This is a genomic window from Nonomuraea thailandensis, assembly GCF_024172165.1.
GTDB lineage: Bacteria > Actinomycetota > Actinomycetes > Streptosporangiales > Streptosporangiaceae > Nonomuraea > Nonomuraea thailandensis.
Genome location: NZ_JAMZEB010000002.1, coordinates 3,962,900 through 4,020,570, shown reverse-complemented (window position 1 = coordinate 4,020,570; position 57,671 = coordinate 3,962,900). Strand labels below are relative to the sequence as shown.

Genomic DNA, 57,671 nt, shown 5'->3' with positions numbered 1-57,671 from the left:
CGCGAACCAGTCACCGAGGGGAGCGGGCACTGGTCACGTCCCTCAGTAGAGCTGCCCGTACCAGTCGTCGCCCCACCAGTCCTTGCCGAGGGTCACCTCGGTGAAGAGACCGGCCTCTTCCAGCGCGGGGGGCTCGTACGGAGCCTGCATGTCCTTGGCCTGATCCATGGCTTTCTCCTGTTCTTGATCTGATGCGCCCCTTTTGGCGTTTCGTTTCCTCTTCTCTAACCCACTGAACTGCATAAATAACAGAAAGTAATAGTAAAGTAACTTAGAGTAACGCTGCTTGCTGGACAGGACCATCGGCGGGGAGCTCCCGGCACCGCCGGACGGAGTCGGCACGTTCGTACAAGTCCCGCCGGGATCCGCCGGAGCATCCTGGGGACGGACGACGCGTTCCGACGAGAGGGTCACGATGCTCAACCTGTCGATCATTCTGGAAGACAGCGCCCGCAACGCTCCGGACCGCACCGCCCTGGTCTTCGGGGACCTGCGCCTGCCGTACTCCATGGTGGACTCCGTCGCCAACCAGGTGGCCGGCCTGCTGGTGGCGCGGGGGATCGGCAAGGGCGACAAGGTGGCGCTGCTCTGCCCGAACCTGCCGTACTTCCCGTTCGTCTACTTCGGGGTGCTCAAGGCCGGGGCGACCGTGGTCCCGCTCAACGTGCTGCTGCGTCCACGCGAGATCACCTACCACCTCGACGACAGCGACGCCAAGGCGTTCTTCTGTTTTGAGGGCGCCCCCGAGCTGCCGATGGGGGCGAACGGGCGGGAGGGGTTCGACGCCGCCGAGGGGTGCGAGCACTTCTTCGTGCTGCCGGCCACGCCGCTGGCCACCGAGTCGGAACACGGCGAGTCGTTCTGGGCGGCGCTGGACGGGATGCCCGGCCGGTTCGAGACGGTGCGGACCGGGCCCGAGGACGTCGCGGCCATCCTCTACACCTCCGGCACCACCGGTCAGCCCAAGGGCGCCGAGCTCACCCACGCCAACCTGCTGATCAACGCCATGGTCAGCGACGGGATGTTCCCCACCGACCCCGAGGGCGACGTCTCGCTCGCCGTGCTGCCGCTCTTCCACTCCTTCGGCCAGACCTCGGTCATGAACGTGAGCCTGCGCCGCCGCGCCACCCTCGTGCTCATGCCGCGCTTCGAGCCCGGCCAGGCGCTGGAGCTCATGCGCAGCGAGAAGGTGACCATGTTCGCCGGGGTGCCCACCATGTACTGGGCGATGCTGTCGAAGATCCACACGGACGGGGCCGAGGTGCCTGAGACGTTGCGGGTCGCGGTGTCGGGGGCGGCCGCCTGCCCGGTCGAGGTGCTCAAGGACTTCGAGGCCACGTTCGGCATCCCCATCCTGGAGGGCTACGGCCTGTCGGAGACGTCCCCCGCGGCCTGCTTCAACCAGCTCAGCCGGCCCACCAGGCCCGGCACCATCGGCTTCCCCATCTGGGGAGTGGAGATGCGGCTGGTGGACGGCGACGGGAACACCATCGAGGGGGAGGGGCCGGGCGAGATCGCCGTCCGCGGGCACAACGTCATGAAGGGGTACTACGGGCGGCCCGAGGCCACGCTGGAGGTGCTGCGGGACGGCTGGTTCCGTACCGGGGACATCGCCACCCGTGACGAGGACGGCTACTACGCCATCGTCGACCGCACCAAGGACATGATCATCCGGGGCGGCTTCAACGTCTACCCGCGCGAGGTGGAGGAGGTGCTGATGACGCACCCCGCGGTCTCCCTGGTGGCGGTGGTCGGCGTGCCCCACGCCTCGCACGGCGAGGAGGTCAAGGCGTACGTCATCCCCGCGCCCGGCGCGAACGTCGGCGAGGCCGAGCTCGTCTCCTGGTCCAGGGAGAACATGGCGGCCTACAAGTACCCGCGGATCATCGAGTTCCGCGAGAGCCTGCCGATGACCGCGACCGGCAAGATCCTCAAGCGCGAGCTGCGCTAGTCCGGGCGGCGGGTCAGGGCAGCCAGTCGATCGCGGCGGCGAGCTCGGAGGGCGCGTTGCCGAAGGTGCGCCGGAAGGCCCGGGTGAAGTGCGGGCCGTCGGTGAACCCGGCGGTGTTCGCGGCCGCCGTCAGCGTCTCCCCGGCGGCCACCCGGTCGATGGCGCTGCGCAGGCGCAGCCACCGCACGTACGGCCGCAGCGGGATCCCCACGTGCGCGCTGAACAGGTGCGCCAGCCGGCTCGGCGACAGGTGGACCGCCTCCGCCACCGCCGCCAGCCGCACCGGCCCGCCCGGCAGGAGCGCGGGGATCACGCCGATCGCCGCCTCCACCGCCGGGTGGAGCGGGACGCCCCCGGCGCCGCCGTGGCCGCTCCACGCCTCGACGGCCCGCAGCGCGCTCGCCGCCTCGGCCGAGCGCGCGTGACCGGCCGGCGGCTCGGTGAACATGAGCGGCCGCACTGCCCCGCGGCCCTCCGGCAGGAGGCTCGCGGGGCCGCGGCCGACCGGCTCGCCGCTCCGTGCGGCGGGTGGCTCGCCGGCTCGTAGGGCGGGCGGCGCCCAGGCTGAGGCTCTCGGGCCGGTGCCGGAGCGGGCGAGCAGGGACCGGCCCGGCGAGCTGCGCGGATCCAGGTGGACGAGCAGGGCTTCGCCGGCCCCGTCCAGCACCGTGTGGGCGGTGTCGGGCGGGATGACGGCGATCCGCGTGGTCAGCCGTTCGCCATGGGCGTCGGCCATGGTGAACGGCTCGGTGGCGACGATGAGCTGGACCGCGTGGTGCGCGTGCAGCTCGTTACCGCCGACCGCGCCGCCGTACAGCAGCAGGCCGGGACGCAGGAGGCACCAGCCGCGCCAGGGAGGCGACATCACACCGCCTTCCGGCCCGCGTGGTGAAGCACCGCTCGTCTGCCGAGCAGCGTATCCGGTCACAGGCGGCCGCGGTCAGCCCGCCCGGCCGCCGAAGCCGGCCAGCACCCGTTCGCCCTGCCTCATCAGCCACGGCATCTCCTCCCAGCCGGCCTCCGTCCCCGGAACCGCCGGCAGCAGGCCGAACTTGCGCACCGCCGTCCCCCTGGGCGACCGTGGTGCCGACCTGCTCCAGCGAGCCGACGTCGGCCGGGATCTCGGCCTGCCGGCCGTCGGTGATGCCACCCGCGGCCAGGACCATCGCCCGCCCGCCCACGGCGTCCACGACGGCGGGCACGTGCACCATGGTCGGGCAGCCCGCCGTAGTCGTGCCCGCCGGCGGATGGCCCCAGTGGAACGAGACGATCGGCACGCGCTCCTCTCCTGGCCTCGCGGATGGTCTCCCGACAACCGGGCGGGCGGCATGAGCCCGGCTCCGATCGCGCCGACGCCGCCCGCGTTGGTGACCGCCGCGGCCCCTGACCCGCACGTGGGCCCGGCCTTTATTGGCTGGAGCGGCCCGTCGCGCCGCTTGTACAGTGATCTGCGGCCGACCGGGGGAGTGATCATGCGCGTGCACTATCCGCGGACCTCTCACCTGCCCTGGTCGCCCGGAGCCACCCCCGACGACGTCCGCGCGGGCGACCTGTCCGGGCTGCGCGGGCGCGAGGTCGTGGTCACGGAGAAGCTCGACGGGGAGAACACCACGCTGTACGCGGACGGGCTGCACGCCCGGTCGCCGGACTCGGGTCACCATCCGTCCCGGGCGTGGGTGAAGGGCCTGCAGGGGCGGATCGGCGGGCGGATCCCGGCGGGGTGGCGGGTGTGCGGGGAGAACCTGTACGCCCGGCACTCGATCGCGTACCAGGGGCTGGACAGCTGGTTCTACGGGTTCTCGGTGTGGGACGGCGACCGCTGCCTCGGCTGGGACCGGACCGTCGCCTTCCTGCGGGGGCTGGGGATTCCGGCGCCGCCGGTGTTGTGGCGCGGGGTCTTCGACGAGCGGGCGCTGCGGGGGCTGCGGCTGGACCTTGAGCGGCAGGAAGGGTACGTGGTGCGGGCCGCCGAGGGGTTCGCGCGGGAGGAGTTCGCGGGCCGGGTGGCCAAGTGGGTGCGGCGGGAGCACGTGCGGACGGACACGCACTGGATGCACGCCGCGGTGGTGCCGAACGGGCTGGGGGCGGGGGCGGCGCTGTGGTCGGTGCGGTCCGGAGCGGCCCCGGACGCCGGCGCCCTGCTGACCGCACTCGGCCTCACCCCGGCGGAGGCGGCGAATGAGACGGTGGCCGAGACCATGGCTGCCGGGGCGGCGCCTGAGACGGCGGCCCTGGCAGGTGCTGGGGCGGCCGAGATGACGGCCGAGATGGCGGCTGGGATGGCGGCTGAGGTGGCGGCTGAGGTGGCGGCTCGGCTGGACACGATCGGGCGGTGGGGCGACGCGCGGCTGGCAGGGGTGCTGGCGGCCGTGCTGCGCGCCCGGCCACGGCCCTGGGTGGCGGCGCGGCTGGCCGGGCCGCTGGGCATGGCGTCGGCGCGGCGGGTGGCGGACCTCGTGGGGCTGCACGGCGGGCTGCGGCGGCCGTACCCGGATGAGGAGCGGCGGACGGGGTTACGGCGGCTGGCGCAGGCCGCCGACCTGGGCGTGCTGCACGCCGTCGCCGCGGCCGGGGCCGCCGGCGAGGCACGGGAGCAGGTCGAATGGTCGGCGCTGCACGCCGAGGAGGCCGGGCTGCTCGGGCCGGACCCGCTGAAGCCGTTGCGGGCCGGGCTGCGCGAGGCGCTGGCCGGGCTCGGCGCGGAGGCGGCCGACCGGTGCTGGGCGGAGGCACGCGACGCCTGGGCGCGGGGCAGGCTCACCACGGCCGAGGAGGCCGTGGCGGCGACGTGGCGGTGGCGGCCCGGGAACTTCCCCCGGCTGGTGCACCTGACCGGGCCGTCGGGGAGCGGGAAGAGCACGTTTGCGGCCGGGCTGACGGGGATCGACGCGTACGTGTCGCTGGACGACCTGCGCGCCGCCCGCGGCTCGCGAGCGGACCAGCGGGCGAACCAGGAGATGCTCGGCGAGGCGCTGGACCGGCTCGACGCCGCCCTGGCCTCCGGCGGCACCGTCGTGTGGGACGCCACCTCGCTCAACCAGCACCAGCGCGGCCTCGTCCACACCGTGGCGCGCCGCCGCGACGCGCTGACGACGCACGCGGTCGTGCTGGTGGAGGAGGACGAGCTGCACCGGCGCAACGCCCGCCGCGCCCATCCGGTGCCCGCGCACGTGCTGGCCGCGCAGTCGCGCCGGTTCGTCCCGCCGTATCCCGGCCAGGCCCACCGCACGTGGTACGTCGGGGCGCACGCGACCGTCGACGACGTGGACGGCGCCCTGTACGAGCAGGAGGCGTGATGCGTACCAGCGAGGAGATCTACCACCGGATCCGCTGGGACCCGAGGTTCGACCCGTCCCGGTTCGTCATGGGGGTCGGCCAGCGCGAGGCCGCCCCCAAGCGCGTCGCGCTGCCCGCGTTCACCCCGGGAGGGGACATCCCCTGGCACCGGGTGCTGTTCGTCGAGGCGGACGGCGAGCTGGTGTGGGACCGTGCCACCGGGCTCGACCGGCTCGACACCTGCGAGGCCGGCCGGGCACGGGAGGCCCGCCTGCTGCGCCCGCCGTTCTTCACCGCCTCCACCCCGCACGCCTGGGACCCGGCCGGCGGCTGGCGTCCCGCCGCCGGGCACGCGCCCGCCACGCACACGTCCGTGCGCGTCCTGACGTGGAACACGCTGTGGGACCGCTACGACAGCGACCTCATCGACACCGCCCGCCGCCGCCCCCTGCTGCTCGCCGCCCTGGAGGAGGCCGATGCGGACTTGATCGCGCTGCAGGAGGTCGAGCCCGCGCTGCTGTCGATGCTGCTGGCCGCCCCCTGGGTACGCGAGGGCTACACGCTGGGCACCGACCCGTACGGCACGGACGTGGACGACGGCGGCCTGCTGCTGCTCAGCCGGCTGCCCGTGCGGGAGGCGGCGCGGCACGAGCTGAGCCCGCACAAGGCGGTGGCCGCCGTCGTGGTGGACACCGCCACCGGGCCTCTCGTCGTCGCCGTCACCCATCTGACCAGCGATCATTCCACCGACGGCGCGGCCAGGCGGCGGGCCGAGCTGGCCGCGATCGCCGAGGGGCTGGCCGGCGTGGACGGCGACGTGGTGCTGGCGGGCGACTTCAACGACGGCACGGACACCCCCGCGGCGGCACTCGGCCTCCGGGACGCGTGGGCGCAGGCGCACGGGGCCGATCAGACGCCCACGTTCGACCCGGCCGTCAACCCGCTCGCGGCGCTGTCCTCCCGGTCCGGGCGGGCCGCGCGGCTGGACCGGATCCTGCTGCGGGGCCGGCCCCAGGTGGTCTCGGCGGCGCTGCGTGGCGACACGCCGTACCCCGCGGGGCTGTACGTCTCCGACCACTACGCGGTGGAGGCCGTCCTCGACCTCACCGGTGACGTCCGCGACCGCGGGGTGCTCGACGTGCCGCCGACGGCGCGGACGGCGGTGGCGTGGCTGCCTCCGGCCGAGCTGTGGCCGGCGATCCAGGAGGTGCGCCGGGCGCACGATCCGCAGCTCCGCCGGTGGCCGCCGCACGTCAATCTGCTCTTCGGGTTCGTGCCGGAGTCGGAGTTCGAGGCGGCCGCGCCGTTGCTGGCCGCCGCGGCGGCCGAGGTGGAGCCGTTCACGGCCAGGCTGGAGGGGGTGCGCACATTCCGCCATCGCGATCACGTGACTGCCTGGCTCGACCCGGCCGCCGATGACCCGGCCCCCTGGGGGCGCCTGCACGAGGCGCTGCGGCGGCGCTTCCCCCGGTGCGAGGGACGTCCAGAGGGCTACACCCCGCACCTGACCCTCGGACGCACCGAGGACCCCGTCCGCCTGGCCGCGATGACGGCGCAGGTGGGGGAGCTGGTCCTGCTGTCGCGCCGCGCGGACGAGCCCATGCGTCCCCGGGCGCGGATCACGCTGGGCACGGGCGAGCTCCACTGGCTCCCCGACCCGGCGGCCGGGGCGAAAGCGCCGCCGGAGCCCGCGGACATGACGCGGCGGCTGGAGGAGGCGCTGGAGCCCGCGGAGGTGACGCGGCGGCTGGAGGAAGCGCTGGAGCCCGGGGTGGTGCACGTCGCCGGGTCCCGGCACATGGGGTGCGCGCTGCCGGGCGCGGACCTGGACCTGGTGGCGGTACTGCCCGGCGAGCCGGACCCGGCCGAGGCCGAGGCGCGGGTCCGCGCGGCGCTGCCCGGGATCTCCGGGCTGCGGCGCGTGGTGGGCGCGCGGGTGCCGGGCCTGCGCCTGCGTACGGACGGGCTGGACGTGGACCTGACCGTCGTGCCGTCCGGCTCCCTGCCGCCCGGGCAGGCCGTGGACCGCCGCGCCGAGCTGGGCGAGGCGGCGGCGATCGCCCTGAGCGCGGTCAGCGACGCGGACGCCGTGCGAGCCGCGACCGGCCAGGACCACACCGCCTTCGCCCGCCTGGCCAGGCAGGTGAAGGCGTGGGCGCGGGCCCGCGGGCTCGACTCCGCCCCGTTCGGCGGGCTTCCCGGCCTGGCCTGGACGATCATGGCCGCGCGGACCCCGCACGGCGACGGCGACCCCTTGAGCCGCTTCTTCGGCACGTGGGCCGCGTGGAACTGGCGGGACCCGGTCGGCCTCGCTCCCGGCGCCGCCCCCGGCCTCGCCTCCGGTACCGCCACCGGTGCCGCTACTGGTGCCGCCACTGGTGCCGCCACTGGGGAGCCCGCCCCCGTCGTGGTGCTGACGCCCAGCGCTCCCGTGCGCAACTGCGCCCGCCAGGTCACCCCCGGCGGCCTGGAGCTGCTCACCCAGGAGCTGTACCGGGCCTGGGAGCTCGCCGAGAACGGCCGCTCCGCCGAGCTGGCGGCCCCGCCGCCCCTGCACCGCCGGCACGCGGCCTGGGCCGTGGTCACCGTGCGCTCCGGGGAGCTCGACGCGCTGCTCGGCCGCGTCCGAGGGCGGATGCTGGAGCTGATCGGCGCCCTCGAAGAGGCCGGGGCGCCGGACGCGCACGCCTGGCCGCGCCCGTTCGACAGCGGCCCCCGGCAGGCCCGGTACGCGATCGGCCTGGGCCGTACCCCGCCGGCGGCCGCCACGCTCGGCGAGATCGCCCGCCACTGGGCCAGGGACCTGCCCGGCGTCACGGTCGAACGCGCCGACGGCGGAGCCGTGCCCACGCTGCGCTGAGCCCGGCCGAAAACGCGTTGAAGCCCCTCTGACCGGTGCCTACACTTCCCCCCGTGCTCAAGCCCCACTACCCGATCATCACCGAACGCCTGCTCCTGCGCCCCTTCACGCCCGACGACCTCGACGCCGTCAACGCCTACGAATCGCGCCCCGACGTCGCCCGCTACCTCTACTGGGAGCCCCGCGACCGCGACACCAGCGCCACCTTCCTCGACAAGAAGACCACCCGCACCGCACTCCACGACGAAGGCGACGCCCTCGACCTGGCCGTCACCCTGCGTGACACCGGCCAGGTCATCGGCAGTTGCCTGCTCATCTGGTCCAGCAGGCAGCACCGCCAGGGCGAGATCGGCTACATCCTGCACCCCGGCCACCACGGCCTCGGCTACGCCACCGAAGCCTCCCGCGCCATGCTCCGCCTCGGCTTCGCCGACCTCGGCCTGCACCGCATCGTCGGCCGCCTCGACGCGCTCAACACCGCCTCCGCCCGCGTCCTGGAGAAGCTCGGCATGCGCCGCGAGGCGACCCTCGTCGACAACGAGCTCGTCAAGGGCGTCTGGGCCAGCGAAGCCGTCTACGCCATGCTCGAATCCGAATGGACCCCGTGACCGGTCCGGCCGCCGCGCTGAGGTGCGCTTGGAGAAGGATCCAAGTGACCTCCAAGGCGTGATCGCTAAACACGTCCCCGGTGTGTCGTGTCTTCACTGGGGGGTCCGGTGGCAGGTCAGCGATGGTCGCGCGTCGTCTGCGCAGGGGTGTTACTCGTCGGGCTGGTGGCGGCCGCGCCGCCGCCGGCCGCCGCGTCCGCGCAACGCGACGCCGAGACCACGGCGCTGCTGTCGGCGGTGGAGCGGTTCACGACCGCGAGCGGCGGCCTGGCCGCGTCCGGCCCGATGGGCGAGCAACTGCCGCTCGTCGGGCTGGTGCCCGGCGGAGAGGACGCCCTGGGCCTGGGCGACCTGTTCCAGGTGGCGGTCCACGACCAGTTGAAGGACCTCACGAGCCTGGACGACCTCCAGGACGAGTACGACCTGCCCGGCCCCCGCGCCGGCAGGCTGCTGGCCAGGGCGAGCACGCAGGGCGAGACCAGGCGGCTCGACCTGACCCTGGAGGTCACCAGGACGGTGGCCGGCCGGCCGATCTCCATCAGCAGCGCCCAGCCCAAGGTCTCGCTGACCACCTCGGGCGGCGTGGACGTCACGCTGAAGCTCACCGCGAAGCTGCCCTTCGCCTACGACCCCGCCACCAAGTCCGCCTGGCTGGGCAAGGACGCCACGGTGACGGTGCGGGCCGACGGGAAGCTGGCCGCCGGAGCCAGGCCCACCGCCGCGTTCGGCATCCTCGGCGTCGACCTGTCGGCCGCCTCGGCGCTCTCCTTCGGCGCCGAGTTCGCCGCCACCGCCGCCGACCCGGACGGCAACGGCAGGCTGGACCCGAGCGAGCTGGGCTCGCAGAGCCTGTTCACGTTCACCCGCAAGGGCTCGGCGACCGCCAAGCTGCAGGTCACCGCGCAGCCGTTCGCCGGCGCCCAGGTCGAGGGGGCCGGCGCGGCCATCGACGTGAGCTGGCCCGACCTCGCGACCGGCGGGCCGGCCGTGAGCGTGACCCAGGCCGACCTCGACCGGCTCAACCGTTTCCAGACGCTCACGCCCAAGGACCTGCTCGACGGCCTGACCCACCTGGCCAACGCCATCACCGCCGCCCAGCGCGCCCGCTGGGACGGTCAGGGTGACCTGGACCTGCCGTTCATGCGCGGCTCCCTGGCCGACGCCGTGCAGGTGTCGGAGGCGATCCACGCCTTCGCCGCCGCCAGCGTGGACAGGAACACCGGGCAGCCCACCTTCACCTCGATCCAGGACCTGTTCGCCGCGCTGGGCAAGGCACGCGGCCTGCCCGGCGGCGCGATCATCAAGGTCGCCGACGCGGGTTACGACGACACCGCCAGGAAGATCGCCTTCACGCTCGTGGTGGACCGGACCGTCAACCCGGCGCCCGAGCCGCTCAACCCCGCCGGGCAGAGCGTCAGCGGGACGGGCGCGGGCGTCACGTACACGGCCAGGACGCTCAAGCACACCGGTCAGAAGTGGACACCGGGGCAGTTCGCCGGGCGCACGGTCACCGCGGGCGCCTCCAGCGGCATCGTGGCCGGCAACACGGCCGACACCGTCACCCTCGCCGACGACGGATGGCGCGGGGGCGTGCCCGCGGCGGGCGCGCCGTACCGGATCTCCGTGAGCGACCCCATGATCGGGCAGATCTCCTTCGGCGACACCTTCAAGGCCACCGCGGGGCTCGACCGGGCCAACGCGACCGCCGCGGTGGCGGGCGTCATGCGCGGCTACCACGCCTCGGCCACGGTCGTGCTCGACCTGAGCGACCCGGTGACGGGGCAGGGCTGCGCGCAGCGGCCGGACGGGCAGCAGAAGGCGTGCCCGTACCAGCACGTCAACGCCGACGGCAGTGCCACCGTGGTGAACGAGCTGCCCAGGGCCGCTGACCGGATCATGCTGCGGACCGGCCGCGACCTGTTCGGCGCCCGCGTGTCGGTGCTCTCCGCGGTCAACGTCAACGCCGTCGCCGGCTACCTGGGCGTCCAGCTCACCGGCGACCTCACCATGGGCAGCAGGAGCGGCGGCGACGTGGTCAGGGTCGGGCTCAAGGAGCTCGGCGACGTGCCGCTGACCCGGCTGTTCGAGCGGCTGGCGAGCAGGCCGGGCGACGTCCTGACCTCCCAGGTCGACGCCCACGCCCGCGCCCGGCTCACCGTGGGCGTGCCCGGCCTGGCCGACTTCTTCGGCGGCAAGGTCTCCGGCGAGGTGGAGCTGCCCGACATCAGGGAGCCCGGCACCGTGACGTTCCGCGGCTTCGACCAGATCGGCAAGGTCAAGGACTTCGCCTTCGACCCGGACAACCCGCAGGCGCTGTTCGGCGCACTGATCAAGTCGCTGGGCGCGATGGCCACCTACCTCGACCGGGTCGAGGGCGGCGGCGAGGTGATGCAGGCCAAGCTGCCGCTGCTCGGCCGCTCGCTGTCCGACCTGGTGGCCGCCGAGGAGATGGGCTCGGGGCCCGGCGTCGTGTACGGCGACGGCGCCTGCGGCAACGACAACGCCTACGTCACCGACCCCTCGCGGACGTTCACGCAGGCGCACATCGGCCGCCGCGTGGCCGTCGGCACCCGCGTGCTGACCGTCGCGACCGCGTGCGGCGAGCACACCCTGTCCTTCACCGAGAAGTTCGGCCAGGCCGTCCCCGAGGCGGGCGCCGCCTACGCGCTGCGCTCGCCGCTGAGGGACGCGATCGACCGGCTGACCGCCGCCCCGCCGGACACCGTGCAGGCGCTGGTCGCCGAGCTGAACAAGGCGCTGGGCGGCCAGGTGCACATCGGCTACGAGGACGGCGCGCTGCGCCTGTCGCTGGCCTACGACAAGAAGGCGGCCGTCAAGGAGCCGCTGCGCTTCTCCTTCGGAGAGAACAGCCTGGTCGCCGCCGAGGGCTCCGCCACGCTGGACGCCGCCGTCGAGGGCGAGATCCGGCTGGGCCTGCGCGTGGCGCTCAAGCGCGACTTCGACCTGGCCCGCGACCTGCTCATCGAGACGGACTCCGGCCTCGACCTGCAGGCCAGGGCGCAGCTCGACGGCTCGGTCCAGGCCGACGTCGGGCCGCTGCCGCTGGCCATCGGCAAGGCGGGCGACGACCCGCTGCAGGCCAGGCTCGGGTACGGCGTGAGCCTGCGCTACGGCGGCCAGGCACAGGAGGCGGTCACCCCCGCCGCGTTCTTCTCCGGGCTCGACCTGGCGCTGAACGAGACCAGCGAGCCGGTCGCCTGCGACAGGGACCCGCACCGCGACGACACCGATCTGGCGCTGTGCGCCGTGCTGCCCGCCTACCTCAACGGCGCCCCGCTCACCGCCGACGGCAGGCACGCGCTCGTCCTGCGCCTGCCCAGGTCCGCCCCGCTCGCCGAGATGTTCGACCTGACCAAGAAGCTGCCCGGCGAGGTCAACCGGCTGGAGCTGCCCTCCTTCGACTTCTCCACCCTGCCGCCGGGCCTGGAGCTCGACTGGACCAACCTGGGCGACGGCATCGACCGCTATCTCACCACCCTGGAGACCGGCATGCGCATGGCCTCCGGCCAGGGCAGGCTCCCCATGGTCGGCGCCGACCTCCAGCAGGGAGCCGACTTCGTCGGCGCCAAGCGCCAGGAGATCAAGGCCGCCGTCGCCAAGCTGCCGAACGGCGGCAAGGTGCCCACCGGCGGCGACCTGCGCACCTGGTACAACGACGAGCTCGCGCCCAAGGCCGGGCCCGGCGTGCAACCCGTGATCACGTGCGCGCAGGCGCCCGTCCCCGACCCCGCCAAGCCCGAAGCCTGCGACGCGGCCAAGGGCACCGAGCTGACCGGCATCGCGTTCAAGGTCAGCATCGGCAAGGGCGACGTCGACCCCGAGCAGGGCTGCGTCAAGGACTGCCTGGGCGTGGAGCGGCCGCTCGACATCGGCGTCCCCGGCCTCGCGCTGCGGCAGGGCCCAGGCAAGGGCGTGCGCGCCGAGCTCGGCTGGCACGCCGAGGTCATGGTCGGCCTGGACCGGGCCAGCGGCTTCTACCTCGACGCCGGCGAGGCGAACCGCCCGCGGGCCACCGTCGGCGTGAACGTCTCGCTGCCCGAGGAGATCAACGCCAAGCTGGCGATCCTCGATGTCAGGCTCAAGAACCGCGAGCAGAGCTCTCCCGACCTGTTCGCGGGCGCCTTCACCATCGGGCTCAAGCCCGTCGGCCGGATCGGCCTGCACCAGCTCGCCGACGCCGCCGACCTGGTGGAGACCTCCCTGCACGCCAAGGTGGCGGTGGACTGGCGCTTCGAGGTGACGGCCGGCTCGGCGATGTTCCCCGGCCTGTTCGGCGACTTCGACCTGGACTGGGACCTCACCAAGGGCGGCTCACCCGACCCGGCGAACCTGAACATCGCCTTCAACAACGTGAACCTGGAGGCCGGCGACTTCTTCCGCAGCGTCCTCGGCCCGGTGGTGACCCAGGTCAAGAAGATCACAGACCCGGTCAAACCGGTGATCGACCAGCTCTACGCGCCCATTCCCGTGCTGTCGGACCTCAGCAAGGCCGCGGGCGGCGGCGAGGTGAACCTGATGACGATCGCCAAGAAGTACAACACCGTCGCGGGCGGCGGCACGACCACGTTCATCGAGCGGATGATCGAGGTCGGCAGGCTGGTCACGGCGCTGCCCGACTGCCAGGGCGAGCTGCACATCCCCATCGGCAGCTTCACCGTGGCCGGCGACCGCGCGCTGAACACCGAGAACTCGCCCGACGTCGCCGACTCGCTGATCAAGGACGTGGCGCCCGCCACGAACGACCTGTTCGCGGCGCTCGACCAGGGCGCGAGGTCGTGCGGGAAGAGCAGGACCGCCGGCGCGCAGGGGCCCATGGAGCACTCCTCGAAGGCGGGCTTCAGCTTCCCCGTGCTGCAGAACGCCGGACGGTCGATCTTCAGCCTGCTGATGGGCAAGGACGTGGAACTGGTCGCGTTCGACTCCGGGCCGCTGCGCCTCGGCTTCTCCTACAGCCAGTCCTTCGGACCGGTCTGGTCGCCGCCGCCCATCATGGTCGTCATCTCCGGCACCGCCGGGATCGAGGCCCACATCAGGGCGGGCTTCGACACGTACGGCATCCGCAAGGCGATCGAGCAGCGCAGGCTCGACCTGCAGGTCCTCGACAGCCTGTACCTGAAGACCACCGACGACCAGGGCAGACCCCTGCCGGCGATCACCCTGACCGGGCGGCTGGAAGCAGGCGCGGCGGTCGACGTGGTGCTGGTCAAGGCGGGCGTGAGCGGAGGCGTCTTCCTCACCGTCGCCATGAACTGGCTCGACCCCACCAACGACGGCAAGTTCAGGTTCTTCGAGTTCGCGGGCGTCCTGCTGCGCAACCCGCTGTGCCTGTTCTCCGTGGACGGCGAGCTGAAGGTCTACCTGAAGGCGTGGGTCGAGGTGGGCATCTCGATCTTCAAGAAGCGCTTCGACTGGACGATCGTCGAGGCCAGGCTCCTCGACTTCTCGGCCAAGCCCAAGTGTGACGAGGATCCGCCGAAACTCGCGACCGTCGACGGCGACGCCCTGGTGCTGCACGTCGGCGCGATGCGCAAGGCGAGGGGCGGCAGCACCGCCGAGCCGGGCGACGACGCCGAGCAGTGGACCGTCAGCCAGCTCCCCGGCGACGAGGGCTTCGTGGTCAGCGCGCTGGGCGTGCGCGAGGAGCACCGTGCCACGGGCCTGAACCGGGTGCTGGCCGACGGGCGGGGCGCGAAGGGCGCGCTGCGGCTGCTCTTCCAGGGGTACGGCGACGACACCGCCGGCCCGCACCCGTTCACCCGCACGGTCGTGGCGTTCGGCGGCGACGGCGACGACATGATCATGGCCGGCGCCGGTCGCAACGTGATCGACGGCGGCAAGGGCAACGACCAGGTCACCAGCGGCGACCGGTACGACGGGCCCGCCGCGATCGTGGCGGGCGGCCCCGGCGACGACTACCTCACCCTGGGCGGCGCCGGTGGCTGGGCGGCCGGTGACGGCCGGCTGACCCCCGCCACCCGCAGGGTCGGCGACGTCGACGTCGCCGACTGGGCCACCGACGACCCGCCCGGCGCGCCCGCGGACGGCCCGGACGAGGGCGATGATCTGCCCGGCGCGCCCGCCGACGGCTCGAAGGACGGCGACAACTTGCCCGGCGCGCCCGCCGACGGCCCGGACGACGGCGACGACCGCATCGCGGCCGGGCTCGGCCAGAGCCGGCTGTGGGGCAACGGCGGCGACGACACCATCGCCGTCGCCTCCGACAGCCCGCTCGCGGCCACCGACCCCTCGCCGCGCCTGCGCGCGCAGCCGAGCCTGTTGGTGGGCGGCCCCGGCGCCGACACCCTGACCGGCGGGTCGGCGGCCGACGAGATCTACACCGGGCCGCGCGAGGAGATCGGCCGCGACGAGGCGGGCCCCGCCGACTCCGGGCCGAACCACGTCGACACCGGCGCGGGCGACGACAAGGTGTACGGCGGCCAGGCCGTCGACCTGGTCGCCGGCCACTCCGCTCCCGGCGAGACCGTGAGGATCATCGGCGGCGGCGGGGACGACGTGCTCGTGGGCGGCCACGGCGAGGACGACATCTCCGGCGGCCCCGGCGACGACTACGTCATCGCCGAGCCGTCCGACGTCGGCGAGGCCCAGGGCCGCGACGACTTCGGCCCCGCCAGACGGGTGCGCCACCTGCCGCTGCCCGCGGGCGTGCAGCCCTCGGCCAAGCAGTTGTCCGGCGGCGACGGCCACGACCACATCGTCGGCGGCGACGGCGGCGCGACCGTCTTCGGCGACCGCCGGCGGGACGAGCCGTGCCAGGAGCACGACGGCGACGCCGACGGCCGGGACCTCGTCATCGGCGGCGCGGGCAAGGAGACCGTGTCGGCGGGCGGCGGCGCGGACCGGGTCGAGGCCGGCGGCGGCCAGGACCGGGTCTGCGGCGAACGAGGCGACGACCGGCTCGCCGGCGGCTCCGGCGACGACCGGGTCGCGGGCGGCCCCGGCGCCGACACGGCACTCGGCGACGACGGCGCCGACGAGGTGACCGGCGGCTCCGGCGACGACACCCTCTACGGCGGCGCCCACGGCGACACGGTCGCGGGCGAGGCCGGGCAGGACACCGCGTTCGGCGGCGACGGCGACGACCTGCTCGTCGGCGGCACCCGTACGGCGGGCAAGGACGACCAGGGCGACACCCTGTACGGCGGCACCGGAGCGGACAAGCTCATCGGCGACAACGGCGACGCAGGCGGCCCCTTCGACCTCGACGGCACCCCGGAGGAGGCCGGCGGCGCCGACACCTTGCGCGGCGGCGACGGCGCCGACACCGCCTTCGGCGGGCTCGGGGCCGACGAGGTGCACGGCGACGCGGGCGACGACCACCTGGAAGGCGGCGTCGGCGGCGACAGGGTGTACGGCGAGGCCGGCGAGGACCAGCTCGTGGGCGGCGCCGCCGGCCCGCACCCGGACGGCGGCGACACGCTGGTGGGCGGCGAGGGACCGGACGTGATCGCCGGCGACAACGCGATCCTCACCACCTCCGCCCAGGCCCCACCATCCCCGACCCCGTCCGCCACCCCGACCCCGTCCGCCACCCCGACCCCGTCGGCGTCCGCATCCACCACCCCCTCGGTCACGGCCACGGAAACCCCGCCCGCCACGCCATCTGCCACGGCCACCCCTGGAAAGGCCGCGGCCGACGCGGACGACGTGGCGACGCGGGTCGCCGCGCGGCCGGGCCAGCAGGCCACCCACCAGGTGAAGCTGCTCGCGGGCGGCTCCGGCCCCGACGTTGCCGACGGTGGCGCGGGCAACGACGCGATCTTCGGTCAGGACGGCCACGACCGGTTGCGCGGCCAGGACGGCCACGACTACGCCGAGGGCGGCGCGGGCGTGGACTGGGCCGAGGGCGACCAAGGCGACGACGACCTGGTGGGTGGTACGCACACCGCCGCCGCCGATGCCGCGGACGCCCTGCACGGCGGCCCGGGGGACGACGTCGTGGCGGGCGACAACGCCGTGGTGACGCAGGCGGGCACCCCCGCCAGGCCCACCGTCCGCATCGGCTCGGCGGGCACGCCGATGACCCCGCGCGCCGTCACCCTCCTGGGCGCAGACGCAGACGCGAGCTCCGGCGAGAGCGAGAGCGAGGGCGAGGGCGAGGGCGAGGGCGAGAGCGAGGGCGAGAGCGAGAGCGAGAGCGAGGGCGAGGGCGAGGGCGAGGACCGGATGTCGGGCGGGTCCGGCGTGGACGTCCTGTGGGGACAGGGCGGCGACGACCAGATCTCCGGCGGCGGCCACGGCGACTACGCCGAGGGCGGCGACGGCGCGGACCAGATCCGCGGCGACCTCCCCCTGGCGGCCGAGTCCACCAGAACCACCACGCACCCCATCGCCGACCCCGGCTGGAAGGGCGACGCCAGCGGCCCCGCCGACCTGGAAGGCGACGACACCCCCGGCCAGGACGACCTGATCGGCGGCTCCTCGAAGCAGGCCGCCGCCGACGGGGCCGACGCGATCGAGGGCGGCGGCGCGGCCGACGTGCTGCTCGGCGACAACGGCTCACTCGTCCGCACCGTGACAGGCAACGCCGAGAAGGTCTACACCGAGCGTTACCCGGCAGGCCAGGCGCCCGCCGACGCGACGCGCGTACGCAGCCACGACCCGGCGTTGCCGGGCGGCTCCACCAGGTTCTGCACCCAGGCGCAGGCGACCTGCGAGCCCGGCGGCTCCTCCGGCGCCGATCACCTGTACGGCGACGAGGGCGACGACGGCCTGTGGGGCCAGGACGGCGACGACGAGCTGGACGGCGGCCAGGGCGACGACGACCTGTTCGGCGAGCTGGGCGACGACGTGCTGGACGGCGGCGCCGGCGAGGACGCCATGCTCGGCGACCGCGGCGGCGTGGTGAACGAGCGCATCGACACCGCCGACGCCCAGCGGCTCGCTTTCACGGTCAACCTCAACGCCCCGCCGAAGGAGACGTACAGGGGCTTCCAGACCGGCACGTACGACCGCCGTACGGATCTGCTGCACGACGCGGACGGCGACGCCTGGGCGAGCGCCGCGATGCCGCACGACGGTTTCGCCAAGGGCGGCGACGACCGCATGCGCGGCGGTCCCGGCAGGGACAGCATGCACGGCGGCGCGGGCGACGACCTGGTCAACGGCGACAGCGGCGGCGACGAGGTGTTCGGCGGCGACGGCGCGGACGTCATCTGGGGCGGCAAGGGCTGCGACCCCGTCCTGGACGCGGCCACCGCGGACTGCCGCACGGGCGGCGCGTTCGACCCGGCCGCTCGCGGCACCGGTGACCGCTTCGTCGACCACGTCTTCGGCGGGGCCGGCGCGGACCTGCTCGACTACAACCCGCGCGGTTCGTACCCGGGCTCGTGCGCTCCCGGCAAGAGGCCGGAAGGCGAGCTGACCACGGTGGTGGACCCCTGCGCGTGGTTCCGCATGACCGCCAAGGACAACGCCGCCACCGCCGACGACCAGCACCACCAGGGCGTGGACTGGCAGTACGGCGGCGCGGACCGCGACGTGCTCCAGGGCGACCGCACGGCCAACGGGCCCAACCCCGGCGACAAGATGATCGACTGGAACGGCGGCTTCAACCTCTACACCCACTGCGGCCCCGCCAACGGCGGGCACAACATCGTCCGCCAGCACTCCCCGGCGATGCTCGACTTCCTGGCCAAGGTGGCCTGGGGCTCAGGGGCGGGCCGCAGCGCGGGCGACCCGTCGGGCTCGCGCGAGGTGGCCGTCCCCGCGGGCGACAGCGGTTCGCCCTACCCCACCTCACCCGGACACTTCGACTCGCCCGTGGCCTGCGCGGGCTGATCAGGAGACATGCCGATGTCACGCCGACCGATGGCGACCCTTCTGGCGGGGATGCTGGCGGCCGTGGGACTCACCACGGCCCCGGCCTCCGCCGCCGCACCGAAGCAGCCCACCTGCGTCCCGGGTGACTGCTTCACCGTCGACGTCACGCTCGACCGCGCTCCCGCGGTGGGACAGACCGCGAAACTCACGGTCGAGGTGACGCCGAAACAGGACATACCCGACGCGACCACGGTCATCGAGCTGCCGGACACCATGCGGTGGGCGATCCCGCCCGCCGGGCTCACCCGCGCCGCCGCGACGATCGGCCGCAGCCCGGTGGACCGGGCCACCCGGACCTGGCGGGCCCGCGGGGGCGAGCCGATCCGGTACGAGGGCGTCGTCACGGCGGTCGCGCCCGGCCCCGCCTCGATCCGCGTCCAGGCCCGCGACGGGCGGCCCGGTCCCGCCTCCGGCGGGCTCGCCTACGTCACCGTCGGCACGCGGTCGTCGGTGTTCGGCATGCCGCGCGAGGGCCGCGGGCCTCGTACGGAACGGCCGGCCGCGACGGCGACGGCCGGCGACACGTGCGTGCAGGGGCGCGTCACGTACGTCAGGACGGACGGGTCCGTCGGCGGCGTGCCGATGGCGGAGGTGGACGCGTTCGACCTCGACCCGAACGGCCGCCTCAAGCTCGGCTGGGCCGAGACGGACGCGTCCGGCGGCTACCAGGTGTGCTTTCCCGGCACCGAGGAGGACGGCACGGGCCAGGACGTCACGATCGAGGTCAGCCCCGTCAACGCCTACTGGAGCGTGGGCTTCTCCGACAAGCCCGACGACATCTACACCGATGCGAGCGCGCTGACGCCGGACGTTCCCGCCGGCACGTCGGCCACGGTCATCGACTACCGGAGCGCGGGCGGTCACCCGATGGAGGGGGCGTTCCGGCTGCACTCCGCCGCCCATGACACGTGGAAGGCCTACACCGGCTGGCTGGACGAGCCCGCCGACGACTGCTGGAAGCCGGGCGAGCAGAACTGCCGGTCCGTGACCCTCATCTGGGCGCCGGACAAGGTGCTGTCCAGGTCGTACTACTGCTCGGGCGGCAACGGCACCGAATGCCTGGGCCGCTTCCAGATCAACCTGGACGCGTCGGAGCACCTGGAGAAGATGACGGTCCCCCACGAGCTGGGGCACTTCATCATGGACTACACCTACGGCGCGATGCCGTCGGACGGCACCGCCTGCGGCAAGCACTACATGACGACGCCGATGAACAGCACGCTCTGCGCGTGGAAGGAGGGCTGGGCCGACTGGGTCGCCGTCCAGACCTACGGCGAGACGCACTACAGGTGGGCCACCTCCGGGCTGGACCTGGAGAGCCCGCGCTGGTACAGCGAGGGCTGGCCGACCGGGGCGGAGGCGGGCAGGACCGAGGGCCGCGTGGCCGGCGTGCTCATCGACCTGGCCGACTCGGGAACACGTGACGAGAAGTACTGGGACCTCGGCAGCCTCGGCCCCGAGGCCATCGTGGACGCGTTCGGCAAGGTGGCCGCCCGGGACCTCGACCACTTCCTGAGCACACTCGGCGCCCAGCACCACGACCTCACGCAAGGGGCGATGTTCCAGAACGCCATCCACACCGACCACGTCGAGAACCTGGCCGACCGGCACCCGGTGCGCCGGCCCGCCAACGTCCCGCTCCGGACGGCCTTCGTGACCACGCCTGGCAAGTGGCACGTGGTGGCCGCGGTCACCGGCCCGGACGGCGCGGACGTCGACCTGGCCACGACACCCAACGCCGGCGGCGACGCCGTCGAGAGCAGCGACTGGACCGCCACCAGCACGGACTTCGTCGCCGTGCAGCCCGGCCCCGCCACCCGCGACTGGTACGTCAACTCGGTCAGCTCCGGCACCGACTACCAGGAGTACGCGATGGAGGTGACCGAGGCGCCCGCCGGCAACCTGGAGGCCGGGACGCCGCAGGAGTTCCCCGTGGCCGCCGGCCGGCTGGTGGAGGTGCGCACGACGTGGATCGAGCGGGGCGTGCCCGCCACGCTCACCGTCGTGCCGCGCAACGGGCAGGACCTCGACCTCTTCGTGATGGCGCCCGACCCGGCCGCGTGGGGCCTGCCCCGCTCGGCCGCCCGCAGGTCCGCGAGCGGCGGCCCGAACAGGTCGGAACGCGTCACCATCAGCGACCCGAAGGTGACCGGGCTGTACGCGGTCATCGTGGTCAGGAAGGCCGGCGACGGCGACGTCCTGCTGACCCGCGTCTGACGCCGCCGGGCGTGTGTGGATCATCACATCGAGCGGCAATCGTGTGCGGCGGCTGTGAGGCGAGTGGTACTCATGATCGCACCACTGACCAAGCGAAAGGATCTTTGTGCGTCCACGCAAGCTGGCAAGCCTCCTGTTCGGCGCGACCCTGGCCGCCACCACCACGCTCGCGGCGACCGCCACCCCGGCGAGTGCTGCCGGGCCCTGCGGCAGCAGCTACAGCCGGGTCGGCGTCTACAGCATCGGTGTCGAGAAGTACGGCTACCGTACGGGCATCCTGGAGGTGTACTACAGCTCCAGCACCGGCAAGAACTGCGCCCTCACCTACGGCGACGGCCCCTACGCCAACACCACGAGCTGGAAGGGCGTGGTGATCTCGCGAGGCGACGGCAGCGGGAAGGACGCCGACGCCGACAACTACAAGTACTACGCCGGCCCGGTGTACGTCTCCGCGCCCGGCCAGTGCATCGACGTGGAGGGCATCTCGCCGTCCTGGACGAGCGTCAAGCTCAACAACGTGCACTGCGGCTGAGCCTCACGTAACCGGACGCCCGGCGCGACCACGAACTCCCGCTCCCGTCGGCGCCGCACGGCTACAGCCGGTAACATTCGGTCCGTCTCTGTAACCGGGCGGGCGGGGGTCCGATGGCGACGGATGTGAGCGGCCGGGTGCGGGCCGTCTCGTTGCGGCAGGTGCTCGCCGGCAGCAGCAGGGGCGGCCCGTTCGCCCTGATCGATCGGCTGTCGCGGCAGTCCCGGGGGGAGATCATCCGGCTGGGGCTGGGCCCGTTCCGGCCGTTCCTGGTCTCCCATCCCGAGCACCTGGCACACGTGCTGCGCGGCGGCGAGGAGAACTACCCGCGCGGCGCGGCGATGTGGAAGGCACTGGGGCGGCTGACCGGCGACGGCATCGCGGGGCAGGGCCCGCGCTGGCTGGCCAGCCGCGACATCCTGCGCTCGGCGCTGTCGGCCAAGTACCTGCACGAGAACGGGGAGCAGATCGCCGCCTCGGTCGCCGCCGGCGTCGAGGACCTGGAGCGGCGGCTGAGCGGCGACCGGCCGGTGGACGCCGGCGTGGAGATGACCCGCATGGTGTACCGGGTGATCAACCCGGCGTTCTTCGGCTCGCGGTTCCCGCAGCACGACTGCGAGCGGCTGGGAGCGGCGATCGCGGCCGCGCTGAGCTCGCTGGTCTGGCGGATGGCGCTGCCCGGCGTGCCGCACGCGGTGCCGCTGCCCGGCGACCGGGCGTTCCGCCGCGCCAACCGTACGGTGGACGACCTGCTGCATCCCGTCATCGGCGCCGCCCGCCGCGGCTCCCGCGACGGCCGCGACCTGATCACGGCGTTGCTGAACGGCGCCGGCGCGGACGGCGAGCCCCTGAGCGACGACCACGTCAGCGACGACATCGTGGCGCTGTTCGTGGCCGGCGCCCAGTCCAGCTCGCTGACCCTGCAGTGGCTGTGGGTGGTGCTGAGCGAGCATCCCGAGGTGGCCGGGCGGCTGCGCGAGGAGGCCGACGAGGTGCTGGGGCAGGGCCCGCCCCGGCCCGAGCACGCACGCCGGCTGACGTACACGCAGATGGTGCTGTCGGAGGTGATGCGCGTCTACTCGATGGCCTGGGCGGTGGCGCGGGTGGCCGTGGCCGACGACGTCATCGACGGCGTGGAGATCCCGGCCGGATCCACCGTGGTGCTCTCTCCCTACCTGACGCATCGGCTGCCGGACGTGTGGCAGCGGCCGCTGGAGTTCATGCCCGAGCGGTTCGCCAAGGAACGGGTGCGCGGCCGGCACCCGCTGGCGTACCTGCCGTTCGGGGCGGGCCGGCATCAGTGCGTCGGGCAGGCCTTCGTCATGCACGAGGTGACGCTGATCGTGGCGTGCCTGATGAACCGCTTCGAGGTGCGGGCGCTCAACCGGCCACGGCCGCGGCTGGGCATGATGCTGGAGCCCGACCGGCCGGTCGGGCTGAAGCTCACGCCCCGCCGGCCCCGCGCCACGGGCTGACCGGCGAGCGCGGGGCTACCGCCGGGAGGCACGCTGCTGCGAGCATGACGGCATGATCGCGACCCCCGGCGGCCACGCCTGGTTCTCCTACGAGCGCTTCCCCGAGCTGGCGGAGGCCTACTGCTTCACCTACGTCCGCGGCCTGGCGCCTGAGCAACTGGTGGCCCGGCTCGGTGGCCGGCCGGAGGGCTTCACGCCCATGACGCTCGAGCAGCTGATCGAGGCCGCCTACCGGCAGGGCTACGACAAGGCGTTCCCCGGCGTCACGGCCATCGGCGACTGGGCGTTCGTCGTCGAGCCCAACGGCGGGCTCGGCGCCGATGAGCGGATCATCACCTCGTTGTCGGCGGGAACCCGCCTCGTCTCCCACTTCCGCGACGTCGAAGGCGTCGAGTTCTTCTACTGGAGCGAGGACGGGGAGATCCGGTTCTGGTTCCTCGCCGACGAGGGTTACGCGGAGGAGGTGCCGGACGAGATCGCGCCGGCCATGCGGCGGTTCGGCGCCGGCTACAGGGATCTCTGTCCCAGCGACGGGCCGGCGTTCCTGCTGGCCGAGCATCTCACCGGCATCACGCTGACCCCGGAGCTGCTGGAGGGCTCCACCTACCTGTGCGGGGTCATCCCCGAAGCGGAATGAGCGTGCACCCCTCGCGCGGTATGTCCTGGGTATCGTGCCGGGCGCCGGCGGTGGCGGGCCGGATGATCAGCTTCTAGAGTGGCCGGCACGCTGACGACGCGGGCCGAGGGGGACCGCGCCGTCGTTCCGCCTGGCGTGATGACGCCGTCCCGACCGAGGAGCCAAGCCCACGTGCCCGCACTACCGAAGCCGATGTCCGCGGCCCTTGCCGTGCTCGCCGCAGTCAGCCTCTGGCCGGGCAGCGCCCACGCGTCGGCCGCCGCTCTCCGCTTCGGCTACGAGAGCGGCACCAGGACCTCCGGGCACGCCGAGCTGGGGGTGAACGCGTGCTGCCCGCACTCGATCCAGGTCGACGACCTGCCGAGGACCGGGAAGTACGCCATCCGCAGCCACCTCAAGTACGGCGACGCGGCGGTCGCCGGCGGCACCCGGGCGGAAAGCCACACGATGGACATCGAGAGCAGCCACTTCCGCACCGGCAAGACCGTCTACTACGGCTTCAGCATCTACCTGGCGAGCAGCTGGCAGAACGACTCCAGGGAGGACATCCTCTTCCAGTGGAAGCCCTGGCGCGACAAGTGCGAGGCCGACAAGGCCCCCAGCGCCTTCCTCAGCGTCCAGCCGTCGGGCAAGTGGCGGCTGCGGGTCAACTCCGACGGCAACGCCTGCTCCACCCCGGAGTCGGTGCGCAAGGTGAGCTTCGACCTGGCCGAGGTGAAGCCGGGGCAGTGGCACGACTTCGTCTTCAGGTTCAGGTGGAGCCACGACAGCAAGGGCGGCATCGACGGCTGGCACCAGACCCACAAGAGCCCCGGCTGGCGCAAGGTCGTGACCGCCACCGGCCCCAACACCTTCAACGACGACGCCACCACCCAGGGCTACCTGAAGTGGGGCGTCTACAAGCCCGCCTGGAACACCGGGCCGACCGACGTCGAGAGCCGTACCGTCTTCCATGACAACATCGCCGTGGGCACGACGTTCGGCGAGGTCGACCCGACGGCGGGCTAGGAGCCTGGCGGGGGAGGGACGGGCGATCCCGGTCAGTTGCTCGGAGATCTCCCAGCTGCGCGCGGCGTCGCTCGTGCTGCGCAGCGGGGTGTACATCCGTTGCTCGTCGGGCGGACAGCCGAGGTCGCCGGGGCCGCTGGGGCCGTAGAGGGGCAGCACGCGGCGTACAGATGCACGTCCACCTGTACGGCGCTTCACTCAGGCGACCGCGCCCGGTCGGCCACAGCGTCAAGCGCGCGTGTGAGCTGCTGGAGTCCTCCGTGCCGCCTTCTACGGCCGCCGCGCCACCGGCCGGGCCGGTTGTCTTCACCCGGATCGCGGCTGTCCATACACCAGCGCCGCAGAAGAAGCACCTGCTCCTCAAACCCTCCCGGCCGTACGGGGCCCGCCGGTCCGTACGAGGCCATGATCACGGCTGATCATCCGCGTGTGCAGGAGCCTGAGCTCCGCTCCCGGTTCGTCGCCCAGCTCCTCGACCAGCGCCGCACGGATCCTCGCGTAACAGCGGAGCGCATCGCGTTGGCGTCCGTCCCGGTGCAGAGAGAGCATCAGCATGGCCGCGATCCTCTCGTCGAGCGGATTCCCGTCGGCCAGATCGAAGAGTTCCGGGATCGCCTCCCCCTGCCGGTTCATCCGGAGCAGGACCGCGAGCCTGCTCGTCCGCGCGCTGAGCCACTCCCTTTCCAGCGCGACGCGGACCCTGGCCGCCCACTCGGTGGAGAGACTCGACAGGGGAGTGCCGGACCAGAGGGCGCCCGCCGTGTCGTACAGCTCGAGAGCTTCCATGTCGTCGTCACGGTGTACGGCCTGTCCTGCCTGGACGAGTAATCGGCGAAAGCGATGGAGATCGACGTCATGAGGATCGACGAGCAGATGGTAGCCCCCGCGCTGACGCGACACGACACTGTGCCTTGGAGACTGCCCGGGCTCGGCGATCGCTGCGCGGAGGCGATTCGCGCACGTGTAGAGGGCGGCCGTGGGATGTAACGGCTGCTTACAACCCCAGATGTCCTCCGCCGCCCGTTCATCCGGGAGGAACGTGTTCGGCTGCCATGCCAGCAGAGCGAGGAGCGCGCGGGTGCTCTCCGAGGGCAGCCGGATGTTCCCGTCGCGTCCGTGCGCCTCTACCGCCCCCAGTAGACGTATCTTCATCCGGCCTGGCCTCCTGCACCTCGTAGGGAATTCGCGGTGTGTCGGGCGCGCTCCGTCGCGCGCACGAACCGGACCACGAACCGGGCCGCCCCGCTTGACCGCAATGTCACCCAGGGCACTTAAAACTCGCTGATCCCATGCTGAAAGCCGGGTAATATCCGGCACCAAGATCGCCCTCGAGCGTTGTCGATGACCAGAAGGTGATGGTATGAACGACGCCCGTTTCCGCGTGCTGGGGCCGATCGGCCTGAGCCGTGGAGGAGTGGTGGACAGGCCGAGCACCCCGCAGCAGCGGACCGTTCTGGCGACGTTGCTCCTCACCCCGGGCCATGTCGTGTCGGCCGGGAAACTGGTCACGGCGCTGTGGGGGGAGAATCCGCCGAGCGCGGCTCGTAATTCGATCCAGGTGCAGATATCCCGTCTGCGCCAGTTCCTGAAACAGCACGACGCGGCGGAGCTCACCACGTCGTCGTCGGGTTACGCGCTCGTGGCCGAGCCGGAGTCCGTGGACCTCCACCGGTTCCGGCAGTTCGTCCGTGCCGCGCAGGCGGCCGGCCCGGCGACGGCTGCCGGTCTGCTCGAATGCGCCCTCAACGAGTGGAGCGGTCTTCCGTTCGCCGACGCGGCGGGCGACTGGCTCGCGAACACCATGGTGCCCGCGCTGGAGGAAGAGCGGCTGGCCGCCGTGGAATCACTCGCGGAGCTCGATCTGGAAGCCGGGCGGTACGAGCATGTCGTGCTCGCGCTCACGCCTCTGCACCCCCACCACCCGCTGCGTGAGCGTATGGCCGCTCTGCTCCTGACGGCCCTGCACCGCTCCGGCCGGCGTGCGGACGCGCTCCGGTTGTACAGACGCGTACGCGAGCAGTTCGTCGCGGAACTCGGCCTTGAACCGGGGGCGGAGCTGCAGCGCGCGCACCTCGAAGCGCTGGGATGTGAGACGGGAACCGACCGGCGGAGCGACGCGTCACCTTCCCAGCCGGGGTGGGAGGTGCCGTGCCAGCTGCCTCCTGACGTCGAGCACTTCACCGGCCGGTGGGCCGAGACCGCGCAGCTGCAGAGCCACCTCGACGCCTTCTCGTCCGGAGACGCCGGCTCGCCCCTAATCTGCCTGATCGCGGGGATGGGCGGGGTGGGGAAGTCGGCGCTCGCGGTGCGCTGGTGTCTCGCCAACCGCCGGCGGTTCCCGGACGGTCAGCTCCACCTGGACCTGCGCGGCTTCGGCCCCGACGACGCGCCCGTCACCCCCGGCGACGCGCTGCGGACGATGCTGGAGTCGCTCGGGGTCCCCGCGACGCGTATCCCGGCGACGTTCGACGCCCGGGTCGGGATGTTCCGCGGTCTCCTGGCGGACCGCCGGATGATCATCGTTCTGGACAACGCCCGGGACTCGGAGCAGGTCCGCTCGCTGATTCCCGGATCTCCTGGTTCCTTGGTCGTCATCACCAGCCGGAACGTCCTGCCGGACCTCGTGGTCGGGTACGCGGTACGGCTCGTCACTCTCGATCCGCTCACGGCGGAGCACGCCGGCGAACTGATCATCCGACGGCTCGCGGACATCGCGACGACCCTTGAGCAGGCCACGCTCCAGAAGATCATCGACGTGTGCGGAGGGTTACCTCTGGCCCTCAACATAGTGCTGGCCCGGATGGTCGCGCATGCCCATGATCCGGCCTCCGTCATGTCCGACGACTTGGCGCGTCCGGAGCACCGGCTGGAGGCGTTCTCACTAGGAGAGGACAGGAGCGACCTGGAGGCCGTGTTCTCCTGGTCCTTGCGGTCACTCACCCCCGACGCCGGCCGCCTCTTCCGCCTCCTGGGCCTGCACGTCAATCCGGAGATCACGCTGGCGGCCGCCGCCAGCCTGCTGGGAACGGACCTGTCGCGTGCGAGGCGCGTGATGTCCGAACTCGTCAGGAGCCATCTGATCAGCTCGCTGGGCCAGGACCGGTTCGGCGCGCACGACCTGGTGTGGGCCTACGCCTGCGGACTGGCCGTCACGGAGATCGGCCCGGCCGGCAAGGACGCCGCGCGACGCCGCGTTCTGGACCACTACCTGCACTCGGCGATGCGGGGTGATCTGCTGCTGAATCCCTTCTTCCAGATTCCGCTGTCCGTTCCCGTCCCCGGGGAGGGAGTGGCCGTCTGCGAGTTCACCGACAGCGAGGCGGCGACCCGCTGGTTCCACGCGGAGCGCAGGGTGTTGATCAGCGCGGTCGAGGAGAGCGCCGGGGCCGGTGCGAACGTCCCCACCTGGCAGTTCGCCCGAGCCGTGCGCACCTACTTCTATCGCTACGGCAGGCTGCCCGAACAGGCGCGTATCCACGAACTCGCCCTGACCGCAGCCCTGCGGGGCGGCGAAGACCTGCCCCGCGCCTACTCCCACTTCGGGCTGGGGCAGGCGCTCAACAGGCTGGGCCGCTTCGCGGAGTCCCGTGATCACCTCGAGCGGGCGCTGGCCCTCTACCGCGACGCGGACGAAGCCGTCGGCATGGCCGTGGTCGAGACCGAGCTCTCGGTCCTTTCAGGCCAGCAGGGCGAGAACGAGGAGGCCCTTGCCCACAGTCTCGAAGCCCTGAGGGTCTGCCGTCTCATCGGGCACCGCGCCGGTGAGGCGATGGCGCTCAACAACGTGGGCTGGTATTCGGCCCAACTGGGTGACTTGGCCACGGCCCGTGACCATTGTGCTCAGGCCCATATGCTGCTCGAGCGTCTGGGCGATGCCATGGGCGCCGCCGCGGCGCTGGACAGCCTGGCGTTCGTGCACCGAAGCCTCGGTGAACCGGACCAGGCCGTCGTGTACTACCAGCAGGCCCTGCGGATGCGCGCCGGGCACGAGCTCATCTATGAAGCGGAGACCCTGGCGCAGATGGCGGAGGCGCAACTGCTGGCGGGTTCGTCCGACGCGGCCCTGGAGTCGCTGGGCCGGGCCCTCATCCTCTTCCGGAACATCTCTCCCGCTGACGCGTCGCGAATCGAGACCAGGCTGGCCGAGCTGGAAGCCGAGTGCGACCGGCGGAGCTGAACGTCCCCGGCCCGCCACGGGCCTGACGTCCGTCGGGACGAACGAACCTGCCGCTCCTCTTCCGTGCCCGTGGCAACCACCCGATGCCGTCGCGGCGACACGTGACGGCCTCCCCTCATACCCGCCGGCCGGATGCAAGCCCGCCCCTCGCCACAGGCGGTCACCAGCGCTGATGGGCCGAGGCCGCTCAGGAGACAGAAGTTCGACAGATCACGAGAGCAGGCTGGGGGCGCAACTGTAGACGTTTTCCGGAGCCGGGCATGGCCGGCGAGGTCCGCCGCGGCGCCATCGCCGTGGTTCGCGTCTGCCGTCCGCGCCGCGGCTGTCCGCTGTGGTGCTGCCAGGGCGGTCGGATGCCAGGGGAAGAAAGGCGTGGGTGTGGGCGTGAGACGATCCGGCCGGCACACGTCAGTGGCCGCCGTGGTGGCCGTGATACTGACGGTTCTGTTACCGGCTCAAGCGACGGCGGTGCCGGTGCGGGGTGACGCGAGATCATCCTCGCCGTCGCTGCCGCAGCAGAAGGCGGTGCCCGTCAAGGCGGTGCCCGTCACGGCCGTGGGGCAAGGCAGGGCGAAGAAGAGGGACGACGCGGCGGCGCACCGGTGGAAGCCGTCCGAGGTCACCTGGCCGAAGGCCGGGTCCGCCAAGGTGGCTCTGCGTGCGGAGGGCGCGGAGGAACTGCGGGCCGGCGACCTGCCGGTGCGTGTCGCCCCGGCCGGCGGTGCGGCCCGGAACCTCGGCGCCGGCGCGGGAGCGACGTTCGACGTGTCCGTCGCGGACCGGGCGAGGGCACGCCAGGCGGGTGCCGAAGGGGCCCTGGTCTCCCTCAGGCGGACCGACAGCGCCGGGGCCGGACAGCCGTTGAACGTGACGGTGGACTACTCCGCCTACCGCAACGCCTTCGGCGGCGACTTCGCGAGCCGGCTGCGGCTGGTGGAGCTGCCCGAGTGCGCCTGGAGCACGCCCACGGCCAGGAACTGCGGCACGGGCAAACCCCTGGCGACCCGCAACGACACGGAGGCCGGAACGCTGACGGCGGAGGTGACACCGCCGGCGGCGGCGAACGGCATCGGCGGGCGCGCGCCGGCCCCCGCGACCGTACTGGCCGTGGCCGCCGAGGCGGGGGGCTCGTCGGGCACCTACAAGGCGACCACTTCGCAGCCCTCGGGCAGCTGGAGCTCCGGCGGTTCCACCGGCGCCTTCACCTGGCGGCATCCCATCTCCGTGCCCGCGGTTCCGGGCGGGCTGCAGCCGGGGATCTCGCTCGACTACTCCTCGCAGGCGGTGGACGGCCGCACGGCGGCGTCCAACAACCAGCCGAGCTGGATCGGGGACGGCTGGGACTGGCAGCCGGGCTACATCGAACGACGCTACAAGGCGTGCGACGACGACAAGGACAAGGCCGGGGCGACCAACACCACCAGGGTGGGGGACCTGTGCTGGTACACCGACAACGCCGTCCTGTCGCTGAACGGCAAGTCCACCGAGCTGGTCCACGAGTCCGGCAAGGGCTGGCATCCCGCGGAGGACTCGGGCGACAAGGTGGAGAAGCTCACCGGCGCCTCCAACGGCGACCAGGGCACGAGCGGCGTGGACGGCGCGGGTGAGCACTGGAAGATCACCACGACCGACGGCACGCAGTACTTCTTCGGCCGCAACCGGCTGCCCGGCTGGTCGGAGCACGGCTCCGCGGCCGACGATCCCGTGACCAACTCCACCTGGACCGTGCCGGTGTTCGGCAACCAGCCAGGGGAGCCGTGCCATGCGGCCTCCTTCGCGTCCGCCTGGTGCCGGCAGGCGTGGCGCTGGCAACTGGACTACGTGGTGGACCCCCGCGGCAACGCGATCGCGTACTACTGGAACCAGGAGACCAACCACTACGGCCGCAACTTCGACGAGAACACCGGCTCGTCGACCAACACGTCCTACGTGCGCGGTGGCTACCTCGACCACATCGACTACGGGCTGCGTTCCGACGCGGTCTACACCGGCAAGGCCATGGGCCAGGTCTACTTCAAGGTCAGCGAGCGCTGTCTGACCGGGTGCTCGACCTTCGACGAGGCACATGCCGCGAACTGGCCCGACACCCCGCAGGACCGCGCGTGCGCGTCCGGGACCGAGTGCAAGGACCAGTACTCGCCCAGCTTCTGGAGCCGTATGCGTCTGACGGGGATCACCACGAAGGTGCTGACCGCAGGCGCCTATAAGGACGTGGACTCCTGGACCCTGGCCCAGGACTTCCCGGCCTCGGGCGACGGGATATCGACCCCCATGTGGCTGCGCTCGATCACCCGGACCGGAAAGGCGGGCGGCACGGCGGCCATGCCGCCGGTGACCTTCTCCGGCGAGCAGATGGCCAACCGGGTGGACAAGACGGGCGACGGGCTGGCGCCGTTCGTCCGGCTGCGCCTGAGCGAGATCATCACCGAGGCCGGCGGCGGCATCGGCGTCACCTACAGCCCCCCGGGCTGCACCGCGGCTTCGCTGCCGCCCACCGACGCCGGCAACGGCACGCGCTGCTACCCGGTCAAGTGGGCGTTCGAGGGATCGACCGCGTCCACGGACTGGTTCAACTCCTACGTCGCCACCGAGGTCGTCGAGAGCGACAACCTCGCGGACACCCCCGACACCTCGACGAAGTACGCCTACGTCGCGGACGCCCAATGGGACAGGAGCACCGACGCGTTCCTCAAGCCCGCCGACCGCACCTACTCCGTCGCCCGCGGCTACGGCCGGGTGCAGACGCGGAAGGGCGCCGGGGCTGTTCCGGCGACGCTCACCGAGACCCGCTACTTCCGCGGGACGGACGGCGCCGCCGTCCCGGACTCCTCCGGAGCGTCGGTGACGGACCGGGAGCAGTTCGCCGGGATGGTACGGGAGCAGGCCACGTACCACGGAGACACGGGGGCGCTCGTGTCGGCCACGTCCTTCACGCCGTGGCGCTCGGCCGCGACCGCCACCAAGGTGCGCAAGACCTCCTGGGACGACGGTCTGCCGGACCTGGTGGCCTACCGGACCGGCACCCAGAAGGAGCAGACGCGCACCACGGTGACGGGCGGGGAGCGCAAGACCTCCCTCACCCGCACCTTCGACGGCCACGGCATGGTGGCCACCGTCTCCGAGACCGGTGACGAGGCCAGGAGCGGCGACGAGAAGTGCACCACCACCACGTACAACCGCAACGACACCGCATGGATCCTCAGCACGGTGGCCCGCGTGGAGATGGTGGCGGTGGCCTGCGGCTCCACGGTCAGCCGGCCGGCCGACGTGATCGGCGACACGCGTACCTACCACGACGGCGCCACCAGCCTGACCACCGCCCCGTCCAAGGGACTCGTCACCAGGACGGAGCAGATCAACGGTGCCGGCAACGGATACGACGCCGTCAGCACGACCGCCCCGGGTGACTACGACATCTACGGCCGCGCGCTGAAGATCACCGATGTCTACGGCAAGTCGACCACCACCGCCTACAAGCCGGCGACCGGCGAGGTCGCGACCGAGGTCCAGGTGACCAACGCCCTGGGACACCGGACGACGAGCGTGCTGGATCCGCTGCGCAACCAGCCGACCAGCGTCACCGACGCCAACGGCCGGGTCACCACCAGCTCGTACGACCCCTTGGGCCGGGTGGTGAAGATGTGGACTCCGGCGCACACGGCAGCCGCCTACCCGGACCTGCCGAGCTACACCTTCGGCTATGAGGTGCGCCGGGACGCGCCGGTGGTCGTCACGACCAAGGTGTTGAACCACGAGAACGTGTACCGGCCGTCGTACGTCTTCTACGACGGTCTGATGCGGCAGGTGGGGACCCAGGCTCCGTCTCCGGACGGCTCCGGACGCCTGGTCAACCGCATCCTGTACGACTCCCGTGGGCTGGCCTGGCACGACTCCGGCAGTTTCTACGCCACGGGTGCGGCCGAGGGTGTCATGGTGACCGGTCAGGAACTGAACTACCCGGCTGCCACCGAGTCCGTGTACGACCGCGCGGGGCGGGTCACCGCCGTGATCTCCAGGAAGTTCGGGGACGAGACCAAGCGGATGACCACCACCTACGCCGGGGATTCCACCACGGTGATCCCTCCCTCCGGAGGCACCGCTGTCAGGACCGTAGTCGACGCGCTCGGACGGAAGGTGAGGATCGACGAGTACACCGACGCCGGGCGCGCCACTTTCCAGTCCACCTCCTACGAGTACAACCGGCGCGGCAGCCTGGCGAAGGTCAAGGACGCGTCCGGCGCGACGTGGACCTACGAGTACGACGTGCGCGGACGCCAAGTGCGTTCCGTGGATCCTGACAAGGGCGCCACGGTCAGCGCCTATGACGCCGGAGACCGGGCCACCGACGTCACCGACGCCCGCCAGGTCACCCTGCACACCGACTACGACGCTCTGGGCCGCAAGACCGCGCTGAAGCGGGGCACGGCGCTGCTCGCGACGTGGGAGTACGACACCGCGACCGGCGGCCGCGGCCAGTTGGGGACGGCCACCCGGTTCGACGGTCCGGACGCGTACAGCTCCAAGGTCACCGCGTATTCGACGCTCTACAAGCCGACGGCCCACGAGGTGACGATCCCGGCCACGACGGCGAACGGCGGCCTGGCCGGGACGTACAAGTGGACCACCGCGTACTACCGGACCGGCGAGGTGAAGTGGACCAAGCATCCCGGCATCGGCGGTCTGCCGGCCGAGGAACAGGTCGAGACCGCCTACAACCCGGCAGGCCTGCCCGTCACCCTGTACGCCGGCGCCTCGGCCACCGACGCACTGGTCAGCAGCACGACCTACGACCACTACGGACGCGACATCCGCAAGCAGCAGGGGGATTTCGACAGCCCGCTGGTCACCACCAACACCTATGACGAGCACACCGGCCTGCTGAACCAGGCCATCACCGACCGCGACGCCGCGCCGCAACGGGTGATCGACACCGGGTACGGCCACGATCCGGCGGGCAACATCACGAAGCTCGTCACCGGGACGGGGCAGGACGCCGCCCGGCAGGTGGACACCCAGTGCTTCACGACCGACGCCCTGCGCCGCATCACCCGGGCATGGACCGCCACCGACGACTGCGCCGCCGCACCCAGCGGCGCGAACGTCGGCGGCCCCGACGCCTACTGGACGTCCTACACCTATGACGCGGTCGGCAACCGCGGGACGGAGACCCAGCACGCCACCGGGACCGCGACCGGCGACACCACCCGCACCTACACCGCACCGCCCACCGGCACGCATGCGCTCCCCTCGGTCACGACCACCGGACCATCCGGCGCCATGACCGAGAGCTACGGGTACGACGAGGCCGGCAACACCACGAAGCGGAGCCGCTCGGGCAACGTCCAGAGCCTGACCTGGGACGCGGAGGGTCACCTGGCGACGACGACCGAGGGCGCCAGGACCACCTCCTACCTCTACGGCACCGACGGGCAACGGCTGATACGCCGGGACAGCACCGGCACCACGCTCTACCTGCCGGACGGCACCGAGGCGAAGCTGACGAACGGCACGGTGACCGGCACGCGTTACTACTCCTTCGCGGGCCGGACGGTCGCGATGCGCACCGCAGGAAAGATCACCTTCCTGCTCGCCGACCACCACGGCACGACCACCACCCAGATCGACGCCGCCACCCAGGCGGTCGTCCACCGTCGCAGCCACATCTTCGGCGCCGTCCGCGGGACCCCACCCGCCTCCTGGACGGGTGACAAGGGTTTCGTCGGTGGTACCGACGACACCGACACCGGCCTCGTTCACCTGGGGGCGCGCGAGTACGACCCCGCCACCGCTCGCTTCATCAGCGTCGACCCCCTGTTCGAAATCGACAGACCGCAGACCTACAGCGGGTACAGCTACGGCGCCAACAACCCGCTGGCATTCTCCGACCCCACGGGCAAGGGGCTGGCCTGCGGCGGAAGGTACGAGAGCTGCGGCAGCGGAGTGCAGACACACGCCGACGGCAGCACCTCCTACAGGGACAGCGACGGCGTCAGCCACGCGACCGGAGGTAAACCGCGCTCCGTATGCTACAGCGCGTGCAACTCGGGGCCCGGGTGGACGCCCATTCACTCCCGCTTGTCCTACAAGTCATTTAAGCGCATGCGAGCGGAGGATCCCGCGGCTTGGATCTTTCTCAGCGCTCACATCGACAAGGACATCAGTCAGCCGGAATACGACGACGATCGGATGATCGTGCTCGGCGGGCCGATAACGGAAGATCAAGTCAACGCGAACGCCGAGTACATCCGTGTGGTCAGAAAAAGCACAATGCGAGAGGCGTCCATGACCCATGGGTTTGCGCTCGCCGGCGGAGCTGAAACGGACAGCATCGCAAAGCTCCTCGGCATCAAGTTCAAGTTCGAGGGGTCATATAAGCGAGACTGGGGTTCGTCGAAAACGACGGAAGAGACCACGGAGCGTCGCGACACGATAACCGCGACCAAGGCGAACCTCGGAAAGATCCCCGTCCTGATGCCCGTGGTCCAGAGAGAGACACGGACGGCAGTTCTTCGTTTCTCCGGCAACGAGATTCGCAACGTGGCGGTCAAGGAGACGGTGCTCACCTGGAGCGTGCGGTACATTCCGGCAATTCCGTCCTACGCGAAGGCAATTCCGTGTAACTGCAGTGGTTAGCTCTCCTTGTAAGCGGTCCGCCATCCGGTTGGCGGACCACTTCGGGCTCGGTCGAATCCTGGATCCTGTTTTCGAAGTTCGAAATCTTCCCCTGTCGGGTCCATTTCTGGGGTTACGCGGTATTTTCAGGATTCACTTCTGAATCACGGACATGAGGAAAAAGGGATGTATCGAAAGCTCAGCAGATCTTCCGGGCGATACGGGCTGATACCCCGTTGGTCAACGGTTCTTCTCTCGGCGAGCCTGGTCCTCGCGGTCGCCGCCGTGCCGGCACCCGCTGCCGGGAAACCCGCCACCGTGGCCGCCGCGACCGGTGCCATGGACGACGGGTCGCTCTCGGAGGAGGACGCCGCGCTGCGGCAGGCTCAGGCCACCGGCCAGCAGGTGGAGGTCGTCACCGCCCGCACCGAGGTGTCCGACGTGTGGGCCGACCCGGACGGATCTTTCTCCACCAAGCGTTACGGCGCCCCGGTGCGCGTCATGCGCGACGGGGCCTGGGTGGCCGCCGACCCCACGTTACAGGTGGCGGCCGACGGCACCGTGGTGCCCAAGGCCGCCGCGGTGGACGTCACCTTCTCGGGCGGCGGCACGGGCCCGCTGCTGTCGGGGGTCAAGGACGGCCGCACGCTCTCGCTGACCTGGCCGACCGCGCTGCCGGTTCCGACGCTCAACGGCAACGTGGCCACCTACAGCGACGTGCTGCCCGGCGTGGACCTGCAGCTCAAGGCCGAGGTCGAAGGCTTCTCCCAGCTGATCGTCGTCAAGAGCGCCGAGGCCGCGGCGAACCCCGCGCTGGCCACGTTGAAGTACCAGATGCACACCGTGGGTCTGGACGTGTCCGTGGACGACGACACGAAGACGGTGCAGGCCACCGACCCGGCCGGGCAGAACGTGTTCACCAGCCCGTCGCCGCTGATGTGGGACTCCTCGACCACGACGCCGGTCTCGGCCGCCGCCCGGTCTCTGGCATTGGCCGAGGACGCCGCGCCGGGAGACGTGTTCGAGCCGATTCCGGGCTCCCGCGACGCCGAGATGGCGACCGAGGTCAGCGGGGACACGCTGCGGATCACTCCTGACCAGGAGCTCCTCACCGGCGCCGACACCGCCTACCCGGTGTACATCGACCCGTCCTGGGCGTGGGGCGAGCGCGACCACTGGACGCGGGTCTACAAGAAGTACCCGGGCAACTCGTACTGGGACTCCAACGAGGTCGCCCGGGTGGGCTACGAGAACGAGACCAACGGACTGTCCCGGTCGTTCTTCCAGTTCGACATCGGCGAGATCAAGGGCGCGAAGGTCAAGTCCTCCACCTTCCGGATCAGGAATTCGTGGTCCTGGTCGTGCCAGAACCGGCCCGTGGAGGTCTGGCACACCGGCGCCATCAGCAAGTCCACCACCTGGAACAACCAGCCCGCCAGGCACACGAGACTGGCCACCGTCAACGACGCCAAGGGCTGGCGCGGCAGCGACGACTGTCCGGCCGGAAACCTCGAGTTCGACGTCACCGGCAAGGTCGGCGAGGCGGCCGGCAAGAAGTGGAACTCGATCACCCTCGGCATGTACGCCTCCGACGAGGGTGACACCTTCGGGTGGAAGAAGTTCGACCCGAAGACCGCGGTGCTGGAGACCAAGTACAACAACCCGCCCAAGACCCCCTACAGCCTGGGCACCAACCCGAAGACCGACTGCGCCACCGGCGGCACCGTCGGCAACACCACCGTGAGCGTGCACGCCACCCTGGACGACCAGGACGCCGGCAACCTGACCGCCGAGTTCGAGGTCTACGACTCCAAGGGCGCCAAGGTGTTCGGGTCGTCGCTGTCCACCCTCAAGCGCCGCGCGGTCACCCTCGTGCTGCCCGCCACCTCCACCCCCACCGGGTCCTACACCTGGAAGGTGCGCGCCAAGGACCACGACAGCGCCTACTCGGCCTGGTCCAAGACCTGCAAGTTCAGCATCGACCGGACCCGGCCCAGCAAGCCCCCGCTGATCAGTTCCACCGCCTTCCCGGACGGCGCCGCCGGCTGGCCCGCGAACACCGGCAAGGCGCGCACGCCCGGGCTCTTCGCGCTGTCGCCCAACGGCGTCACCGACGCGGTGTCCTACCACTGGTGGACCGACTTCGCGCCCGAGGTCAAGGAGGCCGACGTCGCCAAGGGCGCCGGCGCCTCGATCACCGTCGTGCCTCCCGGCTACGGCCCGCACCTGTTGTACGCGTTCAGCGTGGACGCGGCGGGCAACCGGTCGGACACCTCGTCCTACCTGTTCTACGCCGTGCGCTCCACCGAGCGGGACGCTCCCGGGGACCTCAACGGCGACGGGAACAAGGACATCTGGGCCACCGACTCCAACGGCACCCTGCTGACCTACGCGGGCCAGGGCGACGGCAAGTTCTCCGCCGCGAGCAACGGCGGCCAGTCGTTCGACACCGCCCAGATCACCTACCGGGCCGACTGGGGCCAGGACGGCTACACCGACCTGATCTCGCTGGAGGAGGACGCCGGCACCGGCCAGAAGCGCCTGTGGTCCTACCCCAACAACGGCACCGGCATCGCCACCACCGGCTACCAGGAAGGCCGTCAGGAACTGCACCTGGACTGCCCCTTCCCCAGCGAGCCCAGCGACGAGGACCCCGCGGGCTGCGCGTCGGGCTACAACCACTGGCACGACGCCTCACAGGTCCTCGCCCCGGGTGACATCAACGGGGACACCTTCCCCGATCTGCTGGTCAAGCAGGGCGACAAGCTGTGGGCCTACCACGGCCACTACAACAAGCGGCTGGACTCCTTCGGGCCGCCCGCCCTGGTCGGCGGCACCGACTGGGACAAGTTCACCGTCATCGCCCCCGGCGACACCAACGGCGACGGCGTTCCCGACCTGTGGCTGCGGGACAACGCCAGCGGTGACGTCTGGCGCTCCAACGGCGCCAAGGACCCCAGCGGCAAGCTCAACCTCGCCACCTGGGGCACCGCCACGCGGGCCAAGCTGCGGGGCGGCCTCAGCCTGGCGGCCGTCCCGGACCTCGGCTCCGTCGGTGACCTCAACGGTGACAAGCTCGCCGACCTGTGGATCCGCAAGAGCGACAACAGCATGTACCTCATCCCCGGGAAGAGTGACGGCACCCTGGGCGACGGCGTCCAGATCGACGGAGCCAACGCCGGCATCAGGATCCCCTCCGGCACCACCATCACCCCGGCCAGTCCTACTCCTCCTCCTCGGTCACCCTGGAGCTGAGCAGCGGCAAGCTGATCATCAAGGCCAAGGCCACGGGCAAGCAGTTGTGGTCCACCGCCACCTCCGACGGCGCCAGGGCCGTCATGAAGACCGACGGCGACCTCGTCCTGTACAAGGCCGACGACACCGTGGCCTGGCAGTCGGGCGCCGCCGGAGCCAACGGCTACGCGGTGCTGCAGGACCGCGGCAACCTCGTCGTCTACAACGCCAAGGGCCAGGCCCAGTGGTCCAGCGGCACCCACGTCCGCCACGACTACAACGGCGACGGCCGCAGCGACATCGCCAGCTGGTACGACCACAGCGCCGGGAACGACTCGGTCCACAACTGGTACGCCAACTCGGACGGCACCTTCAAGCTCCCCATCACCGCCTATGCGGCCGAAGCGGGAGTCTGGGACAACGCCCAGCGCATCAAACGGATGACCGGCGACTTCAACGGCGACGGCCGGGGCGACATCGCCGTCTTCTACGGCTACAGCACCGGAGCGGTGACGCTGTTCACCTGGCTCGCCAAGACGGACGGCTCCTTCGCGCCCGCCATCAGGTCCTGGAGCGTGGGGCCCGGCAGCTGGACCTGGGCCCGCATGTACGACCAGGTCGGCGACTACAACGGCGACGGCCGGGACGACATCTCCGTCTGGTACGACTTCGCCGACGGCAGGGACAAGCTGTTCACCTTCACCGCGACGGTCGACGGCCGCTTCAACCCGCCCACCGGCTCGTGGGAGTCGCCGGGCGGCTGGAACCGCGGCGGGATGAAGACCACCAGCGGTGACTTCAACGCTGACGGCCGCGACGATATCGCGACGTTCTACTGCTACAGCGACGGACGGGTCAAGCTGATCATGTTCCCGGGCAGGGCCGACGGCGGATTCGCCAACCCCGTCCATGGCTGGGAGAGCGACACGTGGGGCGACTTCGACAGGTCCCACCTCAACAACGGTGACTTCGACGGGGACGGCCGCGACGACGTGGTGATCTGGTACGACTACGCCGACGGCTCGGACAGGGCCATCACCTTCACCGCCCACCCTGTCACCAAGGTGTTCGGAAACCGCACCGAAGCCTGGTACGGAGCACCCGGCCGCTACACGCGCACCAACATGCGCGTCGTGACGGGGGACTTCGACGGGAACGGCCGCGACGACCTGGGCGCCCTCTACGGCTACGACACCGGCGTGATCAAGATGTTCACCTGGACCGCCAAACCCGGCGGCACTCTCAACGAGCCTGTCGGCAGCGCGGAGAAGACCACCGGCTGGACCTACGACCGCATGCGGCTCTTCGAACGCTGAGACGACCGCTGAGGGACGTCGCGGACGCGCCAGACCAGTGGCCCGGCACCATGGTGCCGGGCCACTGGGCGCTCCGGATGGCCCCGCATCAGGGGGTACGTAGCGGGTTCGCGATGAGCCTCGCCGCCCTCCGACGTACTCGACCCGGCGTCGTGCTCATGGACATTCGGATGCCGGAGATGCATGGCCTCGAAGCCACCCGGCAGATCATGGCAGGAGGCGAGAGTGGGACCCGCGTCCTCATGTTGACCACGTACGACCTCGACGACTACGTCTACGCCGCGCTCACCGCAGGGGCCAGTGGCTTCCTGCTCAAGGACGTCACGCCTGAGCACCTGGTGGCCGCGGCGCGTCTGGTGCGCGCGGGCGACGCCCTGCTCGCACCGGCGATCACCCACCGCCTGGTCGAGCGGTTCGCCCGCCGCGAAGAGGCCAACCAGCCGTACACCGGGACCTGTCGGAGCTGACACCCCGGGAGCTGGAGGTAGTGCGCTTCCTCGCCACCGGGCTGAGCAACGCCGAGTTCGCCGATCGACTTCGCCCTAGCCCGTCCGCGCCAACATGTCGGCTGCAGGTCAGTGCGTGTTCAATGCACCACCTTCACACGGAGGGGCATAGATGAACTGGCGGAGCACCTCGTGCAGATCGACGCTTGCGCGGACGGTCGAGAAGCCATGCCGACAGCGCCAAGCAGCCCGGGGAGCTGACACGGCGTCAGTCCCCGGCTGCTCGCGGCGCGGAGAGAGACAGCCGGCCGGTTCCGCGCGCCCCTCGACACGCTCGGCGGGGCGCCTCGGCTCAATTCGTGAGCGAGTCGATGCGCTTGGCGGACTTGGCGAGGCCGAGCGCCAGCACCAGAGGCGCCAGGCCGACGATCGCGAAGTAGGCGCCCGTCGGGATGTTCGCGAACAGGGTCCCGAGCAGACCGGAGATGGAGGAGCCGCCGGCGAGCGTCAGCAGCATCAGGGCGACCGTCTGGTTCTTGAACCGCTCAGGCGCGATCCGGGTGGCGATGGCCAGCCCGATCGGGCCGACGAAGATCTCCGACGAGCCCGCGAGAGCCAGGATCAGCAGGACCGCGATCGCCGGCACCGACTGGCCCGGGAACACCGTGGTGACCAGGAGCATCAGCAGGTAGGCGCCCCCGATGACGGACAGGCCGATGGCGTACTTGACGGCGGTGATCGGCTGTCGCGAGCCCATGCGCGTCCACAGCGATGCCACCAGGGGCGTGAGCAGGATGACGGCGAGCGGGCTGCTGACGCTCAGCCATGCGGCGGGCATCTCCCAGCCGCCCACGAACAGATCGACGCGGTCGCGGATGAACACCGAGATCGCGGTGAACTTCTGGAACAGGAAGCCGTAGTACAGCGTGCTCGCGATCCACAGCGGCAGGAAGCCCCGCACTCGCGCCTTCTCCTCGGAGCTGACCGCGGGAGAGCGCAGCATGACGATGAAGTAGGCCGCCGCGGCGAACAGCACGACGCCGGTGACGAAGTGCACGAGGTTGCCGCTGTTGACCAGGCCCGTGCTCCACACGAGAGCGATCACGAGACCGGCCCCGGCGACGACGCCCAGGGCGCGCACCGCCCCGCGCGTGTCGATCGGGTTCTTGACGACCGCCGACTCGGCGGGAAGAGCGCGCATCTTCAGGCTGTACTGGACGAGCCCGCCCACCATGCCGACCGCCGCGAGCGCGAACGCCGCGTGGAAGCCCCATGTGGTCTGGGCCAGGCCGGTGAGCAGCGGGCCGAGGGCGGCTCCGGCGTTGATGGCCATGTAGAAGTAGGAGAAGCCCGCGTCACGGCGGTCCCGGTCCTCGGCGTAGAGCATGCCGACGATCGAGCTGATGTTGGTCTTCAGGGCGCCGGTGCCGAGCGCGATCAGGGCGAGGCCGACCGCCAGCCCCGCGATCCCTGGAATGGCCGCCAGCGAGAGGTGCCCGAGCGTGATGATGATCGCGCCCTGAAGGACGGCCTGGCGCGGGGAGACGAGGCGATCGGCCGCCCACGCGCCGAGGATCTGGGCGAGGTGCACGGCTCCGCCGTAGGCGCCGACGATGCTCACCGCGATCGAGGGGTCGAGGGCGAGGCCGCCCTCGGAGAGGGAGTAGAGCAGGTAGAAGCTCAGAACGCCCTGCAGCCCGTAGAAGCTGAACCGCTCCCACAACTCCGTGAAGGCGAGGGTCCACAGGGATCTGGGATGGCGGGAAGGCGAACGCTGGAGCGACACCTGATCGGCCATCGCGAACCAGTCGGCGTTCTTCATCAGGCCCCACCCCATGTGGGACAGGAAGCGGGCCTCGTCGTCGTCCGCGTCCTCGAAGAACATCTCGAGCATCCGGGCGTCCCCGCCGCTGCCCTGGACCTCGGTGATGTAGCCGCTCTCGATGACGAGGGTCACCGCGTCCCTGACATGGCTCTTGAACGGCAGGAGGATGTCGCCGGGTGCGATGACGATCCGGCCGGAGGAGGTCTTGGGCCAGCACAGGACCATGGTGCTGGGCCAGTGGTCCCAGCGGCCCGGGTCGTCGGCGATGCCGCACTGGAACCCGGGGCGCGCGTCGGTGAGGTCGGCCACCAGGTCGGTTCCGTGAGGAGAGGTCACACGCAGCTCCCGGCCCGCACGCAGCAGTGCCGCGCCGGCCTGTACGCGGGCCTTGTCCCCGGGCGCGGGCAGGTTGCGGGCGAGCACCTCGGGAGGGTCGGCGACGAAGAGCATCCTCGTACGAGCCTGGAGGATCTTGCCCAGCGATCGAGTGTGGATGAAGCCCTCGTTCGTCAGGTCGAGAACCATGTCCGCGCCCTCCAGCAGGGACAGTGCCAAGGGGTTGTCGTCCAGCGACGTCAGACCGGCGCCGGAGCCGGTCCGTGACGAGGGCAGCGGAACGGGGGAGCCGCCGGGCAGAACGTCTTGTTGCGGGGCGTGCACGGGCCCGGGCCAGCACGAACCGGCCAGCACGTCGTGAGGCCCACCCGTGCCTGCTGGGCCGGGTGGGCACTTCGCTGCGTCCGCGGCCCTGCATCGGGTTGGACGACGCACCGGCCCGCTGCCACGACAACCGGTGGAAGGCGGCGGGTCAACGGTGAGACCGCGCCGGTGTCGCCCTGGTCAGGCGGTGCCGAAGACCGCCTTTCTCTCCTGGTCGATGATCGCCTGGGTGTCCAGTTCGTAGTTGCTCAGGAAGATGCCCATCAGGTCGCGGTCGCGGTAGATGGTCCAGTTGGTGTTGCCGCCGGCGATGCCGCCGCCGTGCCCGAGGGTCCGCTCGTCGCGGCTGATGCCCGCGATGATCCCGTACCCCATGAACCCGTGCAGGCCGGCGGGCGAAGTGCTGCCGGCCGGCTGGGTGGGAAATTTGGGGGTGATGAACAGATCGATGTAGGGACGCTTGGCCAGCTTCTCGCCGTCCAAGGCCAGCGCGAACTTGACGAGATCGGGAGCCGTGCTGAAGCCGTGTCCGCCGCCGTTGCCGATGAAGGCGCGTCCGCCGTTGGCGTTCGGTGGGGAACCGGGCCACTGGGAGACCGCGTCCAGGTGCCGGATGCCGTCGATGCGCGAGCCGTCCTCCTGGTAGAGGAACGGGTGCGCGATCTGCTTGTTGGTGGTCCAGTCGTTGCGGGTGTAGTAGGCCGAGTCGGTCATGCCCGCCGGGTCGAAGATGTGCTCCTTGACGTACTCGTGGAAGGGCTGTCCCGACACCGTCGTGACGATCTCCCCGAGGATCTGCATGCCGAGGCTGCTGTAGGAGTACTGGCTGCCCGGCGTGAACTGGGGTTTGGGCTTCCTGCGCTGCTCGTTCCAGAAGGCCGTCGCCTCCTCCACGCTGTTGTGGAGCTGCCCCTCCTCGACACCCACGAGATTCTGCAGGCCGGAGGAGTGGGTGAGCAGGTGGTGGATGGTGACGTGGCCGGCCGTCTCCTGCGGGTACCCCTTCAGGAGCGTGCCCACGGTGTCGGTGAACCTGAGCTTGCCCGCCTGCGCGAGCTGGATGATCGCCAGCGCGGTGAACGGCTTGGAGCCCGAGGCGAGACAGTAGATGGTGTCGGCCTCGTTACGGACTCCTCCTTCCTTGTCGGCCCAGCCGTAGGAGCGGGTCAGCACGGTCTTGCCGCGATGGGCGATCAGCACCGTGCCGGAGAACTTGCCTTGCCCGGCGAGCTGCTTGACGTACTGGTCGTAGGTCCCGCCGGGGCGCAGACCTGCGGGTACGCGCCCCGGGCCGGCAGCGCCGGCAGCGGCCTGGGCGGCGCCCGGCACGGTGAGCGCGCCACCGGCCGCCAGCGAGGCGGCGCCCAGCAGGCCCAGGGCGAAACGCCGCGAGGGCTGCGGATGCGCTGACGATCGAGGGGAAGCCACGTGTCTCTCCTTCGGACTGCACGGCACGAGTATCAGCCGGGCCATACGGTTGCGGTCCGCCGCCGCGACGGTTGCGGCAAGATCGAGGCCCGGCAGGAGAGACCCAACACCCGCCGGCGTTTCCCCGGCGTTTCCGGAACCCTTCTGTCGGCTCACGCACACGCCGGGCCAGCCAAGCGGTCATGGCCTGAGCGCCAGCGCCGTCGCCGCCCAGCTCGACTCGACCGCAACCACATCCGCGAAAAGACCCTGGAGGGCCAGCACGCGGCCGCAGCCAGGGGCAACCACGGCGGCCGGCCGAAGGTCATCGACGACGACGCCCTCACCTTCGCTCTCGCCCTGAAGCACAAGGGCGTCCCCGTCCCGCAGATCGCCAAGAAGCTCACCATAAGGCCGGCAAGAACGCCGGCAAGCACCCCTCGGTCGCCTCGGTGTACCGCGCGCTCGCCGAGGCTGAACAGCAGCACGCGCAGGACCCGCAGGGCGAGGCGGGCATCACCGGCCCGCTGCGGTCGCTCCGCGCCCGGATCACCGGACCGGGCAGCGGCGCCAACCCCGGCCTGATGGACGGCCTCCAGCGCCAGGGTCCTCCTCGGCGAAGGGGCGGACGAGCGATCCCCGGACCCCGCCGGACGAAGGGTGCGGCGCCCCGCTGCTCGGCGCACGGCCCGGGCAGAGCGGCCCCTTCGGCCGTACGGCACCGGGATGCCCGATGCGGAAGACCTGGACATCGAGCTCCTGGTAGTTCCCGGCTGCCCCAACCGGCACCTCGCCGCCGAGCGGCTGGGGCAGGCGCTGGACGAGGCTGGGTTGCGCGCCACCGGCTTCATCACCGTCTTGACATGCTGCTCTCCGCTGGTGACCAGGCCCCACTCTGCTCCGGCCACCCGGAACTGCCGATGGCTGATGCCACCAGTGCGGAAGGCCTTTCATCGATCCGAACCATCGCCGCAACGGCCCGCCCGCTCGCCGGCAGGAGCTTCGCGGCGCTCTGGAACCTTCGCTCAATCCAGCGAGCCGTCCGGACGATCACACACTGCGGCTGATCCTTACCGGAAAGGCTCATGGTCAGATTGCCGACGCATCCTCGATGATCCACTGGATCCCATGAGGGATGAGAAAGTCGAGGAAGGCGGTCGGGTGGTAGGCCTGGGCAGGGGCGAGTACTCCCGGCTTGGCGGGCTCGGCGATGAGACGGCGGGCGCTTTCGACGGCGATCACCGCGGTGGTGCCGTAGGTGTCGGGGCCCTGGACGATGCCGCGGGCGCGGCGGCCGTCGGTGCCGGTGGCGTCGATCACGTAGGTGAAGTGCTGGGTGCGGCGGCTGTCCTCATCGGGTCCTTCGGGCAGGCTCGCGATGATCTCCGGTGTGAGCGGGATGTTCAGCTGGTCGCCCAACGCAGCCTCGGTCAGGCCCTCGACATGCCGGAGGCGGATGTGACGGGGGATCGTCACCACCTCCGGCACGGGGAAGGCCATCACCGGGGTTGCCTGCGCCTGTCCGGGCAGCCTGATCGCGGTGTGGCGGGCGGGCATGCCGGGGTGCCAGTCGCCGTCGTCATAGGTCAGGCCTCCCGCCTTGATGGCGTCGATCGTCTCGACCAGCGAGCGTAGCGAGCCGCGTGACATGCCGCCGCCCCCGACGATCACGTGGGTGGTGGTGATCTCTTCGACCGGGCCGAGGTGGTCGGCCAGGAGGTGGGCCATGAGGTCCACCGGGACGCAGCCGTCGTTGGCGGCGGGTACGACGGTGGTCCCAGCGTTCTCGGCCTCCGTGGCGAAGGTGTCGAAGATCTTCTTGATGTAGAGCTGCTCGCCCGAGGTGTCGACGTAGTGACAGCCGGCGGCGATCGCGGCGCGGACCACGGCCTCACCTGAGGAGGTGAAGGGTCCGGCGCAGTTGATGACGCCGTCGCAGCCGCGGAACGCGCGCACCAGCGCCTCCTGGTCGCTGGTGTCGGCCACGCGTCGTTCCGCGTCGAGGAGGCCGGCCGCCGAGGCGGTCTCCTCCAGGCGCGCGGGATTACGTCCGGCCAGGACCGTCTCGATGTTGCGTCGTGCCAGTTCGGTGAGCACGAGCTTTCCCTGGTATCCGCTTGCGCCATAAACGGCGATCTTCATGTCGTCTCCTCACGATGGAGCTGCGCAGTCGCTCAGCTCCAGCACAGTAAGGCGCCGACGCAAGACGATTGAATGCGCGAACCACTCTCGCATTTGCGTCATCGTCTCCCATCAAGGTCGTCGTTGGTTACGCTGGACGCGTGGATGTGCTGTCTGACGTGGTGAGCGCGGCGCGTACCGGCCGGCCCCACTCGGGTCGGGTGACCAAGTCCGCTCCCTTCGCCGAGCGGTTCGCGCCGGTGCCGTCCGCTGGGTTCCACATCGTTCTCCAGGGAACGTGCTGGCTGCTCCCCTCGCAGGGCGAGCCGATCGCGCTCGGGCCGGGCGACGTGGCGTTCCTGCCGCGTGGATCGGCACACGGCCTGGCCGACGACCCGTCCACCCCGGTCAGCGAGCCGCCCGCAACGCCCACCGGAGTCCACGACGGCCGCGATGACGAAACGTCAGCCGATCGGCCACCGACGGTGGTCATGCTCTGCGGCGCCTACCTCCTGGACGGATCCGGGCCACATCCGCTCCTGAACGACCTGCCCGAGATCATCCACCTGCCGACGCGGGTAGGGCGGCACAGGGAGCTTCGCGCCGCCGTCGAGCTCCTCGGCGTGGAGCTGGAGAGCGACGCCCGCCCGGGCTCCGACACCGTCCTGCTCACCCTGCTGGATCTTCTGCTGCTCTACGTCCTGCGCGCCTGGTTCGAAGAACAGCGCGTCTCCGGCCACTCCGCCACCGGCTGGGCCGCGGCCCTGCACGACCCCGCCGTCGCCGCCGCCCTCCGTGCCATCCACGGAGACCCCGGCCGGTCATGGACCGTCGAGGAGCTGGGCGCGCAGGCACGCCTGTCCCGTGCCGCCTTCGCCCGGCGGTTCACCCAGCTGGTCGGCCAGCCACCTCTCACCTACCTGACATGGTGGCGGATGACCACAGCGGCCCGGCTCCTGCGCACCTGCGACGCCCCCGTCAACACGATCGCCCAGCAGGTCGGCTACAGCTCGCAGTACACCTTCACCCACGCCTTCAAGCGCCAGTACGGGCTACCGCCCGGCAGCTACCGGCACCACGCCGGCTGAGGATGGCATCCCGGGCCTGCCGGCCAGGCCGATGCCCGTGACTGGACGAAGAGAAGCCTGGAACCTGCCGCAGAACCCCACTGGAGCCGGCGGACCTTCCGGGCCTGCCAGCGCGACCCGGCGTCGATCACGGCGGACTCTGTGACGTGTGCCGACGATCAGGGGTGTCACACAACGGGGCCGGCCGGCGTCTCGTGGACAGAGCAGGCGTTGAGGAAACAGGCGGGAGCCGGACGTGAACGCGGGCAGCGAGCCGACCACGGTACAGCCGAACCACTCACTGGCGGCGGCCGGATGAGCCGCGGCACGGACAGATCCACCCAACCGTTCATCGCCCACCGCAACCTGCTCTTCGCGCCGGCTCCTGGCCGAGGGCACCGGCCACCAGAAGACAGCTCAGCCACCTTCACCGACCAGGAGGTCATCCATGACAGAGAACGTCGCCTTCGAACCCGCCGCCGGGCCGCAGCTGCCGGTCGAGCGCGGCTGCCCCTTCGCCCCGCCCGCCGTGTACGATCGGCTGCGCGAGCAGGCGCCGGTCAGCAGGATCCGCCTGGCCGGCGGCGGCGAGGCCTGGTGGGTGTCGGGACACGAGGAGGCCCGGACCGTCCTCGCTGACGGCCGCTTCTCCTCCGACAAGCGTAAGGACGGCTTCCCGCTCTACACCCTGGACGTGGCGACCCTGCGGCAGATCCGCAGCCGGCCACCCTTGATGATCAACGTGGACGGCGCGGAACACGCCGCGGCCCGCCGTCCGGTGATCAGCGAGTTCACCGTCAAGCGCCTGGCCGCCCTGCGCCCGCGCATCCAGGACATCGTCGACCATTTCATCGACGGCATGCTCGCCGCCGAGCGCCGGCCGGTCGATCTGGTGCAGGCGTTGTCCCTGCCGGTGCCCTCGCTGGTCATCTGCGAACTGCTCGGCGTCCCCTATGACGATCACGACTTCTTCCAGAGCCGCACCAGCATGCTGGTGCAGCGGAACTCTCCGGAAGACCGCCGGCGCGCCCTCGCCGAACTGCGCGCCTACCTCGACGACCTGGTCACCCGCAAGGAGGCCGAACCCGGCGACGACCTGTTCGGCCGCCAGATCATCCGGCAGCGCCAGGAGGGCACCGTCGACCACATCGGCCTGGTGGGCCTGGCCTTCCTGCTGCTGACCGCCGGACACGAGACCACGGCGAACATGATCTCGCTCGGCGTGGTCGGGCTGCTCACCCGCCCGGAGCAACTGGCCGTGATCACGGCCGATCCGGACAGGACGCCCATGGCCGTGGAGGAACTGCTGCGCTACTTCAGCATCGCCGACGGGGTCACCACCCGCATCGCCACCGAGGACGTGGAGGTCGGCGGCGCGAGCATCCAGGCGGGCGAGGGCGTCGTCGTCTCGGCCCTGTCGGCCAACTGGGACCCGGCGGCGTTCAAGGACCCGGCCGAGCTGGACGTCGAGCGCGGGGCCCGCCACCACCTCGCCTTCGGCTTCGGCCCGCACCAGTGCCTCGGCCAGAACCTCGCCAGGATGGAACTGCAGATCGTCTTCGACACCCTGTTCCGCCGCATCCCCACCCTTCGGCTCGCCACACCGGCCGAAGACCTGCCGTTCAAGAGCGACGCCGTCATCTACGGCCTCCATGAACTCCCGGTCACCTGGTGAGGAGGCCGACGATACGGATGAACACCGGCATGGGCCACCGTGCTGGGCCGGCGAGCTCAACCTCCTGGATGGGCCGCCTCCACGCGGGTCGAGGCGGCCCATGACGACCGGCCTCGGCCCCGGCTCGTCGTGCTTGAGGCGTGCGCCGTGTGCGGGCCACGTTCCGGCCGCGCCGCCCGGCTCGTACGGTCTCCTGGAGGCCCTCAGAGACTTCCTGTGTGAGTGGTGCGGCGCTGCTCTGGTGTGCGGACTTCGGCGGTGCTAACGTCCGGAATGGAGCGCCGGGAAGCCTGGTCGGCATGGTTTGTGAATGATGCCGGCTTTGGGGAAGAAGGCGCGATGAGACTGATCCGGCTGCCTGACATCGATGCTTCCATGCTCGGCCTCGTGGGCGGCAAGGCCGCCGGGCTCGGGGAGATGATCAAGGCGGGGGAGCATGTCCCCGACGGCTTCTGCCTGACCGTCGAGTCCTACCGGTCGGGGAGTCCGCCCGAACAAGAACTGATCGAGGCGTACGAGCAGCTCGGCGGCGGGCGGGTCGCGGTGCGCTCCAGCGCCACCGCCGAGGACCTGCCAGAGGCCAGCTTCGCCGGCCAGCAGGACACCTTTCTCAACGTCGAAGGCCCACGCGAGCTGATCGACGCGGTACGCCGCTGCTGGAACTCCCTGTTCACCGAGCGCGCCGTCGCCTACCGCGCCGCCGCGGGCATCGGGGAGGCGGCCATGGCCGTGGTGGTGCAGCGGATGATCGACCCGGTCACGGCCGGGGTGCTGTTCACCGCCAACCCGATCACCGGCTGCCGCACCGAGATGGTCGTCGACGCCGCCCCCGGCCTGGGCACCGCCATCGTCGAGGGCACCGTCGTGCCCGACCACTACGTGCTCGACCAGCGGATCCCGGCCGTACCGAATGACGGCGGGTGCCTGAACGCGGAGCAGCTCGGCCGGCTGCACGCGGCCGGGCAGCGGCTGCAGAAGCATTTCGGCTCGCCGCAGGACATCGAGTGGGCGATCGACGCCGAAGGCACCCTGTGGCTGCTGCAGTCCCGGCCGATCACCACGCTCTTCCCGCTGCCGCCCGACACCGGAGACACGCGGCTCTACCTGGAGTTCGGCCACGTGCAGGGCATGCTCCGCCCGTGCACCCCGATGGGCGTGTCGCTGCTCAAGACCGGCGGGAGCCTGTGGTTCCAGGCCGCGGGAGCCAAGGTCGACCGGCGTGACCCGCTGCCCCGGCTGGTGCCGATCGGCGGCCGGCTCTACTTCGACGTGACGGACTTCCTGCGCAGCAAGGCCATACGCGGGCACATCGGGACCTCTTTGGAGATCTACGGGCCGAGAGTGCAGGGCGCCGTGCTGCGCATGCTCGACGATCCGCGGTTCGCGCCGCGGCCCGGCCTGCCCTTGCACCTCGGCAGCGTGCTCAAGGGCATGGTGCGGATGGTGCCCGCCGGGCTGGCCGGAGTGGCGTCGAGCCTGTCCGATCCGGCTCTCGGGCGGGCCCGAGCCCACCGCGGCGTCGCGGAGATCAAGCGGATGATCGTCCCGCCGGGCGAGTCCGCCACGCCCGCCGAACGGCTGCGCTGGGTCGTCGAAGACTCCCATAAGGCGGTCATGAGCATCGACATGCACGGGATCCTGTGGCCGCTGGCGGCCGGCATGATCGTCGGGACGCTCCCGGCCGCGCTGCTCGAGGGCATCGCCACGGACGAGGAACTCGACACCGTCCTCGGCGGCATGCCCTACAACGTGACCACGCAGATGGACCTCAAGCTGTGGGACCTGGCGGTGAAGGCACGCGAGCACCGCGAGCTGTTCCTCGGCACCTCGCCGGAGGACCTCGCCGCCCGGTACTTCGCCGGCGAGCTTCCCGACATCGGGATGACCGGCTTCCTGGCCGCGTACGGCATGCGCGCGGCGGCTGAGATCGACGTCGGCGTGCCCCGCTGGGACGAGGACCCGGCGCCGCTGTTCGCCACCATCGCCAACTACCTGCGCGTCGAAGATCCCGAGCAGGCGCCCGACCTGCGGTTCAAGGCGGCAGCGGCCAGGGCGGAGCGGATGATCGAGACGCTGTCGCGGCGGGCCCGGCGCAGCCGCCCCGTCCGCGCCCGGCTGGCGGTGTTCTTCATGCGCCGCTCGCGGCAGCTCACCGGCCTGCGGGAGATCGCGAAATTCGCCTGGCTGCCCGCGATCCAGGCGTGCCGGCAGCAGCTCCTCCTGGCCGGCGCGGACCTGGCCGCCCGCGGCCGGCTGGAGCGCCCCGGCGACATCATGTTCCTGACGCTGGAGGAGGCGCGAGCCGCCGCTCACGACACGGACCACCGGGAACTCGCCGCGCTGCGGCGTGCGGAATACGGGCGGGAACTGCGCCGGCGCACCGTCCCCGGCGCGCTGCTGTCCGACGGGACCGACGTGGAGGCGCTCGCCCCCGCCGAGCCGGCCCAGGACGGCGTGCTGACCGGCATGTCCGGAGCCGCCGGGCAGGCGACCGGCAGGGCACGGGTGATCCACGACCCGGCCGGCGCGCGCATCGAACCGGGGGAGATCCTGGTCGCACCCACCACCGACCCCGGGTGGACCCCGCTGTTCATGACCGCCGCCGGCCTGGTGACCGAGACCGGCTCCCCGGTGGCGCACGGCCCCACCGTGGCCCGCGAGTACGGCATCCCCGCCGTCATCTGCGTCCGCGACGCCACGAACGAGATCAGGACCGGGCAGCTGATCACCATCGACGGCGCAGCGGGCACGGTGCGCGTCGAACCCGAGACCGTCAGCGGGGTGTGACGGCCGTAATCAGATGCGGTACGAGCTCGGTCAGCGCTGCGCCTCTTGTGAGTCGCCGGGCGACGGCGCGGCGGGCTGGCACGTTCGCAGCTCTCATGGACGAGGAGCTCGCCCAAGCCGGAGACCGTGCTCGCCGGCATCCGGATGCCGTGCGTGAATGCCACCTTTGCCTCGCCGTCGCGCCCGGTGGACAACCAGGTGGTCAGGCGGGGCGTGAGGGTGGGAGGCGACGGTAATGCCGTCCACGGTCCGGGCGCCTTCGACCGTAAGCTTCTCGACGATGGGAGCAGCGTCCGCGGCGGCGTCCACGCGCCGCTGCTGAGCCGCCACACCGGCGGAAGCGGCGCCGACGGGGATTGTTCATGCCCCGCTCGAAGAACTCCTCCGTGGCGAACCTGTCACCCCCTAGGCGGAGCACACCGCCCTGATGGAGAAGGTCGCCGGTCAGCGGGGTCGGGCCGACCTGGGCACCGTCGACGTACAGGGTAATGATCGTGCCGTTGCGGGTGATGGCAGGCCGAGGAAGCACGACAGGAGTTGCCTGAAGTCGTGCGGGTGTTCGAGCGCCGGCACGTGCCCGCATCGGCCGAGCACGTGCAGACGGACATCGGCCAGGTGTTCGAGCAGGGGCAGGGCTGCCGTCCCGAGCGGGGTGACCCGGTCCTCGGCTCCGTGGACGAGCAGCACGGGCGCGCGGATCCCCGCCAGCGTCTGCGCCGAGAGGGCGAGGTCGTCGGCCCAACGTGCCCTAGGCGGAGGGAACAACGACGCGAATGCGGCCGCCCCCGCTCGCATCGCAGCCGCACGGGCAGCGACGGCCGACTCGGTCACGAGCGCTTGGTCGAGGACGAGGCGACTCAACATGTCTCGTGCCCCGAGCGGGCCGGCGGGGGCGGCCCAGACCGCGTCGAGCTCGGCGGACAGCGGCGCCCCGGGGGCGCCCATCGTCGAGACCGCCACGACACGGGTGACCTGCTGGGGGCGCGCGGACGCCAACGCCAGCGCCACGGCACCGCCCATGGAGTGGCCCACCACGGCGTAGTGCTCGACACCGAGAGCATCCATCAGGCCCGCGGCCTGCTCCGTCCACAGCCGGAGCCCGCCCCTGGAGCTCGCCGGGATGGGTGTGCGGCCAAACCCTGCCTGGTCAGGAGCCACCAGGCGCCAGGACGTGCCCAGCGCCTGTGCCGTCGATGCCCAGGCTCCGGATCCGGTCGTACCGGGTCCGGAGCCGTGCAGCATCAGCACCGCGGGCCCGGTGCCGCTCTCCAGGACGTGGACGGGGGAGCCGTCGACGGTGACGGTCCGAAGTGCCGTCACCGGGACAGGCCAGGCGCGCTCATGCCGATGCGGAGTTGATGGACTTCGAGAAGAGCTCCATCATCGCCCTGCCGAATTGCGGCATGTCGGGCCACCCCCGGCAGGAGACGAGGTTGCCGTCCACGACGTCGGGAGCGTCGATGACCGTCGCGCCCGCGTTCTCCATGTCACCGGTGATGGGGGGGAAGCAAGCCGTCTTTCGACCCTTCAGCAGCCCGTACACAGCCGGCACCTGCGCGCCGTGGCACACCAGCGCGATCGGGAGGTCGCGCGCGAAGAAGTGCTCGGTGATGCGCCTGACGTCGGCGTCGACCCGGATCCACTCGGGGGCACGTCCCCCGGGGATGATGAGGGCGTCATAGCGCTCGACGTCGACCTCGGCCCAGGGCACGTCGACAGGCAACTTCCGGCCGTTCTTCTCCACGTAGGCGTCGGAGTCGGGGTCGAATTCGTGGATGACCAGCTGAACGTCACGCATCGTCCGTGACGAGACGTCAACGTCCCAGCCGCCCTCCTGCACGCGATAGTAGGGATACATGGTGTCGAGCTCCTCGGCGGCGTCGCCGGTCAGGAGCAGCGCTCTGGGCACCTGCTTCTCCTCGCATCTGGGCGGGTGAGGTGGATCCAATCCGATCCGATCGGATTGAGTCAGCATTCCTCGGCCCAGTCCGCCCGTCAAGCCTTCTCCGCCATTCCGTCCGCGGCCTCCGCCTCGTCGAACAATCGCCGGAACCGCTCGCCGGACAGCAGGATGTGCCGACGCATGGCGTAGGCGGCGGCGTCGGGGTCACGCGCGGCGATCGCGGTCAGAACCTCTTCGTGCTCGGCCATGGCCAAGTGAGTGACCTGGGCGTCGCGGTGCAGCCGGAACAGGTGCACGTGCGTGTGCAGGCGAGCGAGCGCTTCGCGGATGACCTGGTTCTCCGCGCTCAGGGCGACGAGATCGTGAAAAGCGGCGTCGCGCAGCCCGAAGGCGCCATAGGCCATGGGCCCCTTGCCCCCCTCCAGCTCCGCCATGTCCTCCAGCATTCGCCGCATGCCGGCCACCTGCTTGGAGGATGCGCGTTCGGCGGATCTGCGCGCCGCCGCCGGCTCGAGGAGCAGGCGGACCTCGAGCATGTCCTCGAATCGGTGACGGGTGATCTGGGGGGGAATGCGATAGCCGGCATGGGGCACCCGCACGACCAGGCCCTCGGCCTCCATGCGGTTCAGAGCGTCTCGGATCGGCGTCTGTGAGACCCCCAGCTCTCGCGCCAGGACGTCGATCGTGACGCGGGAGCCAGGCTCTATCCGTAGCGACATCATCTGTCCGAGCAGCGTGTCGTACACCTCGTCGGCAAGCCGGCCGCGAGATCTTCCCGGCGGCGTTCCGCCCGTCATGGCCTCACGGCGCCGCGCGATCACCGCTTCGTCGTCCATCGTGACGTGAGGTCCCTTCTTGCGTCTTCGGGAATCTGTTGACATCGGTCGCCATACTGCGGGATGTTGACGCTCCCCAATCAGATCGTATAGGAAAGGTGACGGATGCCAGCCATCCCTCACTCATCGGGGAACCGTCCGCCATCGCTCCGCTTCGATCGGTTGGAGCTTCCATGAGCATGCTCGACGTCCTCTTCGGTCCGCCACCGGGCCGCAAAGGACCGAAGGACTTCTCGACTGCTTGAAGCCCCATCACGTCGCGGCGTACTCGTGACGCCGGTCTGCGGGTCAGCCCCTGCGACAGCCGGCGACACGCCTGAACAACCCAGCAACCGCTCGGCGAAGCACGCAGCAAGGCTCCAGAAGTCCCCGCCCAGAAAGCAGGCATGAAGATGCGGTATCCGAAGCGAAGAGGACGACTGTCCGTTCCCGGTCGAAAGGTGCGGCTGGCGACGGCGGCCATGGTGGTGGCCACGACCGTGGTGGCTTGCGGCGGCGGCCAGAACGACAGCGCCCCGAAGGCGCCGGCGACCATCCCGGAGCTCACCAAGGATCCGCTGACCCTCAGCTTCATCTGGTTCGACTGGCCCCCCGCCCACGCGCTGGAAGCCTTCGCGAACGCGGAGTACGCCAAGCAGCGGCCGAACGTGACCGTCAAGGTCAAGACCGTGCCGAACGCGAACTGGCACGACGCGATGTTCACCCAGTTCGCCGCGCACAAGACCGACTTCGACATCCCGATCCTGGACTCGCAACACATCGGCGAGGCCGTGACGAACGGCAACATCCTGGACATCACCGACTTCGTCAAGAAGAACATCGACGTCAAGGCCTACAACCCGTACCTCCTGGCGGCCTACGGCCAGTTCCCCCAGGCGGAGACCGGGAAGCGCGACGAGAACGCCAGCCTGTACGGACTGCCGCTGCTCGGCGACACCTGGACGATGATCTACCGTAAGGACCTGATCGGCGACAAGCCACCGCAGACCTGGGACGAGATGATCTCAGTCGCCGGGAAGTGCCAGGCGGACAACCCCGGCGTCAGCGGGCTGGCTTTCCACCAGGCCAACGGCTCCGACGCCGCGGCCGTCACCTACAACACGGTCAACGGCGTCTACGGCGGCAACCTCTGGAACCCCAAGACGCGCAAGATCGACGGCGTCCTCAACGACGCCGCGGGCCAGGAGGCGATGGACGTCCTGGTCAACAAGATGAAGCCGCTGACCGCCAAGGGCTCCGGCAACTGGTTCATCGACGAGGTGAACGCGGCGGTCGCCCAGGGCAAGGCATGCATCGCGTTCAACTGGATCGCCGCGAGCGGCGGCCTGCTCGACCCGAAGCAGTCGACGCTCGGCACCACGCGGGAGCAGATTCTCGGCAAGCTGGGTTTCGCCACCCTGCCGAGTCAGAAGACGAACCTGGTGCCTCTCGGCGGCATGGGGATGCACGTGTCGGCCTATTCCCCCGAGGCGAACCAGGCGGAGGCCCTGAACTTCATGAAGTGGTTCGAGCAGGCTGACATCCAGAAGAAGTGGGCCGCGGCTGGTGGTGTGCCCTCGCGTACGGACGCCCTGGAGTCGCCCGAGTTCCTCGACGCCGCGCCGTTCAACCAGGTGTACACCGACTCGGTTCCGCGGATGCGGGACATGTGGAACGTGCCCGAGTACGCGCGCCTCGTCGACATTGAGAACACCAACGTGAACGCGGCTCTCAACGGCGCGAAGACGCCGAAGGAGGCGCTCGACGACATCGCCAAGGAGCAGCAGAGCGTGCTCGACTCCAGCGGCGGCAAGGGCGGCGGCGGACTGTGAGTGACTCCGCCCCCCTGACGAGCGACCACCCCGGGCAGGTGGCGTCCGCGACGCCGCCTGCACCGGGTCGGTCCCGCCGCCTGAGCGACCGCGGGCTCGCCGTGGCCTTTACCTCCCCCGCGCTGCTGTTGTTGCTCGCCATGTCGGTGTTCCCGTTGCTGTGGGCGTTGTACCTGTCTTTCACCGACTACTCGGCCACCCGCGGGGGGCCGGCCCACTTCATCGGGTTCGGGAACTACACCGCCATCCTGGCTTCGGAGCAGGTCCACCTGAGGGCCTTGACGACGTTGATCTACGTGTTCGGCGCGGTCACCCTGCAGACCGCGCTCGGTTTCGCCATCGCCTACCTGATCTCACGGCGCACGCACGGGCGAGGACTGCTGACCACTCTGTTCCTGGTTCCGATGATGCTGTCGCCGGTCGTGGTCGGGCTGTTCTGGCGATTCATGCTCGACGCGCAGTTCGGCGTGATCAACAGCATGCTCGGCTCGCTCGGCCTGGGGCAGGTGGAGTGGCTCACCGGGCAGCGAACGGCACTGATTTCCCTGATCCTGGTCGACACCTGGCAATGGACGCCGTTCATCATGCTCATCGCGCTCGCGGGCCTCACCGCGGTTCCCAAGTACTTGTACGAGGCCGCCTCGATCGATCGGGCGTCCGAGTGGTTCCGGTTCCGCACCATCACTCTTCCGCTGGTGTGGCCGCTGCTCCTCATCGCCGTGCTGTTCAGGGCCATCGAGGCCTTCCGGCTGTTCGACCTCGTCTACATCCTCACCAGCGGAGGTCCGGGGGTCTCCACCGAGACGTTGTCGTTCCACGTCTACAAGGTCGCGTTCCTGGGCTTCAACACCGGAACCGCCTCGGCGTACGGGATCCTGATGGTCCTCGTCGTCATCGTCCTGACGCAGCTCTACCTGCGCTACTTGAACAAGCTCAAGGAGGACTGATGGCAGTCTCCGTCGACGAGGCCGTGTCCACACGTCCTGCCCGGGATCGCACGCCCCCCGCGCGCCGCTTCGGCGGCCGGGGCCGCTCCGTGCTGGAGGTCACGCTGCTGACCGTGCTGGCCGTCGTGATGCTCTTTCCGGTGCTGTGGATGATCGAGACGTCCATCAAGGAGAACCGGGACGTCTACGCCATCCCGGCCAAGTTCTTCGACTTCAAGGTCACCATGGACCATTTCAAGGACGTGTTCGTCGCCTCCGGCGGCGGTCGTTCGACCTTGTCCGTCTCGTTCCTCAACTCCGTCGTGGTCGCCGGGGCCTCCACGGCGCTGGCCACCGTGCTGGGGGTGCCGGCGGCCTGGGCCTACTCACGCTTCGCCGTGAAGGCCAAGAAGGACCAGCTGTTCTTCATCCTGTCCACCCGC

The 57,671-nt window shown here is 71.1% G+C and carries 32 protein-coding genes (2 of these 32 running past the window's edge); 22 read left to right on the top strand and 10 right to left on the bottom strand.

Going from position 1 to position 57,671, the window contains the following annotated elements; all coding sequences use genetic code 11:
• Both HD597_RS21970 and HD597_RS21965 read right to left on the bottom strand, forming a co-directional pair.
• Nucleotides 1-30 carry the beginning of an asparagine synthase-related protein gene (locus HD597_RS21970; RefSeq protein ID WP_253744553.1) on the bottom strand. It extends 1,803 nt beyond the left edge of the window, so 30 of the gene's 1,833 nt are visible here — the first part of the coding sequence; it begins with the start codon at nt 28-30; its stop codon lies off the left edge, out of view.
• A gap of 12 nt (nt 31-42) precedes the next feature.
• Nucleotides 43-168 carry a lasso RiPP family leader peptide-containing protein gene (locus HD597_RS21965; protein WP_253744552.1) on the bottom strand — a complete coding sequence of 42 codons (126 nt, stop codon included), beginning with the start codon at nt 166-168 and terminating at the stop codon, nt 43-45.
• 247 nt (nt 169-415) lie between these two features.
• Here HD597_RS21965 and HD597_RS21960 point away from each other — a divergent pair, with 247 nt between their 5' ends.
• Nucleotides 416-1,951 carry a long-chain-fatty-acid--CoA ligase gene (locus HD597_RS21960; protein WP_253759442.1) on the top strand — a complete coding sequence of 512 codons (1,536 nt, stop codon included), beginning with the start codon at nt 416-418 and terminating at the stop codon, nt 1,949-1,951.
• Between the two features lie 13 nt (nt 1,952-1,964).
• On the opposite strand, the gene HD597_RS21955 is transcribed toward HD597_RS21960, so the two are convergent.
• On the bottom strand, nt 1,965-2,816 hold the full coding sequence (locus HD597_RS21955) for a helix-turn-helix transcriptional regulator (protein ID WP_253744551.1): 852 nt from the start codon (nt 2,814-2,816) through the stop codon (nt 1,965-1,967).
• A gap of 607 nt (nt 2,817-3,423) precedes the next feature.
• Between HD597_RS21955 and HD597_RS21950 the strand changes: the two genes are divergently transcribed.
• The 9 genes from HD597_RS21950 to HD597_RS21910 all read left to right on the top strand — a co-directional run bounded on the left by HD597_RS21950 (nt 3,424) and on the right by HD597_RS21910 (nt 24,425).
• Nucleotides 3,424-5,247 (top strand): RNA ligase family protein, encoded by a 1,824-nt coding sequence (locus HD597_RS21950; RefSeq protein WP_253744550.1) that lies wholly within the window; start codon nt 3,424-3,426, stop codon nt 5,245-5,247.
• Nucleotides 5,247-8,087, top strand: a complete 2,841-nt coding sequence (locus HD597_RS21945) for a poly(A) polymerase (RefSeq protein ID WP_253744549.1) — start codon at nt 5,247-5,249, stop codon at nt 8,085-8,087. The genes HD597_RS21950 and HD597_RS21945 overlap by 1 nt, the downstream gene beginning before the upstream one ends.
• A 53-nt stretch (nt 8,088-8,140) precedes the next feature.
• Nucleotides 8,141-8,695 (top strand): GNAT family N-acetyltransferase, encoded by a 555-nt coding sequence (locus HD597_RS21940; RefSeq protein ID WP_253744548.1) that lies wholly within the window; start codon nt 8,141-8,143, stop codon nt 8,693-8,695.
• Between the two features lie 108 nt (nt 8,696-8,803).
• Nucleotides 8,804-18,514, top strand: coding sequence for a calcium-binding protein (locus tag HD597_RS21935; protein WP_253760008.1), 9,711 nt, complete (start codon nt 8,804-8,806; stop codon nt 18,512-18,514).
• A 15-nt stretch (nt 18,515-18,529) separates the two neighbouring features.
• A complete protein-coding gene (locus HD597_RS21930; protein WP_253744547.1) occupies nt 18,530-20,773 on the top strand; it encodes a hypothetical protein in 2,244 nt (747 codons plus the stop codon).
• Between the two features lie 106 nt (nt 20,774-20,879).
• Nucleotides 20,880-21,305 carry a hypothetical protein gene (locus HD597_RS21925; protein ID WP_253744546.1) on the top strand — a complete coding sequence of 142 codons (426 nt, stop codon included), beginning with the start codon at nt 20,880-20,882 and terminating at the stop codon, nt 21,303-21,305.
• Nucleotides 21,306-21,418: 113 nt separating this feature from the next.
• On the top strand, nt 21,419-22,780 hold the full coding sequence (locus HD597_RS21920; RefSeq protein WP_253744545.1) for a cytochrome P450: 1,362 nt from the start codon (nt 21,419-21,421) through the stop codon (nt 22,778-22,780).
• 52 nt (nt 22,781-22,832) lie between these two features.
• The gene (locus HD597_RS21915) at nt 22,833-23,417 is read left to right on the top strand and encodes a DUF6461 domain-containing protein (RefSeq protein ID WP_253744544.1); all 585 of its coding nucleotides are present in this window, start codon (nt 22,833-22,835) and stop codon (nt 23,415-23,417) included.
• Between the two features lie 171 nt (nt 23,418-23,588).
• Nucleotides 23,589-24,425, top strand: coding sequence for a polysaccharide lyase family 20 protein (locus tag HD597_RS21910; RefSeq protein WP_253744543.1), 837 nt, complete (start codon nt 23,589-23,591; stop codon nt 24,423-24,425).
• Nucleotides 24,426-24,785: 360 nt separating this feature from the next.
• Here the strand turns inward: HD597_RS21910 and HD597_RS21905 are convergent, their stop codons facing one another.
• Nucleotides 24,786-25,577 (bottom strand): AfsR/SARP family transcriptional regulator, encoded by a 792-nt coding sequence (locus tag HD597_RS21905; protein WP_253744542.1) that lies wholly within the window; start codon nt 25,575-25,577, stop codon nt 24,786-24,788.
• A gap of 208 nt (nt 25,578-25,785) precedes the next feature.
• Between HD597_RS21905 and HD597_RS21900 the strand changes: the two genes are divergently transcribed.
• From HD597_RS21900 to HD597_RS66840, 6 genes are all read left to right on the top strand, one after another.
• The gene (locus tag HD597_RS21900) at nt 25,786-28,602 is read left to right on the top strand and encodes an AfsR/SARP family transcriptional regulator (RefSeq protein WP_253744541.1); all 2,817 of its coding nucleotides are present in this window, start codon (nt 25,786-25,788) and stop codon (nt 28,600-28,602) included.
• A 474-nt stretch (nt 28,603-29,076) separates the two neighbouring features.
• Nucleotides 29,077-35,235 carry an RHS repeat-associated core domain-containing protein gene (locus HD597_RS65895; RefSeq protein WP_253744540.1) on the top strand — a complete coding sequence of 2,053 codons (6,159 nt, stop codon included), beginning with the start codon at nt 29,077-29,079 and terminating at the stop codon, nt 35,233-35,235.
• Nucleotides 35,236-35,499: 264 nt separating this feature from the next.
• On the top strand, nt 35,500-38,469 hold the full coding sequence (locus HD597_RS21890; RefSeq protein ID WP_253744539.1) for a CBM96 family carbohydrate-binding protein: 2,970 nt from the start codon (nt 35,500-35,502) through the stop codon (nt 38,467-38,469).
• 44 nt (nt 38,470-38,513) lie between these two features.
• Nucleotides 38,514-39,764, top strand: coding sequence for an FG-GAP-like repeat-containing protein (locus HD597_RS21885; RefSeq protein ID WP_253744538.1), 1,251 nt, complete (start codon nt 38,514-38,516; stop codon nt 39,762-39,764).
• 170 nt (nt 39,765-39,934) lie between these two features.
• Nucleotides 39,935-40,231, top strand: a complete 297-nt coding sequence (locus tag HD597_RS21880) for a response regulator (RefSeq protein WP_253744537.1) — start codon at nt 39,935-39,937, stop codon at nt 40,229-40,231.
• Between the two features lie 20 nt (nt 40,232-40,251).
• Nucleotides 40,252-40,386: a hypothetical protein gene (locus HD597_RS66840; protein WP_345694375.1), complete on the top strand. Its 135-nt coding sequence runs from the start codon at nt 40,252-40,254 to the stop codon at nt 40,384-40,386.
• 176 nt (nt 40,387-40,562) lie between these two features.
• On the opposite strand, the gene HD597_RS21875 is transcribed toward HD597_RS66840, so the two are convergent.
• The 3 genes from HD597_RS21875 to HD597_RS21865 all read right to left on the bottom strand — a co-directional run bounded on the left by HD597_RS21875 (nt 40,563) and on the right by HD597_RS21865 (nt 46,244).
• Entirely contained in the window at nt 40,563-42,725 is a 2,163-nt protein-coding gene (locus HD597_RS21875) for an oligopeptide:H+ symporter (protein WP_253744536.1), read from the bottom strand.
• Nucleotides 42,726-42,875: 150 nt separating this feature from the next.
• Nucleotides 42,876-44,123, bottom strand: coding sequence for a serine hydrolase domain-containing protein (locus HD597_RS21870; RefSeq protein ID WP_253744535.1), 1,248 nt, complete (start codon nt 44,121-44,123; stop codon nt 42,876-42,878).
• A 1,068-nt stretch (nt 44,124-45,191) separates the two neighbouring features.
• Entirely contained in the window at nt 45,192-46,244 is a 1,053-nt protein-coding gene (locus tag HD597_RS21865; RefSeq protein WP_253744534.1) for a saccharopine dehydrogenase family protein, read from the bottom strand.
• Between the two features lie 140 nt (nt 46,245-46,384).
• Here HD597_RS21865 and HD597_RS21860 point away from each other — a divergent pair, with 140 nt between their 5' ends.
• The 3 genes from HD597_RS21860 (at nt 46,385) to HD597_RS21850 (ending at nt 51,752) form a co-directional block, all read left to right on the top strand.
• Nucleotides 46,385-47,311, top strand: a complete 927-nt coding sequence (locus tag HD597_RS21860; RefSeq protein ID WP_253744533.1) for an AraC family transcriptional regulator — start codon at nt 46,385-46,387, stop codon at nt 47,309-47,311.
• Nucleotides 47,312-47,738: 427 nt separating this feature from the next.
• A complete protein-coding gene (locus HD597_RS21855) occupies nt 47,739-48,965 on the top strand; it encodes a cytochrome P450 (protein ID WP_253744532.1) in 1,227 nt (408 codons plus the stop codon).
• Between the two features lie 339 nt (nt 48,966-49,304).
• Nucleotides 49,305-51,752 carry a PEP/pyruvate-binding domain-containing protein gene (locus tag HD597_RS21850; protein ID WP_253744531.1) on the top strand — a complete coding sequence of 816 codons (2,448 nt, stop codon included), beginning with the start codon at nt 49,305-49,307 and terminating at the stop codon, nt 51,750-51,752.
• 444 nt (nt 51,753-52,196) lie between these two features.
• Here HD597_RS21850 and HD597_RS21845 read toward each other — a convergent pair whose 3' ends face one another.
• From HD597_RS21845 to HD597_RS21835, 3 genes are all read right to left on the bottom strand, one after another.
• Nucleotides 52,197-53,072 (bottom strand): alpha/beta fold hydrolase, encoded by an 876-nt coding sequence (locus HD597_RS21845; RefSeq protein ID WP_253744530.1) that lies wholly within the window; start codon nt 53,070-53,072, stop codon nt 52,197-52,199.
• A gap of 19 nt (nt 53,073-53,091) precedes the next feature.
• The gene (locus HD597_RS21840) at nt 53,092-53,661 is read right to left on the bottom strand and encodes a DJ-1/PfpI family protein (RefSeq protein ID WP_253744529.1); all 570 of its coding nucleotides are present in this window, start codon (nt 53,659-53,661) and stop codon (nt 53,092-53,094) included.
• A gap of 86 nt (nt 53,662-53,747) precedes the next feature.
• Entirely contained in the window at nt 53,748-54,491 is a 744-nt protein-coding gene (locus HD597_RS21835) for a GntR family transcriptional regulator (protein ID WP_253744528.1), read from the bottom strand.
• A 440-nt stretch (nt 54,492-54,931) separates the two neighbouring features.
• On the opposite strand from HD597_RS21835, the gene HD597_RS21830 reads away from it, so the two are divergent.
• The 3 genes in view from HD597_RS21830 to HD597_RS21820 are tightly spaced (each overlapping or abutting the next) and all read left to right on the top strand, a layout consistent with a single transcriptional unit that may run on beyond the window.
• A complete protein-coding gene (locus HD597_RS21830; RefSeq protein WP_253744527.1) occupies nt 54,932-56,302 on the top strand; it encodes an extracellular solute-binding protein in 1,371 nt (456 codons plus the stop codon).
• The gene (locus tag HD597_RS21825) at nt 56,299-57,249 is read left to right on the top strand and encodes a carbohydrate ABC transporter permease (RefSeq protein WP_253744526.1); all 951 of its coding nucleotides are present in this window, start codon (nt 56,299-56,301) and stop codon (nt 57,247-57,249) included. The genes HD597_RS21830 and HD597_RS21825 overlap by 4 nt, the downstream gene beginning before the upstream one ends.
• On the top strand, nt 57,249-57,671 hold the 5' end (the start) of the coding sequence (locus tag HD597_RS21820; RefSeq protein ID WP_253744525.1) for a carbohydrate ABC transporter permease. The gene runs 489 nt beyond the window's last position; 423 of the gene's 912 nt are visible here — the first part of the coding sequence; the start codon lies at nt 57,249-57,251; the stop codon falls past the right edge of the window. Before HD597_RS21825 ends, HD597_RS21820 begins: the two co-directional genes overlap by 1 nt.

Coding starts and splice junctions, on each gene's coding strand:
- HD597_RS21945 (WP_253744549.1), top strand. CDS start 5,247: ATGCGTACCAGCGAGGAGATCTACCACCGGATCCGCTGGGACCCGAGG.
- HD597_RS21905 (WP_253744542.1), bottom strand. CDS start 25,577: ATGAAGATACGTCTACTGGGGGCGGTAGAGGCGCACGGACGCGACGGG.
- HD597_RS21920 (WP_253744545.1), top strand. CDS start 21,419: ATGGCGACGGATGTGAGCGGCCGGGTGCGGGCCGTCTCGTTGCGGCAG.
- HD597_RS21955 (WP_253744551.1), bottom strand. CDS start 2,816: ATGTCGCCTCCCTGGCGCGGCTGGTGCCTCCTGCGTCCCGGCCTGCTG.
- HD597_RS21965 (WP_253744552.1), bottom strand. CDS start 168: ATGGATCAGGCCAAGGACATGCAGGCTCCGTACGAGCCCCCCGCGCTG.
- HD597_RS21880 (WP_253744537.1), top strand. CDS start 39,935: ATGCCGGAGATGCATGGCCTCGAAGCCACCCGGCAGATCATGGCAGGA.
- HD597_RS21900 (WP_253744541.1), top strand. CDS start 25,786: ATGAACGACGCCCGTTTCCGCGTGCTGGGGCCGATCGGCCTGAGCCGT.
- HD597_RS21930 (WP_253744547.1), top strand. CDS start 18,530: ATGTCACGCCGACCGATGGCGACCCTTCTGGCGGGGATGCTGGCGGCC.
- HD597_RS21960 (WP_253759442.1), top strand. CDS start 416: ATGCTCAACCTGTCGATCATTCTGGAAGACAGCGCCCGCAACGCTCCG.
- HD597_RS21850 (WP_253744531.1), top strand. CDS start 49,305: ATGAGACTGATCCGGCTGCCTGACATCGATGCTTCCATGCTCGGCCTC.
- HD597_RS21915 (WP_253744544.1), top strand. CDS start 22,833: ATGATCGCGACCCCCGGCGGCCACGCCTGGTTCTCCTACGAGCGCTTC.
- HD597_RS21855 (WP_253744532.1), top strand. CDS start 47,739: ATGACAGAGAACGTCGCCTTCGAACCCGCCGCCGGGCCGCAGCTGCCG.
- HD597_RS21835 (WP_253744528.1), bottom strand. CDS start 54,491: ATGGACGACGAAGCGGTGATCGCGCGGCGCCGTGAGGCCATGACGGGC.
- HD597_RS21950 (WP_253744550.1), top strand. CDS start 3,424: ATGCGCGTGCACTATCCGCGGACCTCTCACCTGCCCTGGTCGCCCGGA.
- HD597_RS21865 (WP_253744534.1), bottom strand. CDS start 46,244: ATGAAGATCGCCGTTTATGGCGCAAGCGGATACCAGGGAAAGCTCGTG.